Origin of the sequence: Pectobacterium polonicum, assembly GCF_005497185.1 — a bacterium.
Classification (GTDB): Bacteria; Pseudomonadota; Gammaproteobacteria; order Enterobacterales; family Enterobacteriaceae; genus Pectobacterium; species Pectobacterium polonicum.
The window spans coordinates 1-57,344 of the sequence record NZ_RJTN01000001.1 but is presented as its reverse complement, the minus strand read 5'-3'; the positions used below and the strand labels follow the sequence as shown (position 1 = coordinate 57,344).

The window sequence follows — 57,344 nt, the reverse complement described above, 5'->3', positions numbered from 1 at the left end:
ATGTTGTCGAACAGCAGGACGCTTGCTCCAATAACCGGCCAGTTGCAGTTCATACAATGCCACTCCGTTTTGTGCAGCCAGACGCCGTAGCTGGAACACCGTCAGCGCCACCTCCTGCGGATCAAACAGCTTTTCCCACCTGTCGCCCTGACAATTATGCGCACCACTTTGAATCTCCAGTGACCGACTACGCAGGCGATAGCCAAAAGATTCCGCATCCTGTTGTTCTCCGCCATCCCAAGTCCCATTCCGGTTCAGGTCGTAAGAGACATTCAGACAGCTGTTTTCCGCCTCCCCTGGATAATTCCCTATGCTTATCGCCTTTCCCTGACAGGTTCCCGCACAAAAACCTGCCCGACGGATGTCTTTCTCAATTCCCATCGCCACCTGACTGAACAACTGCTCCAGCCGAAAACGCTGTGCGCTATCCTGACTTTGGCTACGCAGCAGCGGGTACAACTGTGCTGCCGATAGCATAATCAGGCTGCCTAAGCTCAGCGCTAATAGGACTTCCGGCAGCGTGAAGCCGCGCTGTTCACGCCTTCTCTCTGCGGGCCTCAACACCGCTTCTCTTAACACGATCTGTTTCAACACGATCTGTTTCAACATAATGGGATCGCCAAGACAGCTTGCGACTCGCTGCACAGGCGCATGCGTCCCCTCACCGAAATAACAAGACGTAGTTGCCCCGCCGCGTTCGACAACGAAATGTGTCCAGCCTGTGCGGCGTTACGCAAGCCAAAGAACGTAAAAACATTGCTTGTGAACGTTGCCAGCACCACATCCTGTGAACGGCGAACAAACTGCCTAGGGTGGTTCTCGCGGCACACATCCTCGACCTGTTTTTCACCCTGACCAATCACTATGCACCACAGCATACCCTGCTGTTGAAGCTTCACTGTCTGGGTTTCGTTATGCCAATAGGCATTCGCCTGAACCCGACTCAAGAAGTCCAGCAACTGCTGCGCACTCTGCTCCAGACGAATTGCCTGCTGATACTGAATCCAGCCATGCAAACCGCCGCCCGCCATCAGCGCCACAATCGTCAGCACCACTAGTAATTCAAGCAAGGTAAACCCTCGCGGTTGTCGATTCCCTGTTTTCATGGCGTCAGGATAATGAGTCTTATCAGCAAAAACAGCGTGTTAACGACGTTATACGTGGCGACTCGCAATGTTTTACTGCAACGATGTAACAACAGAAAAAGCGTGCGGGGAGATGGGGAAATAAAGAGGAAATAACAAAAAGGGCCGCATTATGCGGCCCTGAAGAAATGGTGGGGGACGGTTAGATCGCAACCGGGGCTTTGATGGCGGGATGCGGATCGTACCCCTCAATTTCAAAGTCTTCGAAGCGGTAGTCGAACAGCGTATCCGGGCGGCGCTTAATCACCAGTTTAGGCAGCGCGCGCGGTTCACGGCTCAGCTGTAAATGCGTCTGTTCCATATGGTTGTTGTACAGATGCGTGTCACCACCGGTCCAGACGAAATCACCGACGTCCAGATCGCACTGCTGCGCCACCATATGTACCAGCAGCGCATAGCTAGCGATGTTGAACGGCAAACCGAGGAAGATATCGCATGAACGCTGATAAAGCTGGCAAGAGAGTTTGCCATCTGCCACGTAGAACTGAAAAAACGCGTGGCACGGTGCCAGCGCCATTTTGTCCAGTTCACCTACGTTCCAGGCAGACACGATAATACGGCGAGAATCTGGATCTTGTCTCAATTGGGTCAGGACATTCTTCAACTGGTCAATCTGGCGACCGTCTGCGGCGCCCCATGAACGCCACTGCTTACCGTAAACCGGCCCCAAATCACCGTTCTCATCCGCCCATTCGTCCCAAATACTGACTTTGTTTTCATGCAGATAAGCAACATTGGTATCGCCATTCAGGAACCAGAGCAGTTCATGGATAATCGAACGCAGGTGGCATTTTTTGGTGGTAACCAGCGGGAATCCGTCCTGCAAGTTGAAACGCATCTGATGGCCGAAAATAGAACGCGTGCCCGTGCCGGTGCGGTCGGCTTTCGGCGTGCCTTCTTCAAGCACTTTCTTCATCAGATCCAGATACTGTTTCATACTACCTCACCACAAAGATTAAAGAAGGACGGCGGATTATTGCTGTGCAGGCTGACGGCGATAAGCCCAGACCATCATCAGAACACCAGCGATCACCATCGGCAGCGACAGGATTTGCCCCATGCTGAAAAGGTCACCGAATAGCCCCAACTGCGCATCCGGCTGACGGAAGAATTCGGTAATAATTCTGAACGAACCGTAACCGATCAGGAAAAGCCCTGACACGCTGCCCATCGGCCGAGATTTACGGATAAAGAGATTCAGAATGATAAACAGTGCCACCCCTTCCAGCATCATTTGATACAGCTGAGAAGGATGACGCGGTAGCATACCGTACTGATTGAAAATCGTCTGCCATTGCGGGTTGCTAACGGCCAGCATCATATCTTCGCTGCGCGAGCCAGGAAACAACATAGCCCACGGGGTATCCGTTGTGACACGCCCCCATAGTTCGCCGTTGATAAAGTTCCCCAAACGGCCAGCACCGAGTCCAAAAGGAATCAGAGGTGCAATAAAATCAGCGACCTGGAAGAAATGGCGTTTGCTCCGGTGAGCGAACCACAGCATGACGCAGATCACGCCCATTAAGCCACCGTGGAACGACATGCCACCATCCCAGACTTTGAACAGATAGAGCGGATTTTCAAGAAATGACGGGAAGGCATAAAACAGGACGTAGCCCAGACGCCCGCCGACGAAAACCCCAAGGAACCCCATATACAGCAGGTTCTCGACTTCATCTTTGGTCCAACCGCTACCCGGTTTATTCGCCCGGCGCACCGCCAACCACATGGCAAAGACAAAACCCACCAGATACATCAGCCCATACCAGTGCAGCGCTAACGGGCCAATTGAGAAAATCACTGGATCAAACTGAGGAAACGCCAGATAGCTTGTCGTCATCATTCACCACATATTTTATTGTGTTATGCCCGCTTGCGGGATCGTCATTGATAGGCAAAAGGCAGGAGAATGAATTCGTTCCTGCGAACCGCGGTGGCGAATCATAGCATACGCACCCGCGCTCGTTGACTTCGCACGGGAAAAGTTCTGTAAAACATTTATGCGTCGTTAAACATTTATTCGCAATTAAATCACGATGTCTCCGTAGAGATCGTCTCGCGACGAATTAGCGCCCGCCGCGAATCAAACCGCCCAGCCCGCGTTCTTCCATGAAAATCGCCGCCCACTGCCGGACCTCCGTTGCACTCTGTGCGCTCAGTAACTGCTGCACTAACGCCTGCGATTCAGACAAGGTAATTTGGCGCAGCAGGTATTTAATTCGCGCCACGCCACGGCCATTCATACTGAGCGAGCGATAACCCAGCCCCGTCAACAGCAGTGCACCAAGTGCTTCCCCCGCCATTTCGCCGCACACGGAAAGCGGAATGTTATGCCGTTCGCACTCAACGGCGATCATCTTCAGCGCCTGCAACATGGAAGGATGCAGACTGTCATAGAGCGACGCGACGTGGGCATTGTTACGATCCACCGCCAGCAGGTACTGCGTCAGATCGTTGGTGCCAACCGAAACAAAATCGATGCGAGAAGCCAGATGGGGGAGCAGGAACAGCATCGATGGGACTTCAATCATGATCCCAATTCGCGGCTTGGGCTGCGGGAAGCCCAGTAATTCCTCCACTTCACCTGTAGCCTGATCGATCAGGCGGCGCGCTTCACTGATTTCATCCAGGCTGCTGATCATCGGCAGCAGGATATTGAGATTGCCAATATGCGCATTAGCACGCAGCATGGCACGCACCTGGATCAGAAAGATTTCAGGCTGATCGAGCGTAATACGAATGCCACGCCAGCCGAGACAGGGGTTTTCTTCGCTGATCGGCAAATAAGGCAGCGGCTTATCCGCACCAATATCCAGCGTGCGCAGCATCACAGGGCGTGTAGGATAAAGCGCCAGCATGCTTTGGTATTGCGCCATCTGCTCATCTTCGGACGGAAACCCGCTTTGTAGCATAAAAGGGATTTCTGTGCGGTACAATCCAACGCCATCAACCTGATTAATAAAACGTTTTTCATGTTCGGCACTTAATCCCGCATTCAACATGACCTGAATGCGTTCACCACTTTTCAGCACCGCAGGCTGCTCCATTTCACCTTCGGCCAGACGAGTCAGCTCATTTTCTTCCGTCAGCAAACGTTGGTATTCCTGAACCAGAACAGGTTCAGGATCGACCAACAGCTCACCGCGATAGCCGTCAATGATCAGCTGGCGTTGATGTAGCAAGTCTGGCTGAATGTCCGCGCCAACCAGCGTCGGAATGCCCATGGCTCGCACCAAGATCGCCGCATGCGAATTGGCAGCACCGTCATAAACAACGACGCCCGCTAACCGCTCCGGCGGCAACTCTGCCAGCAGCGTAGCCGTTAACTCGTCCGCTACGAGGATGAAACGCTCAGGCCATTGCCCCATGATTTGCGCATTATCGTCGAGGTGAAACAGCAGTCGTTGCCCTAACGCGCGCAGATCGCCCGCACGCTCGCGTAAGTAGGTATCCTGCAAATTGGTGAATTGCGCGGCAAAGCGTTCGATCACCAGTTTGACGGCCCACTCAGCGGCATTCCCTGCGTCCACTTCCTGAAACAGTTCACGTTTGAGCCGCGCATCATTCAGCAAGTGCGAGTACAAGTCGAAAATCGCCGCGCTCTCTTTCTGTGCACTGGCGCTGAAGCGTTTGCTAAAACGACGGAATTCCGCCGTCGCCTCTTCTAACGCCTGCGTTAAGCGGGAACGCTCGCGTTCGCTGTCCAAACTCGATGCGGGAAAAACCTGTTCCAGAGAAGGCTGGGTACAATCCTGCCAGCCGGGGGCAATCGCCACACCGGGTGCAGCCACCAGCGCTTTGACGCGCGTCTGGCGGTATTGACCAAAGAGCGTTTTTATCTGTGAAAGGGAAAGAATCGCGGCCATCTGCGTGGCCAGCGTTACCATGAATGATTCTTCGTTTTTATCAAATTGACGATGTTCGCGCTGTTGAACCACCAGCACGCCCAACAAATGACGACGATAAATAATGGGAACGCCAAGAAAAGAGCGGAAATGTTGCTCTTTCACTGCGGGGATGAATTTAAAGCTGGGATGCGCACGCGCGTCGGCCAGATTGATGGGTTCGGCGCGTTGCCCAACCAACCCAACAATACCTTGCCCAAATGCCAGCGTAACCGTGCGTCCGCGCGGTTTCTTCAACCCGCGCGTCGCCATCAGGTAATAGCATTGACGATCGTGATCGGCCAGATAAATGGAACAGACTTCCGTGTCCATAGCCTGACAGGTCTCATTGACCAGAATGTCCAGCGCATCACTAAGGCGGGCCGTTGCCGCAACATTTTCGACAATTTCTCGCAAGCGCGTGAGCATAATGTGCCTGAATTACCCTCTTTTTCGCCGAGGACCGGGTGGGGGTGCCATCCGAACCGCAGCACTCTCCTGAAGCAGGATCACCGGGTTGATAAATTCCTTCATCACGCGACGATACACATCTCGCTTAAAAGAGACGACCTGACGTACCGGATACCAGTAACTCACCCAGCGCCAACCATCAAACTCTGGTGTGCCGCTGCTCTGCATATTGATATCCGACTCATTACACATCAACTGTAGCAAAAACCATTTTTGCTTTTGGCCGATACAGACCGGTTTTGTATCCCAACGCACCAAACGCTTTGGTAATTTATAGCGTAACCAGTTACGGGTAGATGCCAACACGCGCACATCCTTTTTTCTTAACCCGACTTCTTCAAACAGTTCGCGGTACATCGCTTGCTCGGCACTTTCACCGGGGTTAATTCCCCCCTGCGGAAACTGCCAGGAGTGCTGACCATAGCGCCGGGCCCACATCACCTGCCCCTGCCGATTACAAATTACAATACCAACGTTTGGGCGGTAGCCATCATCATCGATCACCGGACTACCTCAATAAACATCAACGCAAAGATGACCTGATTGTTTCACACTCCCGTCAGGCGGTAAACCACTGCTTAGAAAGCATGTGACACTAATAAAATTAAGATAACCCACAGATAAGATCAAAGTTATAAACATGTGAAGACCATAACCTGCAATTTATTCACTTTTTCTGTGGACATCTTTGTGCAGAACCCATGAAGAAGTGAGTAAAACTCATTTTTCATGAAGAAAGAAAATCACTACGAATTTAAAAATAGTGCTTTTTATTCATTAAATTACAAACCATCCAAACCAAAATAACGCCCCCTTGTTGTTTGTTCAAATGGCGTCCAATGCAAGATTGGTGAAAGATCGCACTATGCCGACTTTATCCACAGGGAATGCCTCAAACTCAGGCAATAAATAGGCAAACACAGTAAAAAGGCCGGGAGTCAAGGCTGTAAATGGAACCAGTAATTCATGTTTATGTGGGTTATCCAAGATATCTGTGGATAACCTAGTGTAAAATCCTGTTTATTGTCGGTGGTTATACGTGCACAGTTTGCAAAACTGCATTCAGTGATCGCCATCACACTGAAAAAAAACGCTACGAATCATGCTATTATTGTTTCTCTCCACAATCTTATAGGCTGTGTGTTTGTCTTTTCTATTTGTTGTGTTTTTTTTGAGCGAAAAAATATCGAGCGATATCCTATGAATTCACCCTCAGTTCACACAACAGCGCCGCAAAATGAGCAAGCCTTGCAGGAACGTGCGCAGTCCCTCGCAGGTTATAACCTCGCGGAATTAGCGAACCTCGCTCGTCTGCCACTTCCTGCCAACCTAAAACGTGATAAAGGCTGGATTGGTGTGTTGCTGGAACGTTTTCTGGGTGCAAGCGCAGGCAGCAAGCCCGAGCAGGATTTCCCGGATATTGGCATTGAGCTAAAAACTATCCCTATTGATGAACAAGGCAAACCGCTGGAAACCACCTTCGTCTGCGTCGCACCGTTAACAGGCAACAGCGGCGTAACGTGGGAAAGCAGCCATGTGCGGCATAAGCTCGCCCGAGTGTTGTGGATTCCAGTGGAAGGCTCGCGTCACATTCCGCTGGGGGAGCGCCGTATTGGTACACCGTTGATATGGAGTCCCAGTGCAGAAGAGGAAGAGCAACTACGCTGTGATTGGGAAGAATTGATGGATCTCATCGTGCTCGGCAGGGTAGAAAGCATCACCGCCCGGCATGGTGAAGTGCTGCAACTACGTCCCAAGGCAGCAAATAGTCGGGCATTAACGGAGGCGATTGGCGAATTCGGTCAACCGATTCTAACCTTACCACGCGGGTTCTATCTGAAGAAAACCTTTACTGCGCCATTACTGGCTCGTCATTTTATGCAGGCCGAGTGATACATAATTAATGCCTTCCAAACGCATTTTTTCCATTATTCCTACGTTATCCCCCGCGACCATTTGCTAGACTCACCTTAAGCGTTAGATTTCTTTATGGGTTAATACGATGAAAATACAGATGAAAATGGCGATAACACTGGCATTACTATTTACCCTCGCAGGCTGTTCCAGTGACTATGTGATGGCAACAAAAGAGGGGCAAATGCTCCTGACACAAGGGAAACCTGTGTTAGATAAAGATACCGGGCTGCTTAGCTATACCGATGAGCAAGGCAATCAGAAACAAATCAACAGCGATCAAGTATCTCAAATCGTACAGCGCTAAGATCGCTGTCAGCCCGAAACGTCGCGCATCGGGCTTCATCAGCGATGAATAATCCGAAAAGGATAGCAGAAGAGACTTCCCCACTCGCCACGGCTTCGTTTATAGTCGAATTCAGGTGTGTCTTCCCAAACTCATTGGAATCGCAGCAAATCATGCGGAGATGACGGGAAATACTCCTGCTATTTTCAGACATAAGGAAGCTGGCAATGCAATATCACCGTATTCCCCATAGTTCTTTAGAAGTGAGCGTGCTGGGTCTTGGTACGATGACCTTTGGCGAACAAAACAGCGAAGCAGACGCTCATGCCCAGTTAGATCACGCCATTGCCGCAGGTGTTAACCTGATTGACACAGCAGAAATGTACGCCGTTCCCCCACGCCCGGAAACGCAGGGGTTAACCGAGAGCTATATCGGTTCCTGGCTGAAATCACGTGGCGGGCGTGAGAAATTGATTGTAGCGAGTAAAGTCTCAGGTCCTGTGCGCGGAAGCGATCACAGCATTCGCCCACAGCAGGCGTTGGATAGAAAAAACATCCGCGCAGCGCTGGATGCCAGCCTGCAACGTCTGAATACTGACTATATCGATCTCTATCAGTTACATTGGCCGCAACGCCAGACCAACTGCTTTGGCAAGCTTAACTATCAATATACTGACGACAAACCAGTAGTAACGCTGCTAGAAACGCTGGAAGCGTTAAATGAACAGGTACGTGCCGGTAAAATTCGCTATATCGGCGTTTCCAACGAAACTCCATGGGGCGTGATGCGCTACCTGAATTTGGCGGAAAAACACGATCTGCCGCGTATCGTATCGATCCAGAACCCCTACAGTCTGCTGAATCGCAGTTTTGAAGTCGGCCTGGCGGAAATCAGCCAGCATGAAGGCGTCGAACTCCTCGCCTATTCATCGCTGGCGTTCGGTACGCTGACGGGTAAGTACCTGAATGGCGCGAAACCCGCCGACGCGCGCAACACGCTATTCAGCCGCTTCACACGCTATACCGGCCCACAGGCTCAGGCAGCCGTTGCCGAGTACGTAGCTCTGGCACAAAAACACGGTTTGAACCCGGCACAAATGGCATTAGCGTTTGTGCGTCAACAGCCGTTCGTCGCCAGTACGCTGCTGGGCGCGACCACGCTAGAGCAGTTGCAAATCAACCTCGACAGCCAGAACCTGACGCTGGACGGCGAGATCCTTGACGAACTGGAAGCTATTCACCGCCGCTTTACGTTCCCGGCGCCGTAATACATTGCGCTGCGGTAATCCCACTCGGCCTTTCACTCGCCGAGTGGGATTACCCACTTCACGTCAAAATGTGAAGCCAAACTGCATTTTGGCGCTGTTTTCGCTCATTTTATCACTCACTAAGCCCTGATAGCCCAGCTGCAGCGTCGCATTCGACTTCATCGCCAACGTGACGCCTGCCCGCACTAGCAGCGCATCACGATCGTCAGTGGCAGAGCGGATCGTATAAGCATCGCCGCCTTGCACAAAACTCAGCCGCGTCTGAGTACGGTCCGACGTCAGACGTCGCTGATAGCCCGCATCGGCATAGAGCCGGACAGGCGAGAGTGAAGACCAACGCGCCTCACCGCGTAAGCCCAGCGTTGAATAGCCCGCCCCGCTCCCCTGACGTTCCCAGCGCAGTGCAGCAGCGCTGCCGTGTTCCTGCCCACCCGCGAGATCGAGCCAGGCATACGAGACATTGCCATAAGGTTCAACGCTCAGGTTGTCATTGAACGCGAACCGATGGCTTCCCTCCGTAAACCCTTGAACAAGATGCGCATGATAATCCGCCAGAGCGCGGCTAATAAGTCCAGGCACCTGAATATCTCGCTCGCTGTTCATATCCAGATAGCTGTAGACCAGACCGGATCGCCATGCGATGCCGCTATAGCTCGTTCCCCAATAGCTGCCAACGTGATAAGCCGTCACATCGTTACTGGCGGCACGCGCATCAGTTTTGATCTTGCTTTTCTCTGCACCGACGACGACACCCAGCGTGCTGCTTTCACCGACTGGGCTACCGTTACCGATTAAGAAGCCATAGCCGCTGTGGTTAACGCGTGAGGATTCAGCCGTCTCATCGAACTGACCGTTGTTCGCCCACGTACTTAGCCAAAGCGACTGTGCATTTTCATCGTGCAGCGCGCTGTTGATCTCGTCCCGCACGTACCGGCTACGCTGGAGCAATGCGGCACGCGAGGCGGCGTAGATCTCACCGTCAAGGTTATCAAGTGAGGCCCGCGCGGCCGCGTCGCTGCGGCTGTTCGCGATAGCAGAGAAAACCGGCCCACTATTCTGGCTTTCGATGGTCTGCGCAACGGCGCGTTGATTACGGCTGGTGGCTACGTCATTAAAGGCGCGATTATTGCGCACCACGTCCAGATAAGCCTGCTTGCTGCCATAGCTCAGCGTATCTTGCAGGAAAGGCAGGGTTGAGTTAGAAACCAATCCATCAAAGTTGCCACTCAGCGTGCCGCCGACATTCAACAGGGTAAAACGATCGCCCAACGACTGCGAAGACGCATCCAGCACCACGGTTCCCGCCAATGTCGCATCCTGCGTGACATTCAGGCCATCAGCGTTGCCCTGCTCATCAATCTCATAGTGATAAAGACTGCCGGGCTGGAAAACCACATTACCCACCGTTAATGTGCCAACGGAGGCGCCGGGTGAAAGCGTTGAGCCGTTCTCAAGCGTGACGGTGCCAGCGATCTTGCCATGCCCGCCCAGCGTTGCCGCAGATTGCACCCAGACATCCCCCGCCAGACTGCCGCTCCCCTGCGCGACTTTGCCCACTACGACGCTGCCGCCTTCAACAATGGTTGGCCCAAGATAGGTATTATTGCCCGTCAGATAAAGCGCCCCTGCGCCCTGCTTGCGTAAACCGACATCCAACTGATACAGGGAACTACTGCTGGTCGTATTTTTCACCTGAGCGATATCATTGCTCCAGGTGCTGGAATAGCCTTGCGTATCAACCCCGTAGATCGCGTAGTTACCGCTAAACGTTCCGCTACTGAGGTCGCTAGCGCTTAGCCTCTGGGCATTCAATGCGCCCGGCCCCTGCACCGCTTTATACGCGTTAACCATCCCCTGACCAAATAGTGACTGGTAATCATCCGTCGTAAGCACATTGATATTTTGCGCGCTGGCGCGGGCACGAATCGCGCTGCGCACCTGTTCATCCGTAAGATTATCGAAGAACGCATCCTCTCTGACCCGCGCCAGAAGTACGGTCATTTCCTCATCGCTGAACGTGATGGTGTTGCCCGTCGCGTAAACATTGAGTTCGCTATTGAGATAGTTTTGATGGTCATCGTAATTCTTGTGGATGAGCAACACCGCACGCGGGGTGTTACTACCCGTGAGCGGCGTCGCCGTAGACAAGAGAATGTCGGCTAGCTGCTTACCGTTAAGATACGGAAACGCCTCAGACGCCAGCGCCGCAACGCCCGAAACGTAAGGGGTCGCAAATGACGTGCCGCTGAATGTGTCAGTGGTGTTGGCATCTCTGGTAGAAACGATGTTCACGCCCGGCGCAAGCAGCGTATAAGCCGACGCCCCAAACCCCAGGTTACTGAACGATGCAATAAATGCCGCGCTGGAAGAACGCTGAGAAGGATCGTAAGCCACAACATTTAACCAGTTATTGGCAATATTGTTCTCAATGCCATAGGCATCCAATAGCGTTGGCAGCCCGGAAATAATCGACGGCGTCAGATGCCCTTCATTCCCGGCAGCAAACACCGTTAACTGGCCCTGCTTTGCCATCTCCTCACCAATCACCGTATTGTTATTGATGATGCCGTCCAGCAATTCACTCTGACGATCGGCGCTGAACGTCTGCACCGTGTCGTTAAATATTTGGTATCCCCAGCTATTATTGACGATCTTGATATCTGGACGATCGAGCACGTTAAGCTGGGCATTAACCAATGTATTCGATGAAAAAGTGGTTCCCAATGGCAACAGCGTCGCTTGATAGGCGATGCCATGAATGCCGCTATCGTTTTTCGCTGCACCAATGACGCCCGCCACCGCGTAGCCATGAAACGCGCCATCCCACGGAGACGAGATCCACCCCGCGCCCGCATCCACGCGTCCGGCAAATTCATCGCCGCTCAACTCGCCGTTAGCATCAATGACCGCAACGCCCACACCTTTGCCAGAAAAGCCGAGATTGTAGGCTTCTGCCGCGTTGATCGAATCCAGCGCGGCACCGTTACGCTCATATTCCGCCGTCCGAAAGTTATCCGCTCCCCATAGCGTGACAGGACAAAACAGCAGTAAGCCCATCGCAAGCACACGGTAACGAGTACCACCCCGTTCGCCTTTCATATCGGCATAGCGCGGCGTCACCGTAATGAACATTTCCTTTTTTTTCAACCTCTTGCTTTCCCACGCTGCTTGCATTCACAATATCCCTTTAGAAACAAATGTGATGGTCACTTTACGTTACCAAAACAAATAGTCATAACGCCTGAAAGTAACAATTAATGAATGTCATGAGATAGCCAGATACGAGTAATGAAACGCCAGGCAGAAAAGAAGAATGGGAGAAATTGCGGAGGGGACGATCAAAAAACGGGCATTTGCCCGTTTCATTCAGCTACTTCAATTTACTTCAGCGTCTGCAACAGACTCTTGCGCTGGTTTTCCAGCGATGTGACGCGGCTACATACGTCATTGCCGAAGCGCTGGAACTCCAGTTCCTGATTATTCCACTCGGCCTGAATCGCTTTCTGCAAGCCACCGAGGTTGCCCATCATCGCCTGTAGCGGGTTGCCGCCGCTGGACATCTGTTTTACGCCCATCTCGTTCAGGCTGTCCTGCAAGACGCCGCCCATGCTTTGCTGCACGAGCTGTTTGCCATCTTGCTCAACTTGCTTAATCGCCTGATGGTGGAACGTCAGGCCATCGGTGCGGTGTTCGATAATTCGGTTCATCTGCTGCTTGAGCTGTTTATCCAGCGTAGTCAGACGATTGCGCACATTGCTGTCGCTGCCAAGCTCCTGCACGATCACGTTATCCAGCGCAACCCGCGCTTTTTCAAGATGCTGCTGCGCACCCTGATCGATCCACGGCAGCTGCTGGCGTAAATCCGCCTGATAGGTTTTGGCTTTTTGGCGCTGTTCGGCATTCAGGGTCAGCGGCGTACCGTTACGGACGATATCGCCCTGCGGGGAGAGTTGTAAGTTGCCGCTGGCACCCACGACCTGTACGTGTTGCGGACTGATAACGATGTCGTCCTGCGGATTCACGTTGCACTGGTAGGCCGCCTGCGCTTGCCAGGACAGCAACATCAATAAACCCAAGGTCATTTTACGCGACATATTTTCTCCTGAAGAAAACAACGGCAGTGGCGAGAAAGCGGCAATACGCCCTTTGATGAGGCAGATAACGCCTGAGCCAAAATCAGCTCAGGCACGCCTTGATAAGACCAAGAATTACAGCAGGTGTTCTGGCAGATCCCACCAGATATCGAACAGGTTGCTGACTTTTACGTCCGTCAGTTTCTGTTCTTCCAACCAGCGACTAACCAGTTGACGATGCTCTTCGGTGCAGTGACCGATTTTTTGCAGACAGATCAGGCCTTCCCAGAGCAAATAACCGCTGCCTTCGAATGCCAGTCCTTGTGGTTCAATGACGTCGTCAACGAACTTATCCATCAGCTTATCGATATCTTCCACGCTAGTGCCTTCTGGAAAGCGGAAGCTGACAGAAAAACCTAATTCCTGAAACTCATCAATGTGAAGTTTTTTACGTAAACGACGGCTACGAGCTTGTGCCATTTTATTTTATCCTCTCAAACATCAGATCCCACACGCCATGCCCCAAACGCTGGCCGCGTGCTTCAAATTTCGTCAGCGGGCGGGAGTCCGGCCGCACAACGTACTCATTATTATTGGAAAGATTACGGTACTCGGTGACAGAGGTCATCACTTCGAGCATGTGTTGCGCATAAGGTTCCCAATCTGTTGCCATATGGAACACACCGCCAACTTTCAACTTACTCTGCACCAGTTCGGCGAACGGCACCTGCACGATACGGCGTTTATTATGGCGGGCTTTGTGCCACGGGTCAGGAAAGAAGAGTTGAACCATGGACAGCGAACCATCCGGGATCATTTTCATCAGCACTTCAAGCGCATCGTGGCACATTACACGCAAATTGCTGATTCCCGCCTCCTGTGCGGAAGCAAGGCACGCCCCCACGCCCGGCAGGTGAACTTCAATACCGAGGAAATTCTGCTCCGGGTGCTGTGCCGCCATCGTCACCAGCGATGCACCCATCCCAAAACCAATTTCCAGCACCACTGGCGCATCGCGCCCAAATAGCGCGTTAAAATCTACCTGTTCGGCCTGATATTCCACACCCATCACCGGCCAGTAGTTATCCAGCGCCAGCTGTTGCCCGTTGGTCAAGCGCCCCTGACGGCGGACAAAACTGCGAATACGACGCATTGGGCGCCCGTTTTCATCAAATTCCGGTGAAATGACGTTGTTAATCATAAAGAGTGCTTACTTGCTGTCCGATTACATTAAGGAAACGCGCATTATGCAAGGATACCGCGGTTTAGCAAGCCCACGGCCTCGGAAAGTTCCGGTTTACAGCACATTCACTCTGTGCTGGAATCGCAGTCAAACTTTTTACCTGTCGGATAGTGATCCCATTTTATGATGCAAGCGCAACAGTTCGCCCATCAGGTGCTGGACTGGTACCAACGCTATGGTCGCAAAACCCTGCCGTGGCAGCTTGAGAAAACTCCCTATAAAGTATGGCTATCCGAAGTGATGTTGCAACAAACGCAGGTCACCACGGTTATCCCCTATTTCCAACGCTTTATGGCACGCTTTCCCAACGTAACGGCACTGGCGGCAGCACCGCTGGATGAAGTGCTCCACTTGTGGACCGGGTTGGGTTACTACGCCCGTGCGCGCAATCTACACAAAGCCGCGCAGACCATCGTGTCGCACCACGGCGGCGAATTCCCCACCACCTTTGATGAAGTCGCGGCGCTGCCGGGCGTCGGGCGATCCACCGCGGGCGCCGTGCTGTCGCTCTCCCTCGGCCAGCATTACCCGATTCTCGACGGTAACGTGAAGCGTGTGCTGGCCCGCTGCTACGCCGTTGACGGCTGGCCGGGCAAGAAAGAGGTCGAAAAGAAACTGTGGGCGCGGAGTGAGGACGTGACGCCAGCCGAGGGCGTCAGCCAGTTTAATCAGGCAATGATGGATCTCGGCGCGATAGTCTGCACCCGCAGCCGTCCAAAGTGCGAGCTGTGCCCGCTGAGCACCGGCTGCCTTGCCTACGCCAACCACAGCTGGGCGCAATACCCCGGCAAGAAACCGAAGCAGACACTGCCGGAAAAAACCGGCTGGTTCCTGCTGATGCAACAGGGTTCTCAAGTCTGGCTGCAACAGCGCCCCGCCGTAGGCCTGTGGGGTGGGTTATTTTGCTTCCCGCAGTTCAGCGAACGTCAGGAATTGGAACTCTGGCTGCAACAACGTGGTCTGAATCCTGATGGATTGCAACAGCTTGTCGCGTTCCGCCACACATTCAGCCATTTTCATCTGGATATCGTTCCGCTCTGGCTGAACGTATCACAGACCGATCGCTCACAAAACAGGTCCTGCATGGATGATGGTGCGGGTCTCTGGTATAACTTAGCGCAGCCGCCGTCTGTCGGACTGGCCGCCCCGGTAGAACGCTTACTAAGGGAGCTGGCTCACCCGCAGTCAACACATTTGAATGCCTGCGCAATTGATGAGGAAGAAGCATGAGCAGAACGATTTTTTGTACTTTTTTACAACGCGACGCCGAAGGGCAGGATTTCCAGCTCTATCCCGGCGATCTGGGCAAGCGCATCTATAACGACATTTCTAAAGAAGCCTGGGCGCAGTGGCAAACCAAGCAAACCATGCTGATTAACGAGAAGAAACTCAGCATGATGAATGTTGACGACCGTAAGCTGCTGGAACAGGAAATGATCAAGTTCCTGTTTGAAGGGAAGGACGTTCACATCGAAGGCTATACGCCTCCGAGCCACTGAGATTGCGGGCTTTCGAGCCCGCTTACGTCCCTATTCCGACACGGCTTGTTATATGAAGAAAATATTAGCGCTGCTGGTGATTGCACCACTGCTGGTTTCCTGTTCGGGGAACAAAGGGAATACCAACGACGAAGAGTTTCTCAAGGATACCAACGCCTTCGATATTTTGATGGGGCAATTTGCCCACAACATCGAAAATATCTGGGGGATGAATGAAGTTCTGATCGCCGGTCCGAAAGACTACGTTAAATACACCGATCAATATCAGACGCGTAGCCACATCAATTTTGATGCCGGTACGATCACGATTGAAACCCTTTCAGCGACCAACTCCGTCGCCAGCCTGCGTCAGGCGATTATCACCACCTTGCTAATGGGTGATGATGCGAGTAATACCGACCTGTATTCCGATGCTAACGATATCCAAATCAGCCGCGAACCGCTGCTGTACGGACAGGTGCTGGATAACACTGGACAAGCGATCCGCTGGGAAGGCCGAGCTGCCAGCTTCGCCGATTATCTGCTCCAGAACCGCCTGCAAAAACGGACATCTGGCCTGCACGTTATCTGGTCGGTCACGATCCAGCTCGTCCCTAACCATCTGGATAAACGTGCGCATAAATACCTGCCGCTGGTGCGTAAAGCCTCCGAACGTTACGGTATTGAAGAATCGCTGATTTTGGCGATTATGCAAACAGAATCCAGCTTCAACCCTTACGCCGTCAGCCGTTCCGACGCATTGGGACTGATGCAGGTGGTACAACACAGCGCAGGACGCGACGTCTTCAAGATGAAAGGGAAATGGGGACAGCCGAGTCGCAGCTATCTGTTCGATCCAGAACAAAATATCGATGCAGGCACCGCCTATTTATCGATTCTGAAGAACAGCTATCTGGCCGGTATTGAAAACCCTACGTCGAAACGCTATGCCGTCATCACCGCGTATAACGGTGGCGCAGGCAGCGTGTTGCGCGTCTTCTCCAGCGACCGAGATCGCGCCGTGGGCATTATCAACAACATGTCACCGAGCGATGTCTACCAAACGCTGACAACGAAGCACCCGTCTGGTGAATCACGTCGCTACCTGTACAAAGTGAACACGGCGCAGAAAAATTATCGCCGCTAATTCATCTGCTCCACAGAACGCCGCGCTACCGGGTTTATTCCGGCGGCGCGGCCTCATCAGACCAACAATATGACCACGATTCCCTTACCGTTTATCACCGCACTTTTGCTGGTTATTTTGTTTTTTCGCATCCAGCTTCTGGCTATTCAAAATAAAGAAACTAAAAGGCGTAATACCAAAGCAGAAGCGGTATTCATCGGCGTGAGCTGCCTTGCACTGACGCTGGTGGCATTACGTTGGGGCAACCATATTACCTTCCCCATGTTTATCCAACCTGCTATTGCCGCATCGATTCCGCCACTGCTATGGCTTTGCCTTTTCTCCCCTGGGGAGAAGACCCCCGATGCCTTAATGCGCACCTTATTTCACCTGCTACCGCCTCTGTTCACCGTTGGTGCAGGCTTGATTCAGAGTAGAACGACCATTCCGCTCATCGACATAATGCTGGTAAGTGTTTACTTCGGCTATGGGGGCGCACTGGTTTACACCGATCGCCATCTTCAAACACCACCGCCGATGTGGAAAAACACGCCGTTTATCGCCGGACTGTATGTGCTTATCTCCGGCGCGATTGATACGGTGATTGCACTGGATATCGCTTTCTACAGCGGTAATAGCGCGGCGACCATCATCACCGCATTCCACCTTGTCATGCTGGCGATATTGACCCTGCTTATCGTCACGCATCGCACAGCACCGCAAGCAGGATTTGCCGCTCCACCTAACCAGAAACCTGAAACGCCACACGCTACCGACGATGAGCACCAACTGGCGAAAGTGTTAGATGATTTCATCCGCACTCATGCGTTGTATACCGATCCGAGCATGACGCTTCAGCGTCTAAGCAGACGTATGGGAATACCGCTCAGGCGCCTGTCCGAAACCATCAACCGCGTTCACGGGCGTAATTTCTCGCAGGTGATGAACGAATACCGTATCGAGGAGGCTAAGCGCCTCCTCAGCCAAACGGATGCACGTATCACAGATATCATGCTGGAGAGCGGGTTTCAGACTAAATCAAACTTCAACCGAGAGTTTTTGCGGTTAACTGGTGTGAATCCCAGCGTCTGGCGTAGTCAGTACCCACTTCAGGCTACGACTTCGGCCAAGCCGTCTGAAGAAAGCCACTGATATCTTTTGCCACTTCCTGATGAATCAGCTCGCGCGAGCGTTCACCGCCGTCGAGACAAATCATGCCGTCTCCTGGGTTTTCAGCGTTGATGATCTCAACGGCACCCGGTTTACAAAGCTGCATGAAGCTAAAATGCGTCGCATCGGCAATTTCCTTGTAGGCCGAATGCGCTGGTGGCAGCTTCTGTGCCAAATCGTGAGATTCCAGCTCGGCAGGCAGTTCCTCATTAGGATACCCAGCCGCAACGATCAAAACGGGAATATTTATGGCTGCCAGGCTCCCCGCGGTAAACCCTCTCGCCAGCCCCATATCCAATGAGACCACCGCGCTGATACGCCGATCGGCTAATGATGTATCAAGCTGCGCACGCGATGAGGCACTTTTTGCGACCCGCATCTTTTCATAGACGTTACAGGACGCCAGCCCAACGTGTGTCAGACAGTCCCGTTCAAATTGATCTGTGCTGAAACGTCCACCCGCAAGCTCAAGCACCGTCCATCCTCCCAGCGAGTGACCGACAGCAGCAATGCGCTTCGCATCAACCTGTCCCGTTTTTTCTGGGGCAGCGAGTAAAGCGGTAATAACGCGGCTAATATCGTTGGGCCGTAGCCATAATTCCTGAGCCTTCTCAACCCGCATATCTTTAGTCGTCGTTCCTGGGTGATTAGGCGCGGCAACAATATAGCCTTGCTTGACCAATGCCTGTGCCAGCCAGAGTTGATTAAACCAGCTCCCACCGTAACCGTGTGAAACCACAATTAAGGGATATTCACCGGATTCAGGCACCGCATTTTTGCTCACTGCAATACCGTGAAATACAGGATTCTCACCAATTATCGCGGTCTGTTGTGATGACGACGCAGGGTAAAATACGGCGACATCTAGAGGCCTATTATTAGTATCATCAGCCAGCGTTATTTGTTGAAACCCAATCCCCACATCCGCCATAACGGCAAAGCTGAGTAGCAAATTCGTTATCAATCCTATTGTGATGCGCCATGTCATAGCTATTTCTCCGAAGTTTCTGCACTGTGAAAAATAGCATGTATAACAATGACTTTCTTCCCTATGCGACCTAAAACGCTATTTAGTACCTCTTTTCCCACTTGCACATCAGCAGATCAGCTCGATAGAGGAATCAAAATCGATAATAAACGCTCGATTAACGCCAATAAACATCCCTATTCCTTGCTATTACACGAATAAAGCGAGTAAAAGCAGGCGTCAGGCACAATATTAAATTTTACTTAATTCAATAAATCATTCCGTATTAATTAAAAAAATAAGAATAATTAATTATGAAAATGAACTCATAGCAACGAGTAAAATTAACCGCATCGTCGACTAGCTCTACTACTGATGTGATTAACGTGGCAGTAATGACTAAAAATTAGCAAACTATTAATAACCAAATTAAATTGCCACAATGCGGTATAAAAAAATCATTAAAGGAAAACATTACAAAAAAACGCCAGAGTGGCGGTAAGGAAATCCAGCAAGTAAAATCGCTACCGAAATTATTTACAGCAATATTATTCACAATACTAAATAAGGGATCGGTTATGGAAAACACCGTAGGGAAGCAATACTCAAAGAAATGGCAAACCCGTTTCTCGTTTTATAATGAGTTTGGTGGACCTAAGTCGCCAGCCTTCAAGGATGGATTTAAAAATGCAACATTTGGCACCAAAATGCTGCTGAACTTCAACTTCATCGCGTTCTTTTTCAGCATCATTTATTTCTTTGTGCTGGGACTCTGGCGTAAAAACCTGACGTTATTTGGCATCTCCGTTGCCGTTGGTGCGGTTTTTGCGTGTCTTGAGGTATTTGCCAATATCCCACTTCCCGAATATACAGACAACGCTGTCAGATTCGGTCTCAGTTTAATGTGGGCATCAACGGCTAACTACGCCTACTACCTGAAAGAAACCCAGGACAGCAAAAGCTGGAACCCGTTTGAAGGCATGTTCTAGCCGTCTTTCTCATCAAATGTCGGCCAGCTTACGCTGGCCGTATCCCTGATATTGGCACAAAATTTACCCACCTTTAACCTTGCTTTAGGACATCAGCGGATATATGCCAAAAAAGTGTGTTAACGCTTAATTTTTTTGAATTGCTGTGTCGTAGCCGTTAACGCTATTTCTGTTGGTAACCGCTCCATCGAGCTGGCACCGTAAAAACCATCACACTGTGGACAGTGATCCATAATGAACTGTGCATCCTGCGGCGTTGAAATCGGCCCGCCGTGGCACAGCACAATCACATCCTTACGCACGGCCTTTGCCGCATCCGCCCAGTGATTAATCAATGGAACGCAATCCGCCAGATTAAGCGAGGTTTCCGCCCCAATGTTGCCACCCGTCGTTAACCCCATGTGCGGCACAATAATGTCCGCACCCGCTTTCGTCATCGCGACCGCATCTTCTGCACTGAACACATAAGGCGTAGTCAGCATGTCTTTTTCGTGCGCCAAGCGAATCATGTCCACTTCCAGCGCATATCCCATACCGGTTTCTTCCAGATTGGCGCGGAAATTACCGTCAATCAGCCCCACAGTTGGGAAGTTCTGCACGCCAGAGAAACCCAGTGCTTTCAGGTCATCCAGAAATTTATCAAACTGACAGAAAGGATCGGTACCGTTCACCCCCGCTAATACTGGCGTATGCTTCACAACCGGCAGCACTTCTTTCGCCATATCCACGACGATTTCATTCGCGTTGCCGTATGCCAACAGGCCAGCCAGCGACCCTCTCCCCGCCATGCGATAGCGCCCGGAGTTGTAGATCACGATCAGATCGATGCCGCCCGCTTCTTCACATTTTGCGGAAAGCCCCGTTCCCGCACCACCGCCGATAATCGGCTCACGGCGGGCAATCATTGCCCGGAATTTTGCCAGCAGTTCCTGGCGATTTATGCCTGACATTATGCTTCTCCCTTCTTATTTCACTAACGCCCGAAACGCATCGACAGCCGCGTGGGCAAATAAAGGATCGTTAATATGGAAAGGCAGACGAATAATCTGTCGTCTTGCCGTTTGCTGGACGATGCTCTCCAGCGTGTTGATAAACGCGTCACGCGCTTCTGGGTGCCAGAATGCTTGATCTGGCGCATCCAGCGCGGAGAAACCGCCTTCTGGGATCAGGAAACGCACCTCGCCCTCACAGCGATTGAGCTTCTCTCCAATCCAGCGCGCCATCGCAATATTTTCGTCTATCGTGGTACGCATCAGAGTGACCTGCGCGTTGTGGTTGTAGAACAAACGATGCCCGAACTTCTCCGGCACGCTGGCGGGGGCGCCAAAATTCACCATGTCCAGCGCACCACAGGACGCCACGTAAGGCACCTGCGTTTTCGCTATCGCATCAAACCGTTCCGGCCCGCAGGCCAGCACGCCATCAAACAGTAAATCGCACACTTCCGTCGTCGTGAGATCGAGTACGCCAGTGAGCAAACGGCTGTCCACCAGCTTTTCCATCGCTTTGCCGCCGCTGCCCGTCGCGTGAAAGACCAGACAGTCAAACTCCGCCTCCAGCAACTTACTGGCTTCCTGAATACAGGGCGTCGTGACACCAAACATGGTCAGGCCAATCGCAGGCTTATCTTCACAATGTTCCTGAATATGAAACTTCACCGCACCAGCGATCTGGTGCGCGGCGTTACCGAGAACCTGACGAGAAATGCGGTTCAGCCCCGCCACATCGGTAACGGAATACATCATGCTGATATCGCTGGCGCCGATGTAGCCGGAAATATCGCCGGAAGCCATGGTCGAGACCATCAGTTTCGGCATCCCAATCGGTAAGGCCTGCATAGCGGGAGTGATTAACGCGGTTCCACCGGAACCGCCAAGACCAAGCACACCGCCAATATCCTCGCGGGACAGCATGAAGCGTTCAAATGCAACGGCCATGGCGCTAATCGCCTGTCCTCTGTCATGGCAAAACACCGCCGATGCGCCCTGCGGATGGTAAGATGCCACCGTTTCTGCACTGATATCTGTAGCATTCGACATGCGCGAATGCGTTGAGAGATCGACCGTGACGGTTTTTAAGCCCGTCTCAGCAATCAGATCGCGGACATAAATCTGTTCTTTCCCTTTAGTATCCGCTGTACTTGCAATATAAACGCTGCCAACTTCACTTCCCACTTGGTATCCCTCCCACCGTTAGCGAAACAATTAACAGATTGATATAAATGACAATTACAAGAAAACAAAAACAGAAAAGATTAATTTGTCGCCATATTGAGACTTGAGTATCAAAAACACAAATCATTAAATACCCAAATGAGATGAAAGTCTCAAAATGTTATGTATGACATTACACTAACAGTAAGAAAGCTTGACGTGGCACAAGAATCACTCAATTTGCTATAGTTCAGACGATAACGCCGTGCTGCCCGATAGCGTCCGGCCCGAAAATTCAATGAGGTCTATGTGATTGAACGGGATGAAAAACTGACATCAACACGGGCGAAAACCCGTCGTTTACTGATCGATACCGCTATGAATATGTTCGACCAAGGCATATTCCCTTCCATTACCGATGTTGCCACTGCGGCTCAGCTTTCACGCGCGACGGCCTACCGCTATTTTCCGACGCAAAGTGCGTTAGTTTCTGCCGTTGTCGGCGAAAGTCTTGGCCCGATTCTGGCGTGGCACCCGACACAGCCGGACGCCAGTGAACGCGTTGCCGAACTGCTACGTTTTGCTTATCCAAGGATGCTGGAGCATGAAGGTGCGCTGCGTGCAGCCTTGCATCTTTCACTTCAACAATGGGCCGATCGCCGCTCCAATCGCCTCCATACGGATACGCTGACGCGCGGCAATCGCAAACGCCTGCTCAAGATTGCCACCGAACCGCTGGAAGGAAAAATCACGCCGGAAGCACAACAGCGGGTGATTTATGCCTTATCGCTCATTTACGGTTCGGAAGTTTTCCTGGTGCTGAAAGATATCTGGCATCTGGAGGAAGACAACATTCAGGATGTCACGCAGTGGGTCGCCAAAGCGATTTTACGGCAGGCGGAAGAAGACGCCGCACAGGCAGCTTCACAGAAAACCTAACGAACACATTTATGCTGCGTCCCGCCCTGTTACCGGATACGCAGCAACGGAAGAACACACGTTGCCAAGGGAACATATGATGCTGAAAGGTAAGCGCGCGATTGTCACTGGCGGTGGCCGCGACTTCGGACAAGCGGTATCCGTCTGGCTGGCTCGCGAAGGCGTGAAGGTCGATCTTTGCGCCCGCAAACTGGCTGATGCACAGACCAGCGTCGACATCATTCATCAGGAGGGGGGTACGGCTCGCGCCTATCAGTGCGATATTGCCAGTCCTGATTCGGTTAAAGCCTTTTCCGCACAGCTGCTGGAAGACAGCGCACCCGTCGATATTCTGGTACTCAGCGCGGCACAATGGTTGGAAGGCGGATTGGGAGAAGAAGACACCGATGCGGATATCGTCAGCACCATCAACTCTGGCCTGACTGGCTCGATCCTGCTCACCAAAGCACTGTTGCCGAGCTTACGTCGTTCACAAGGTGCCGATATTCTGGCTATGGTTTCCGTCTGCGGCCTCCCGCAGTTCCACGACTCTATCGCCCACCCCGCGTTCTTCGCCGCCAAGCACGGCATGAGCGGTTTTAGCCAGAATCTTGCACATCACGTCGCGCAGGAAAATATTCGCGTGACGGGATTTTACCCGCCAGATTTTGAGGTTACAGGTTTTGATGACTACCTCACTAGCGGAGAAAAAATGGGCGAGCATCTGCTGAACGCCCGCTCGATATGGGAAACCATGCGTTTCGTGCTCGTCCAGCCGCGCAGTTGCCATATCAACGCCATCCATTTTCAGGGGCCGACGCGTGCGGATATCGGCGTGTAGCTCGTCACCTTTTGCGCTTCATCCCATCCCGGTCTTTATCACATAACCGGGGCGATGAAGGGTGTTCCCCGCCTAACGCACCGCAATCCCCACACCATCACGCTCTGACACACTTTCCTGCTATCCATTTTTTGCCACAGCACACAGGAAAAGGTAGCATCGCTGCCGCTGTTTTCTGCCATGCGGCTTACCGCGCTCAGCGCACTATAAAAAAACGCCGGGAGCGTTTTTCAACGTTGCGTAGCAACGGCCCGAAGGGTGGCGTACAGGGATGTACGACATAAAAAATGTCACAGGCGAAAACATAACCATTTGAATTAGAAATAATAATAGCGAGCGCGTCGCCAAGAGATGCGTGACAGACAGGAAAACACCGAGTAAATGACACAACATTCCTCAACCAATAGCGAGCATCACGCCGCCAAACAGCGTCTCCACGAAAAGGGTTACCACCAAAGTCTCGGCAACCGCCACGTACAGATGATCGCAATTGGCGGTTCCATCGGCACCGGACTGTTTCTTGGCGCGGGGGCTCGTCTGCAAATGGCTGGGCCAGCCCTGGCGCTGGTCTATCTGGTTTGCGGCATCTTCTCTTTTTTCATCCTGCGCGCGCTGGGCGAATTGATTGTCCACCGCCCCACCAGCGGTAGCTTTGTGTCGTACTCGCGTGAGTTTCTGGGTGAAAAAGCCTCCTACGTCGCAGGCTGGATGTACTTTCTCAACTGGGCGATGACCGGGATTGTTGATATCACCGCCGTCGCGCTCTACATGCACTACTGGGGCACCTTTGCCGATGTACCACAGTGGCTGTTTGCACTGGGTGCGCTGTCCATCGTCACGCTGATGAACTTGATCGGCGTGAAGTGGTTTGCCGAAATGGAGTTCTGGTTTGCGCTGATTAAGGTCGCGGCTATCGCCATTTTTCTGGTGGTCGGCACGGTCTATCTCGGCACGGGCAGCCCGCTGGACGGCAACACGCCCGGCCTGCATCTGATTACCGATAACGGCGGCCTGTTCCCGCACGGCATTCTGCCTGCGCTGGTGCTGGTTCAGGGGGTGATATTTGCCTTTGCCGGCATTGAGATCATCGGCACCACGGCAGGCGAATGTAAAAACCCAGAGCAGGTGCTGCCGAAAGCGGTCAATAGCGTCATCTGGCGTATCGGCCTGTTCTACGTCGGCTCGGTCGCGCTGTTGGTCTGCCTGCTGCCGTGGAACGCCTATCAGGCCGGACAAAGCCCGTTCGTGACCTTCTTCAGCAAGCTGGGCGTTCCCTATATCGGCACGATCATGAATATCGTGGTGCTGTCCGCCGCGCTGTCCAGCCTGAACTCCGGTCTGTACTCGACGGGACGCATCCTTCGTTCGCTGTCGCTGGGTGGTTCAGCGCCCGCTTTCCTGTCGAAAATGAGCGGCCAGTCCGTGCCCTATACCGGCATTTTGGTCACGGTCGGCATCCACATTATCGGCGTGGTACTGAACTACGTGGTGCCATCGCAGGTGTTCGAAATCGTCCTGAATATCGCCTCGCTCGGCATTATCTGCTCCTGGGCGTTCATCATTCTGTGTCAGATGCAGCTGCGTAAAGCGATTCGCCAGGGGAAAGCCAAGCCGGTAGCGTTCAGAATGCCCGGTGCGCCCGTGACATCATGGCTGACGCTGGCTTTTCTGGTGAGCGTGCTGGGATTGATGGCGTTTGATTACCCGAACGGCACCTGGACGATTGCGACGGTTCCAGTGCTGGCGATCATGTTGATTATCGGCTGGCGCGGGCTGAAAAAGCAGCGTGAAGCGGTGAAACTCGCCAATCAGCAGGAATCTGATTTGCGTTAAGGTTAAGATAGAAAAAACGCAGGCTCGTTTCCGAGCCTGCGTTTGAGATTGCTGACAAAGTCCGTAGAGCGAGAGTAACGGATAGATCGTAAAGACGCTGCAAGTACCTCCCTGTAAGCTCGGATTGCGCCATCCCTGGCGCAAACGCTTTACTCTTCTATTCCGTTACTCCCGTTTTCATTCGGTAAATAGGTTTATCAACGGTCTGAAGATAAGTGTAATTACTGTTCTACCACGTAACCGTACAGGCGCTTGCTGCCATCTTCTTCCGCGACGCTATAGACACCCTGCAATTCCGGGGAGAAGCCGGGCAGCAGGTTAATTCCCGCTTCCAGCGCTAGAAAATAGCGCTGTACCGCACCGCCCCAGGTTTCACCCGGCACCACACACAGCACGCCCGGTGGATACGGCAATGCGCCTTCTGCCGCGATACGCCCTTCCGCTTCGTCGATAGGAATCAGTTCGATATTCCCGCGCACAAATTCTCTATTAGCATCTTGTGGCAGCATCACCACTGACGGGAACTCGGTTTTACGGAACATCGCTTTTTGCAGATCTTTCACGTTGTGCTGAGCGTAAAAATCATGCATTTCCTGACACAGCCGACGCAGTCGGTAACCACGATAACGCTCTTTGTATTTCTGATACAGGCTGGGCAGCACTTCGCTCAGCGGCGCATCGCGGGCGATCAGCGTTTCGAAATGCACCAGCGCATTCACCAGCTCCTGCATTTTGGCAGCGTCTTCCGCTGGCGTTAACAGGAACAGAATCGAGTTCATGTCGCATTTTTCAGGGATGATGCCGTGCTCGCGCAGATAGTTGGCGAGGATCGTCGCCGGAATACCAAATTCGGTATAATCACCGCTAATCGCATCAATACCCGGCGTCGTCAGCAGTAACTTGCAAGGATCGATAAAATACTGATCCTCCGCATAGCCTTCAAAGGCGTGCCATTTCTCGCCCGGCTCGAAGTTGAAGAAACGCACGTCCTGCGCGATCGTCTCCGTATCATGATCCTGCCAGAGCGCCCCGCCCACCGTCACAGGCACGAACGGTTTTATGAGCGAACAGCGCGTCAACAGTTGCTTACGGGCTTCAATGCCCAGCTTCACGCAGTCCATCCACATACGACGCCCACTTGCCCCTTCGTGCATTTTGGCATTGACGTCTAGCGCGGCGAACAGCGGGTAGAACGGACTGGTCGAAGCGTGCAACATAAAGGCGTTATTCAGCTGCTTATGGTTGCAGAAACGACGCTGACCTTTGATGTGGGTATCTTTTTTGTGGATCTGCGAGGTCTGGGAGAAGCCAGCCTGCTGTTTATGCACCGACTGAGTCACGAAAATGCCCGGATCGTTTTCATTCAGATCCAGCAACAGCGGCGAGCACTGCTCCATCATCGGGATAAACTGCTCGTATCCGACCCAGGCGGAGTCAAACAGAATGTAGTCACACAGGTGCCCGATGCTATCGACCACCTGACGCGCGTTATAAATCGTGCCGTCATAGGTGCCGAGCTGGATGACGGCCAGACGGAACGGACGCGCCTCGTTGGCGCGTTCCGGCGCGACTTCCGCAATCAGCTTGCGCAGGTAGGCTTCATCAAAACAGTGCGCATCTACGCCACCGATAAAACCGAACGGATTGCGTACGGTTTCCAGATAGACCGGCGTCGCACCCGCCTGAATCAGCGCACCGTGATGGTTGGATTTATGGTTGTTACGGTCAAACAGCACCAGATCGCCACGCGCCAGCAGCGCGTTTGTCACCACTTTGTTCGCCGAGGAGGTGCCATTCAACACGAAATAGGTTTTATCGGCGTTAAACACGCGCGCAGCGTGCTTCTGCGCCTTCTTCGCCGCGCCTTCATGGATCAGCAAATCACCCAGTTTGACGTCCGCGTTACAGATGTCCGAACGAAAAACGTTCTCACCGTAAAACTCAAAAAACTGACGCCCCGCCGGATGCTTGCGGAAGAACTGGCCGCCCTGATGCCCCGGACAGGCAAACGTCGTGTTTTTCATGTTGACGTACTTCGTCAGCGTATCGAAAAACGGCGGCAGTAGCGCATCCTGATAGGCTTTCGCTGCACGCTCCAGCACGTTCGCGTGCTCGCCTTCGTCATCGAGAATCAGCCATTCGCTGCCCGCAGGCAGAACATCTAACTCTTTATCTTCATCAGGCTCTTCGACAAATGCCGGAATGCTAAAACCGGTGTGCTGCAATATAGACAGAATGCCGCTACGGGCTTCCTCAATAGAAACCACGACCGCCGCCACATCAGTGAAGTCGGTCTGACTCAACGCGACAATCTCGCGCGTTGTGATTAAACGGGTGGCAACCGCTGCATTCGCCGCAATTTTTAACTGTTTCATGTAACCAAACCCAAACGGTTAAGGGTAAGTGTACGTGCCTAAAAGACACCGTTCAGGGATAACAATCCCGACCAATCACAATGCCAATCAATAACGACAAGCGTATGATCCCTACAGGTAAACTGTAGGCTAAGAATGGAAAAACTGGAGCCAGCACCATCCGATAGACATCAGTAAAAGCAGAGTTGCACTCTATTTTTACTCATGCCTAACAGTGAGCGAACAAACGCCTCACCGCATGGTGAAAGGGGATAATCGACGGGGAGAAAAGTAAACCGCGCAGGGGTGATAAGAAGATACACGCAGTGACGTCATCAACGAGCAGGCGCGAACATTTTGCACCATGAGCAATGAATCTGACATATCGGCGATCCTCTTTAGCTATACGCTAACTACGCTTAAAGGGGCGTTCAGGTGAACGAGACGTTAAAAAACCGCGCAATAGTGGCATTATTCTTCATCAAATTCAACAATCCAGCCCGCACTCAACGCGGTAAAAAGTGCAACGAAACATGCCACACGCATCAAGAAGAAACATTACCGCGCTAAGCATGCTGAAAGGATCGCCAGAAACTGGCTAGCAAATAATACAATTGCCTGAAAATAGCGCAGGCGCTCCGCTTTGTGACAGAAACCCATTGACGCCATGCGGCCAATACGGTTTAATGCGCCCCGTTGCCCGGATAGCTCAGTCGGTAGAGCAGAGGATTGAAAATCCTCGTGTCCTTGGTTCGATTCCGAGTCCGGGCACCACTTGCATCAAAGCACGCTGGTTAAGAATGAGAAGCTTAACGGGCGGTTAATACAGGGTTCGGTCATAAAATCGTTCCGGTGCAGAGACAGTCGAAAAGGCTGCACTGTGAATAAGAACTGAAATCCTCAAGATAGGGAATCTGTGCCAGCAGATTCCCTTCTCTCGTTCGCGTGTATGGTTGCAGTGAATTACATTACTGTCAAGTCATGTAAAACAGGTTGTGCATAAATATCCGTATGTAACGCCAGCTCTTTTTCCAGCGTCCGCCCTACAATTTCCATGTTCAATTCGACATATTCCATTGTTGTGCTCACATTTCGATGCCCCAGCAGATCCTTGACCAGCAGCAGATTACGCTCCGGTGTTTTCATCAACTCCGTCGCTAACGTATGTCGGAAACGATGTGCTGACACCAAAAATCCACAATCCCGGGACAATCTGTTGAAAAAAGATCGGATGGTTTGCTGCGCTCTCTTTTCATCGTACTGATATTCATCTTTATGCTGGCGAGATTTCATAAAACGGGTGACATCAAACAAAATGTCAGAGGGTTCAGCCCCAGCCAGTTTTGCTCGCGCCAGTAGCGATGCCAGCCTCGCACGCAGTTGACGAACGGCAGGAACACGCCATTCGCGATGCGTTTTGCTCCCCTCCAGACGCAGCTCAATGTATCCCTCATCCAGATTGATATCCTGCAGCCGAATATGCAGCAATTGATTCTGCCTCATCCCTGTGTAGCGGAGCGTATCGAGCACGGTGAGCCAGTACCAGGCTGGGTAAAGCGCGCATCGCTGTCCCCAGGTAGCATGAGGCTCTTCCGCTTCAATCCGCTGCATGAGTAGATAAATAGCGGTGAGTTGTTCGCGTGTTAACGTCTTCTTCTTCTTTTTCTCTTTTTGAACAACCGTATCGTTAAAGGGATTCTTGTCCTGCTCTATTAATTTTCGCTCTATCGAAAAATTAAATATTGCTCGCATATGTGCTACTTTGTTATTCCATGTATGCGTCGATAAGTTGCGCTCTTTTAATAGATTCCTGCGCCATTTCAACACATCCCGGTGTGTTATTTGGGTAGGAAAAACTGACTCACCAATAAATCGACTAAAAGCATTCACTACCTTCCGATAACTAATCTCTGTTGCCTCACGTAAATTATGTGAGAAAAAATACTCATCAACGATTTCGTCCCAGGTCATTGACTTATCTGACATATAAATTCCTTTCTAATAAAGAGCACAAAATGCACCTTTGCTGTGTGCAGACTAAACATTAGCCCGCTAATTAGATTGCCCATACGTCAAGGCAGAATCAATAATGTGCTCTCGTCAGGAATACGATTCCCCCGGTAAAGTGATGACGCTTTAACCAGATAACCGTTAATGTTTTGATATGACCCAGTCCCAGACGGGGTACTGTATATCCTTGCCTGTAGGAAGCGCTTGCCATCAGCAACACGATGGACACCAAGACGCTCAAACGATGACTGCAATGCGTTGCGTTTCCCCTTATTTCCGGTTTCCTTCTGGAATTGATAAAATATTTCAGGAACACACAAGAAGACGAACCCGGCAACAATGTGAGCACGTGCGCCTTCTTCATTTATTCTTATTTTCCCCTCAATTAGACCTGCTGATAACCATTCCAGAAATATCGCGCCTTTATTATTGTCTTCTCGGATCTTTTCGTCATTTCCTGACGAAGAAATAGCGGATATTTCCGGCCCAGTCAGCGGAGCATTTTCATTCTCCTTTTCGCTGTTTATTTCATCTAGACCAAGGGTATCTATAGTAGGTGCCTCTTCAACTCCCGGCACTGGCGACTCTCCTATGCCGGAAAAAAGACTCAGCAGCGCCTGAGTATCATTCTGAGTAGGTTCAGGATTCTGACCTGTCATGGATTGTTTTTCAGCAACTAAGGCTGAACCCTCTGGTACTGCTGAATCCAGTACCGAAACCAGCTCAGGCTGAAGTAATGGCTCATCTTTTTGCAGTGTGGCTTCAGAGGCTGGAAGCGAAGGTGACACATGACCGTTCACAGCAACTGCTGAACTGCTACCAGGCAGCGCTGATGTAAGTGCTGAAACAACTAAAGGTTCCGGTGCCAAACTCGCGACCTCAGCGCTCACCAGCGATGCCGATGGCAGCATACCTGTTAGCGCCGGCGCACCACATTTTTCTGCGGCCGACTGTAACAGTTCATCAATCAGTGCGATCGTTGCGGGCCTCCCCTGCATACGCTGTGCCAGGCAATCGAACGCATCAGGAATGCTCGATAACCAGGGAAGTACAGATAATGGCAGTAACTGACCGGCCAGCAGCGATACCCTTCCCTGCGCATAGGATGTGGGTAATTTGTCTATACAATGTCGAAAGCGAAATGGACTCCCCGGAATCGTAAATCCCGGCATCCAGCACTCCCCACCATCCAGCTCCCCTTCCCATTCACAAAGCAAGGGCAAGTGATAAAATAAAGCCGACCAGAAGACCACCGCATTCCAGAGTAACCCCTGCGCGGCTTGTTCCTCTGGCGGGATACCCGGTGGCAAGGTTCGCCCCTTGGCCAACCTGACAGCATACGCAGCGAACTGCACGGTCAAATCACCAAACGCGCCAGCATACGCCCAGCCCCCCTCTTTCGACGCCGGCAGGTTCTGAACACGACTGAGTAATGAAAATAAGGGGGTCAGATAACATTGGCGATAGAATGCCGCCGGCAACGCATGGTTGTCGTTGAGCTGTTGGAGAAAATTTTGCCGCTTTGCAGACGCAATCAATGCATCAACAGGAAGAGGGATATGATATCCAGGTGGGCAGGCTGATTCAGGCGAAATGGCTTCACTTCGGGGAACATAATCCGTCCCAACAATAAAACGTTTTATTCGGTTGAACATGGTTGCCTCCGGCCAGTAAGCGGCACAGTCTTGTGCGGCTTACAGACCAGAGGCAAGAAGAAACTCTTTTTGCATTTTAAAAATTATTTGGATTAACCGTTGCTCGATATAACTGCATCTTGTAGTAGATAGTCAGCTAAGAGCGAACATATTACTGAATTTATAATCTGATATCAGAAGACTAAACCCTGATAGTGAAAATGTTGAAGTCTCAATAAATATGAACATCCAAATAAGTGCGTTTATCAATTAAGAAACTCCATTTATAGGTAACACGAGCTCCACGATAAAATAATATCGGCAACGTATTCGGCATCCTGAGCATGCGTCAGAAGGTGATCCGCCTTACCCAAGGAAATGAAACTCTTAGGATGCTTTGCTGCTTTAAATATCTTTTCGGCTTGCTCAATTAACACGGTGTCATCTTCAGGCGCATGGAAAATCAGTAGAGGTTTATTCATGGCGAACACCTTATGAGCGATTTTGTGTTCCTGAATATCGTCGAGCATCTGTTTCTTTAACGTAAACACACGCCCAGCCAACTCTACTGGATAGGCTCCATGATGGCTAATATCTTCAATACTGTCCTTGAACAAGCGCTGTACGTGTGTTAGTTCGCCAGGAGAGCCAATAGTGACAACGGCCTTTGCCTCTGGGACTTCGGCGGCGATGGACAGGATAGCTGAGCCTCCCAGGCTATGGCCGATGAGCAAAGACGGCGCCTCGTACTGCCGGCGGAGATAATCTACCGCGCAAAGAAGGTCAGAAATATTAGATGAAAAGTTGGTGTTAGAAAAATCGCCTTCACTGTTTCCCAGACCGGTAAAATCAAATCGGAGAACGGCGATCGCGTTATCTGTCAGTTTTCGCGCAATTCGCGCCGCACCCTTAAGGTCTTTACCGCAAGTAAAACAATGGGCTAACAGCGCAAACGCTTTAGGGTTTTCAGGAAGTTCAAGTAATCCAGCCAGTTCCTCACCTGCCGCATTTTTGAACGTGAATTTAAGTTTTTTCATTTGGTATTCCGGGGCCTTAGTTGATGTCATGTATTTTCAACTCAGTTGAAAAACAATCTCCCGCATCACATTTTGCATAACACATTTTCATCCATCTCTGGGGATTTGAAACCGAGATTTATGACGAATGCCTGTCCTCACATTCCGGCGTCAATGCTGAATATTGTTCTTTCTATTCGATGAACACTTACGCTATGCTACCAACTAGATGGTAGTTTGCAAGAATTTTATGAGGACTAACTGAATGGCCAAATGCGCGCTTATTCTTAAAATATTCCTGGCGATGCTGGCCTTTGCGGCAAACTCAATTCTCTGTCGTCTGGCTCTTAAAGGAGGCCATATCGATCCCTTTTCATTCAGCAGCCTTAGGTTGGCCAGTGGTGCATGCGTCCTATTGCCTTTCCTGTTTTATCATGCGAAGGCTCCTTTATCGCTGTGGCGCCCGCTGAGTGGATTTTACCTGATGGTGTACGCGGTGCTGTTCTCTGTCGCCTACATCCATCTCGATACCGGAGTCGGTGCGCTGTTACTTTTTGGCGCCGTGCAGTTTGCGATGGTGATCCATGGATTATTTAAAGGAGAATCACTTTCCGCTATACGAGCATGTGGTCTTGTTCTCGCCCTGGCGGGAATTGCAGCCCTGCTGTTACCCGGAGCTAAGGCACCGCCGCTTTACAGTACATTTCTGATGATTGCCGCAGGATTAGCCTGGGCCGCCTATTCCATCAGGGGGAAGGCGGCCCAGGCTGCTGGGGCATCAACGGCGGCAAATTTTGTTCTCGCCACGCCAATGGCTCTCGCTCTTTCAGTGCTGTTTATGAAGCATGGCCACTACGATGCTGCAGGCATCGGTTTGTCATTGCTGTCCGGCGCTGTCGCCTCAGCCGGTGCCTATGTGCTGTGGTACACCCTTTTGCCCTCTCTCGGATCTATTACCGCCAGTACTCTTCAGCTCAGCGTTCCCTGTCTGGCCATGTTAGGTGGCGTCGTATTTCTGGGTGAATCACTGACGGCCAGAACGATATTTTCTGCCCTAGCCGTGCTGGCTGGGATCGTGATGGTGACGCGGGAAAAGGCATGCATCAGTCGCCCGATGGCAAAGGTGAGAAGACACAAATAAGACAATTAATCGTTCAGTTGGAATGGATCGCTTATGTTAATCAAGCGTACCTATTTTCCCGACCCGGTATCAGGCTGACAGTAATATTGAGACAACGCTTCATACTCCACCTAAGGCAGGTTCATGAAATGAAATATGATTTTGATGAATACGTAAGCAGAGAGAAAACAGACAGTCTGACCGTGGACGGCTGGCGGGAATACCTGTTTGCCGGACAGTCCGAATTTGCGATGCGGTATCCGGCAGAAGGGTTAATCAACCTGTGGGTTGCTGACATGGCCTTTGCCACGCCAGAACCCGTTCTTCAGGCCATCAGAGACCGCCTGGATAAAAAAATACTCGGTTACACTAAAATCTACGATGATGATTACTATAAAATCTTTGGGGACTGGTGTGAGCGCCAATATGGGCATCGTTTCAAAACGGAAGATATTGTGCTATCTCCGGGCATTATTCCTGCGCTCAACCGTCTCGTCCCACTGCTGACCGACAAGGATGACAGTATTCTTATCATGACGCCTTCGTATGGACCGTTTAAAAAAGCGGGTGAATACAGTCAGCGGCGCGTGGTGTACTCGGCGTTAAAAAAGTCAGCCAGTGGCTGGGAACCTGATTGGGAAGACTTCGAACACAAAACCGGTCAGGCCGATTTAGGTGTGAAAATTCTTTTCCTGTGTAATCCGCATAACCCGACTGGGCGGGTCTGGCGGCCGAATGAACTTAAGCGGATTATTGAAATTTGCCTGGCCAACGACATTTGGGTGATATCGGACGAAATTCACTGCGATCTATCGCGAAACGGTATCAGTCATACACCGGCCGCCTCTCTTTTCCCTGATTCCACACGCATCATTACCTGCATGTCCTCAAGTAAAACATTCAATCTGGCGGGGAATTTATTGGCAAATATTATTATTCCGGATGCCGATGTCAGAAGCGCCTGGCGTCTCAGGCACGACGAGTTCATCTCCCCGCTGAGCCTGGTGGCAAACAAAGCGGCGTGGAGTGAATGTGATGACTGGCTTATCCATCTGAGGGAATACATTGACGGGAATTTCCAATACCTGCACGACTATCTCAAAAGCCATTTCCCCGAAACCAACTTTTCGATCCCCGAAGGAACGTATTTGGCTTGGATAGACATTAGCCATTACCTGCCCGACACCGCCGGTGAGGATTTATCGCTGTATTTTGCCCGGGAGTCAGGGGTGCTTCTTGAGGGGGGCTTGCTGTTTGTCGACAACGGGGATGGATATATCCGATTAAATCTGGCCTGCCCGCGGACCCTGCTGACAGCAGGGCTGCAACGAATCTCACAGGTGCTGCGGACGTCGGCTCCCCATAGAGTGTGATGCCTTTCTCATTGGCCGTTTTGGACTGCCAGAGTGTAGCCTGAACCCGGCATAACACCCTGTGCCGGGAACATAGAAATTAGCGAAGCTCATGCGGAAAGAACGAATGACTCCGGAGCTGTAGGCAACTTCAACCGCCTGAATGTCACCGCTCATTTCCACGTCGCTTAAGCAAAAAACCTTAAAACGCGAATCCAAGGCCGAATTATAGATGCGTGGTGAGCGATGAATATCACTGGAAGAGACCATTGCTGAATTTAAATCCACGGTTTCCACCTGCGTAGGATCCTGAAAATGAGATGAGGATGAATACAAGAACTGCTAAGCACGGGTAAACATCGTTAGCGAAGCCTGCTGAAGACATCTACGGCAGCAAAAAATGCCGCCCGGATAGGGGCGGCTCATGTCAATGTACTTTGCTTTGATTAGCGTCTGACGGCCATGATGCCGGCATCGACGTCCCAGATAGCACCGGTGACCCATGATGTTTTATCAGACAGTAGGAACAGGATGGTATTAGCGACGTCTTCAGCCGTCCCGACGCGCCCCAGCGGATGGAAGTCGTTCAGAGACTTCATCGCACCAGCAATCTCGGCTTTATCCATGAACCCTTCATATATCGGCGTATGTACAATACCAGGGGATACGGCGTTGACACGAATGCCGGCGCTGGCTAATTCAATAGCCAGATTACGCGTCAGGGCATGCAGACCCGCTTTTGCCATTGAATAGGCAGAGGACGGCGAGTCACCCAGTGCTGCCTGTGCCCCAATCGAACCGACGTTGACGATAGAACCTTCCAGCTTCACGGCGAGCATGTTCTTCACGACATCCTGCGTAATAAAAAACGTGGCGCGGTTCAGTGAAAGATACATGTCGTAATCGGCAACGCTGTGCTCAGTAAACCCTTTCGGCATGAAGATCCCGGCAGCATTCACCATCAGGCTGATATCGCGATGGTTGGCATTGATTTCCTGACGGATAGTTTCCATACCTTCTTCGGTCATCAGGTTCGCTGCGATAACGGCAACCGAACCCAGCGTGCTCAGCTCTTTCTGAACTGCATCCGCTTTGTCTTTTTTATTCCCGGTCAGAACAACGCTGCCGCCTGCTTCGAGTACCATACGCGCGACTGCCAGCCCCATACCACTGGTTCCGCCGACGACGAGCAGCTTTTTACCTTTGAAAAATTCACTCATTTCAGACTCCGTAATTTTGCAGGTGAGAAGTTACCGGCACGGTCAGTGCTGGCGGTAGAACGTTTAGATGCTGCACCCTTCAGTTCCGCAGGTCTGGCCCGCTGTCACTGAAAGCTCGGTTTGCTGTTCATCCCAGACCTGACGCAACGCATTCAAAAAGTTGTCTGCGCTCTGAGCACCGCTGAGGGCGTATTTTTCATTCATCACGAAGACGGGAACACCGCTGACACCAATGGCGCGCGCGTGGGCTTCATCTTCAGCAACAGAGGCCCGCAAGGCGTCATTTTCGAGCGAGGCTTCCGCGTCGCTTTTTGCCATGCCCGCTTCAACGGCCAGTGCAACCAGCTCCTGACGGTCGAAGAGGGAGCGTCCCTCTGTGATACTGCCACGGTAAAAACGTTCTTCGACCGCATCCGCAATGCCGGCTTTGCGCGCCGCGGTCAGGAGGGTGTGCGCATCTTCGGTGTCACCAAACATCATGCTGTCGAAGTTGTAGATGAGGCCTTCAGATTTACCTGCGGTGCCCACTTGATTCATCATCAGCTCTGCAGAGTGCTGGCTGCCCAGCTTCTTCACGATGGCATCCTTAAAAGGCATTGTTGGGCTACCGCCAGCTAGGCGGTAGCTGTGATGACGGATCACCACCTGATCGCGAAACTCAAAGCTGTTCAGACCCTGTTCAAATCTTTTTTTAGCGATCCAGCACCACGGGCAGACTAAATCTGACCAGATATCAATGGTGAGGGTAGGTTTAAGCGTTTGCATAATAAATTCCTCATAGACCACAGGGGCACGCACTCTCACGGAGCGTAGAGCTGTGCCCGTGTCGTATTTATTGAGCCTGCCAGACCGGATAATCGGTGTAGCCTTTTTCCGGAGAGCCGCTGACGCCGTAGTACGTGGTACGGTCACTTTCAGCCAGCGGCCAGCCGTTTTGCATTCTTTCGACCAGATCCGGATTGGCAATGTAAGGCACGCCAAAGGCCACTAAATCCAGCTCGTCGGCCTCAAGCGCCAGTTCGGCAATATCGCGGGTGAAACCACCGGCAGCGATGATGGTGCCTTTAAAGGTGTTGCGGAAACGGCGGCGGAATCCTTCCGGAAGCGGCGCTTTGGTGTACACCGGCTGATAGTAAAGGTGTACGTAGGCCAGTTCGCGCTGACCGAGCGCGTCAGTGATGGCTGACCAGGTTTGCTCTTCGCCTTCATACGGCGCGAGGTCATAAATGCGGCCGAACGGCGACAGGCGCACGGCAACGTGGCTGTTACCCACGGCTTCCGCCACGGCGTCAATGGTCTCCAGCAGGAAACGCTGACGATTTTCCACCGAACCGCCGTATTCGTCGGTGCGGGTGTTCAGTTCGCTACTGAGGAACTGGTCAAAGATGAATCCGTTTGCCGCCATGATTTCCACGCCGTCAAAACCAGCTTCCATCGCTAGGCGTGCGGAGTGCACAAAGTCTGCCGTGATGCGTTTCACTTCATGAGTTTCCAGCGCGCGCGGCTGGCTTGGCACAACCGGGCCCGGTTCTCCGGATTCGGTCAGCGCAAAAACGGTGGTATTGACCGCCTGAACGGTGCCCGCGGACACAGGTGCAATATGCCCCGCTTGCAGGGAAACGTGAGACATCCGGCCAACGTGCCACAGTTGGGCGAAAATACGTCCACCTTTAGCGTGAACGGCTTCCGTGACCTTACGCCAGCCCTGGACATGTGCATCGTTATAAATCCCCGGCGTGTAGAGATAGCCGCGTCCTTCTTCTGAAACAGGCATACCTTCCGTGATGAGAAGACCAGCAGAAGCGCGCTGTGCGTAATACAACGCCACGACCTCGTCCGGCACGTCATTCATCGTGCGGGTACGAGTCATCGGTGCCATAACCACGCGATTTTTTAACGTCATGCCAGACAAATTATAGGGGGTGAACAACTTACTCATCGTGTACCTCACAAAGATAAAAAGGGTTTACCCCCGCAGGGGAAATACAACATCCGCCAGATTTACCGACCTAGCGTTGTCGCATGGGAGTTGCGTAAACATCGGATGGGTGGCACTATACCAACCATCTAGTAGGTAGGTCAATGGGGCAGGAAAATATTTGTGTGTGCTACCTAACGCAGCAAGCGCTTGTTTAAACGCCACTCCACTTAATGAGGACATCAATATGCGTAAGTTAACGTCTTATAACGAAGATAATTTCCGGCAGATAGAACAGTACGAGGGGATATCCGTAGTGCGTTTTTCTGCCCCCTGGTGTCCGCCCTGTCGGGCGAGCGAAGATATGTTCAGTCAGTTTGCAAAACGACTGGATGGTGATATCCAGATAGGGAAGGTTAATGTGGATCAGGCTCCGGTTCTGACGACGAAATACGAAATATGGGGGCTGCCGTCGGTACTGATATTTAATGAGGGGCAATTGGTAAAACGCATCCCCGGCGTGAAACCTTCTGCGGTATACGCTCAGGCGATTGCGGACATAAAAAAAGGGCAGTAATGCCCTTTATTACACCACTTTTAGACGCTTAACTGCGAGCCTGGCTCACTGCATCGAGAGTACGTGCCGAATAAATCACAGCCGCCCCCGCATTGAGGTTGATCGCAACGCCCAATGCTTCAGCAATTTCTGCGTCCGTTGCACCGGCTTTTACTGCGGCGTCGGCGTGGAAGGCAATGCAGCCGTCGCAGCGTGTGGTAACAGCACAAGCCAGTGCGATAAGTTCGCGAACTTTGGCACCCAGAAGGTCGGTCTTATTGCCTGCATTTCCCAGACTAACAACGCCTTTCATGGTGTCTGGGGTCAGCTTGCCTAGTTCACCAAGGCGCTGCATTAAATCTGTGCGGTAGTTATTCCAGTCTAACATGATCTTATTCTCCGAAAGGAAGGGGATTGAGGAGCAAATTTATATACTTAAGGTTGTTGCTGAATACTTCGGGTCTGGCCGTTGCACGAGCAACAACGCTGGCACCTTCACATAGATTGATGATGATCAGTGCCATGTCTGAAGGAGTTGTGTGGGGGAAAAATTCCCCCGCATCAACCCCGCCCTGAACGATTTTCGTGAGCCAGGCGATTTGCATATCGAAATAGCGCGACGTCTGTTCAGTGATATTTTGTGGCAAATTGGCCGTATCTGCAGAAAGCGCGCAGCACAGCGGCAATAGAGAAGCCCTGTGGCTTTGTAAAAAAAGATCGACGTAAGCCGCTATCCTCTTTTCTGCTGATTTCGCAGTGGCTTCAATTTGTTCAAACTGCCTCTGCGTATCAGAAAATGCCTGTATTACGACCTGTTCACCTAAAATATCTTTTGTCGGAAAATGATGGTGAATACTGGCCTTTGTAATACCGACAATTTTCGACAGGTCGGCATAGCTGAAAGCCGAGTAGCCTTTTGCCCGCATCAAATATTCAGCCTCGCTGAGAAGGCGTTCCCGCGTCATCGTTGTCATAAAAACCCCATATAATCTACTAGTAGATAGATTTTATTCCTGCCCTTTTCGAGAGGCAAGCTCTATTCCTAGCCTGAGCGTAAAAGAGAATTATGGTTCCGGAAAGAGTGGGAGCGTCTCCGTGTTCAGCGGCATGGCTTTAATACCCGTCACGCATTACGCTTTATGAAAAAACAGGCTGCCAGTGAAATAAGGTAGCGTTATCTTTTCAGTAGATCACTCGGCGTCAGGCCAGACGGGTGATCACATCGACCGGGTTTGCGAGCGTGTCGTGGATCGGTGAGTTCTTTTTCATTTCGCTAACCAGCGCTTCCAATTCTTCGCGGCTGGCAGACTTACTTTCCAGATGTACGTCCACGCGAATGGACTTGGCACCCTTACGCACGCTGCTATCAAGACCGAGGAAGCCATTAAGATTGATATCAAAATTCATATCAAGTTCGATACCGTCAAGCTCAATCCCTTTTTCAGCCGCCATCATAGTTAGCGTCGCGGTATAACACCCCGCCAGTGCCTGCATGATGTATTCCGTCGGGCTCATGCCGGTGTCGGTACCCAGTAAGCCTGCGGGCTCATCACCGATATTGGAGAATTTCCCTACGCGGCTGTTATCGACAACACCGTCCTGAATCGTTGCACCGGTCTCAGTACGCACGGTTAAACCGCCGTTGGAACGGGCTTTCATTTGGAAAGTCAGATTACCCAAGCCTGGCTGGGCACGTACTGCTTCACGGGTGTTGTGGATCGCATCAGCTGCGGCAGAAGGTTTAACGCTAGTAGACATAATGGCTCCTGATATTTCTTAAAGAAAGAATGTAGTTATCACAACGACAACCAATCAACTAGTAGGTAGGTTAATGTAGGAAGCTATTCTTGTCCACTCTTTTATGAAAAAGAGGGCAGAAAGCCCCAGCAAACAATTTTATCTCACGTTAATTCTTTGATTACTTTACTGAGCCGCGTTAACCACGAATAGCTCAAAGCTGCTATGCATAAATACAAAAACTCAGAAAATAACATGCGCGTCAGATTAAGTTCGAGTCAGTAAAATTTATTCGGCATGGCCTTGTTCTTCAGGAAAAACAGCGTGGTCGATAAATGGCATCTCATCAGCAATCCCTTATTCTCCTTTGCAAGTTAGCAACTCCTCGGCAATATCGTCAGGCTCTTCCTGTTCACAGAGCAGCTTCAATAGTTCATTTCGAACCAAAAGTTTCCGGGCCCGGGTTGTGGCCACATATAGCAAATTAGTTTCATCCGTTCTGGCGGCTTCAGATAACAACGGGTCGGTAATATCCGAGAAGTCGTCGTTCAGGATCACCGTATCCCATTCAAGTCCCTTGCTGCGATGCGCAGTCGATACCACAACATCGGCATCTTTTTCATTCGTCGTCACCTGACGGCGTAAGACCTGTAATTTTTGCGGGAGCGGGAAATATTTATCAAGTAAGCCGATCGCCTGATTCATTTCGACGTCGTTGGTTGCCTTGGCGATAGATTTGTACTCTTCAAAATCCCGGTATTCACGGCTAAGATGTGGTGTACGCATCCGTTCAGGCATATCGACTGAAAACCAGTACAGGTCTTCCAGTTCTTCCGTTTTATAGCCTTCAATCCCTCCAACCCAGAACACGCGCTTCTCTTCCATACTCTCGTAGAGCGCAGCACCAATGACACCAGCAACCGTACGGCTGAGCACCGTGTAACGCGAAACGTCCGCAGGTAGCCTATCCACCACCTCGTCACTACCACCATTACCAATTACCGGGTGTGTTTCCTCTTGGCGTGCCAGCAATACATTCGCCATTTCGGCAACCGCTGGGCCAAATCGAAAACTCTGCGTCAGCCACAAACGGTCGGCACCTTCAAGTGCTGGCGAATTCAGCGCATTATCGGCTCCACGAAAACGGTAAATCTGCTGATGGCGATCGCCAACCAGGACGACATTACAGCTCTGAGTGAGTACCAGCGAACTTATGACAGGATTAGCATCCTGGGCCTCATCAAACAAGATCGTGTCCCAACGTTTTGACAAGTCAGGTGCTGACAACTGGAACAACTTCAGATAGGTATCATGCGTGACAGGAAACGTCGAATCGATGCGACTCATCTCATTCCACAGAAACTGAGCCGCCCCCAATATCTTGTCAGCATCCAGTCCATCGCGATCGTTCTCATCCGGAAGATGCTCATAACTGAGTGCCAGGGAAGCGCTGCACAGGAAATGGTTCAGCGCAGTCAACGCCATTCTGACCAATGGCCAGTGGCGGGTATTTAGCTTCCGGCCAATGTCGGTAATGCGCAAATTGGGCGTCAATCTCGGCTTTAGATGCTTACCAAATTTCATCCAGGCCAGCTGATGAGAGGTCTTACACTCAACATTGAATGGAAACTTGCGTTCAGCTTCATCACGAACAGCCCGGTTGTAAGCAAGGTAAAGCATTCTACGGTCAGGATTAGCCTGCGCGTAGCGAACCAGTGTTGTCGTTTTGCCTGTGCCAGCAAAAGCATTAACGACCAGATGTCGCCCTTTCCAGTTGATGACAGCGGATTGTTCCGGCGTATCCGAGTAGGCCATGCCTGTACCCCATGGTGAAAAATCATGCTGGTACAGTGCGTAAAAGAAGGTCTTGTCGCCATTAAAAACCAATTCTTCACGTTGGAAATTTTTAGATTCGGGAAAAGGGTTTTCCCATGATTTTTACCACTATGCACGATACAAAAATGGCTCTATTTATGAAAAATAAGGTAAAAAAGATGACAGAAAAAATAGCCAATATATTGGCTAATGCAAAAATCCCTTCATCAACCACATTCATTCCATATCGCTATAGCGATGATGACAAAACGACGTTAGAAATCATCACTGATGCAGAGAAAACCACCGTTACATCTTCTCAGTCAATCAAATTATTTCAGTTAATAAGTACTATTCCTAATGCACTACACCTTGATGGTTATAGTAACGATGCAATGTTGAATGAAACGGCATTACTTAGCATTAGTATGAGCGAATCATCCAAAATAATCGAATTCATATCAGCAGAAGAGAACAGCTTAACCGTGAAAGAAATTAGCGCTTTGAAAAAAATAATAGATATTGCGGTACAGAATCAGGCAGATTACATCACTGCATTCATTCCATTAAAATAGAGAAAGGCCGTGAAATCACGGCCAATAATAAAATTCATTTTATTTTCAACATCAAGTCAATAAAGGATTTTGAGACTTTTCCCGGATCATCTGTCCACATCAATGTATAGTTGCTTTCCTTTAGTTTATGAATAAACGTCTGTATATCCTTTGCACTCCCATTTGTATGAAAATATAATTTTCGCAACGTTTTTTCTCGCGGATGATGATCCTCTGGCAGTTTTTTCACACCAATCAGAATCGTTTTTTTAGCATCATCAACAATATCACTGATCTTGTTGTGTACTTGGGGCCAAACGGTCCTTAGTGTTTCAATCTTTTTTTGCTCGGCCAGTTTCTGAGGAATATTTTTATTTAATTCATCTAAAAGATGCTGAAAACTGAAGTCTCCCTTTCCGGGAGTTAATTGAAGCTCATCCGTCATAGCCCGTTCTTGTTCAGCATTAAAATACACAGTGAAGTCCCCCTGTCGCCGACTACCGTATAGTTTTAACGTTAACAACGTATTCATGTTTCTCAAAAAGACGAAAAGATGCTCTCCAGATGATTTTTTATCTTCAGGAGAGAAGAACACCATAAAAACAAAATGCCCACGACCGATGGCAAGCTCAAAAGCGATTGTAGGTTCGTGTCTTACCCATGCCGATGAATAGATAGCATGTAGTTGGTTAAAATTAAACTTTACACTCATACATCATATCCCTTAGCGCTTCACTGACATCATCCTACACGATTAGAAAGGCATCCTTAAAAAGGAGGTAGAGTGTGTCCTGATTTATTTTTTACCGTTATCTTCCGCCATCTTTTGATATACAGGAGCAGTACCTCGTGGTAACTGTTTACTGACTTCTCTGTAATGAGAGACACGCTGACGGAAATATTCGCGTAAATGTTCGGGTTGTTCTCGCTCAACCTGCTCCGCGATAACAGGCAGGTTTAGACGTTCTTTGTATGCAACGCTTGATGCTGCCAAATCGACATTCACTTTTTCCCGTTCCTCTCGTGGCAAATCGCCTAAATTGTGCGTCACAGTTTCTCCTGCTTGGTTCTATTTCGTTTATCTTAATATACTTCATTTTCCCTGGTGATTCGTGTCCATAGCAAAAAGCACCCCCGAAGGAGTGCTTTCTGTTTTTTAAGCCGCCAACTGGTGAACCACAGTCACTGGTTGACTGACGGTATTTAACCGCGATACCACATGATCTGACTCCTCCCTAATCCACTCAATTGCATCGACCATAACCTCATAATAATCCGATGCATTCGGCCGTTCAGGATCATTGACCTCCGTATCACTCGTAAAACTCGTCATTACAGCACCATTGCGATAATGAACATCCGCGCGGAAGGTCACTGGTACATAAATTCCCGCGGCTATCGCATCGACATGCTGGGTCAGAAAGTCATCTTCAAACTCCATGATATCGATGTCATCAATAGACTGCTGAGACATGTACAAACGTATTTCACCGGTACTACCACGCCAGCACCGTATCTGTTTTTCCTCGAAATTGCAGTTGCTGACAAACTGCGTCAATGTTTCTGCACACTGATGCGATACATCCCGTAATGACCGTTCTAGGTGATCCATAAATCGAAACCAGTAGCGTTCACTCTGCCGAAACTGAGCCAACGTGATGTATTCCTCGGATGCATTGTCACGTTGCCCAGAAGCTTCACGAAACATCGCCTCATCCAGTTCGTAGAGTGGCATGATGTCAGCACGCAGCAGTTGGTCGGTACGGCCACTGATTTGCGGGTGAATCCGGGGAAGATGCATATAACCGTCATCAACCTCGTTGGCCAGCCAGTTCACCGCGTTTATCCACAACATCAGGATCTTTCGGCTGCGTTCACGTTTAACATCGTCTGTATCAAGCCGTTCCAGCATGGTCTCCATCACGGCCGTCAATTGTTCATTTTCAAATAACGTTTGCGTGTTAACGTACGGATAATCACTCTCCAGACGCCAGCATATTTCGTCATAATCCGGCGCATAGCCTAATGTCCGCTGATACGCCTGCTGAATATATTCATGAATAATGCACATCGTGTACTCCTGTCAAAATAGTGATGGCAGGAGGCCCGGCAGGGCGTTCCCCCTGCCGGGTAAAGTTAAGTAATCAGTCAGGCAACCAGACGTAACGCTGGCGCCGGTGAGTAGTCATCACGTTGCAGACGTCGACGTTCGTCACGCAACCAGGCTATCGCCTGCTGCACAACATCACCGTAGTCTGCTACTGTCAGCCGGTCCACATTCACAACTTCTTTCTGAACGGAAAAACGACCAATGATGGCACCATTGTGATAGTGAATCCGGCTCTCCAACGCAACGAGGTGTATCTCGCGGCGGCAAACCCGTTTGACGAACTCAACAGGATCTGTCGCACTCACGCTCTCTGCATTAACCGTCCCCAGATTCACCGTGATAAACCCGAAGTCCGTATCAAAACGTCGGACAACCCGTTCATCAATATCACAACGCCGTTGCAATGCAGCCAACTGCGCCACGCAATGCTCTCCCGTCTGCGCCAACGTGCGACTCAGCCAGGATTCAAATCGTGACCAGTGCTGCATCGTTTGCGCCAGCTGCGAACGGAGGATGACATCATCAGTATATCGATCGCCTTGAGCCGTCAGTCGGATAAAATCGTCGTCAGACAAATCCAGCAAGGCAGACGGCTCACCAGGTAACAGGCAATCAACCCGACCACTGCTCTCCGGAGACGTCCTCGGTAATAGCCGTGTATTACCACTGGCTGTGGCCAACGCATCCAGCCCCAAAATCCACAGGGTCAGAATGCGCTCACTCAGTTGGCAACGTGCACGTAACTGACGATTGCCTGGAATGTTATCGAGCATAAACTGCATGATCGGTAACAGCCGATTGCTGTGAAACACAATATCGGTATTCAGGCAGTCGCGCAGATCGTTAGTGATATCAATCTGCCACTCATCCTGATGCAGGAAGAGGTTCATGTTTTTCTGGTATGTCTGTTGAATAAACTGCTCTGTTAGCATGATGCTCCTTACAAATAAAGTAAGGGCGCTTCCCCTTCCGGGAGAAACGCCCAGTTAGGGTTAAATTGTTATGTCAGGCTACTTGCTGTTGAGCTTTTCGCTCTTGTTCACGCATCCATTTACGTTCCCAGCCAAACATCATCCAGAAAGGCGTACGCCAGGTTTGACGGAACTCCATACTCAGACTGTTCCCGACAATCACCATCGCAGGTATGCCACATAGAGCCAGTTGTACATACGCCATCATCGCCGCTACAGAATCGATATCGACGCAGACAGCAACCATCTGTTTCTGTGGATTGAAACCCGCTTCAAGCATGGCTTGTGCCATCGCAACAACCAGGCCACCGGCTCCGCACGCAGGGTCTGAGACAGTAATGAAATCCCTTTCCCCACTTGTCAGCGCAGGTAGACCGTCAGACAACTGCATTTTCGCCATCATGTAAGCGACGGAATACGGCGTGAAATACTGTCCCCGGCGCTGATCGCCCAGCTCAAGTTCCATAAAAACCGAGCCGAGAAAATCTGACGCACTGAATTCCATGCCTTCGACCAGCGTGTTGAAAAGTGCAGGGAAACGACGCTGATCAACTGACTTGTAACGTTTTATTCGCCGCATGTAGTCATCTTCGATTTCCTGCACAAAATGGCACCTGTTATGTAACGCCGCTGCCGACATGTGAATAAAATCGCTGAAGACCGTCCAACGGTTCTCATACGGTGCAATTTCGTGAAACTGGCGGATAAACGTTGCCCGATGCGGATTGGGACGTCCCTGGTTTCTGACCCAGGGGAGCGCGGAGAGATTTCCCGGATCATCCGGGTCACCTCCTTCTTCCTCATCGTTAGCTGCAACCTCATCGACCGATTCGGCAGACGGTGGCGGTAGCAACAACGTGCCAAGCTCCGGAGCCTCCAGAACTACGTCGCTATCATCGATGTCGCTGGCGACACGATGAACAGCCAGGCTTCCGGGATTCAGTGAGAAACGCGCCAATGCATCAGCAACGCTATTCAACTCTGGTGTGAACAATGCCGTCGGCATATCACACCGAGGCCAGTCATAAATCCGTGCCAGCGCATTTACCGCATTACTCGGTGAAATGTTGTAGCGCAAGTGCTGATTCACCACGCTGTCACACACTAACGTCGTATCATCCAGTTGCTGGCCATAATGCGTCGTTAACAGATGAGCAGCCTCTCTCTGCCAGTATTGAACCTCATCAAGAGGCAAGGTGACCAACCGCTGACGCTGAGTTTCCAACCAGTCGACAGCCTTCCCCGCCTCAGATGCCGATTTAAACAGTATCCACGGATCTGAGCCCCGTTCCCCTGTCCACATCGGGTCGCCGGCAAGAAATATACCTGCCCGAGCCGCAAGCAACGCCCGTCCGATATCAGCGATGAGTGCTTCTTGCAGATGTGAGTTTATGTCAGGTAAACCATTCGGTAACGTAAAGCGGCCAAGCCGGCTTGGATGGCCTGTTGCACGAACCAGCAGTGCGGCCAGACTCTCTCCGTCTGACTCAGGTAATTCAATGCGATCACTGTCGGGCAGATAAACCGCCGGACGTTGTGCATTGAACAGAACAGGAACCCCGCACGCAAACTGCAACTGCCCTACCCGATCCATTCCAGGTACGGGAGACGGTGGCCACGGCCAGCCGGGTTGCAGCATGTCGGATAATCCCTCGCACTGTTCAACGTTGATAACCCGAAACAGCGAAAGTGACGGTTTGTAGCGGACGACTGTGGTCGGTCGCTGCCCCGGAGTGATTCTTCCGCCCAGAGAGCGTAAGTCATCCCCCGTCAGCCAACGATTTGATACCAGGCCGTTTTGCAACGCCGATTGCCAGAGCAACAAAGCGTTAATGCCGGTGAACCGTTGTCCGCTTAATGCGTGTTCCGGTATCCCCTGGCGAATAACACTCTGCCGCCACGGCGTTTTACCCGCGTTGACACTTTGCATCAGACGTTCTGTTAACAGCCGGCAAATATCTCCGGCATCCTGTAATGTGAAAGTTTTCATCATGGCCTCCATCAAAAATCGGGACCATCCCCTGAGGGATGGCTCCCTCAGGAAAAATCAAAAATCAGAGTACAGTGGTGAACAGTTGCAGAATTGCGTGACCCGCAATAACGGCTTGCTGGCACAGCTGCACAAACTGCTCATGATGCAGATAGGCCCAGACAACAGAGGACGTAATTATCCCTGTCGCCGACATCGCCATCAGAAACTGGTTACGCCGGCGGCGAAACAGTGCTTCTTTCTCTGCGACCTGCGTATGTAAAAACAGCCCTAGCGTTTGCAGTTCCGCGAAACGGCTAAACTCCTCACGTCTTAGCGCATCACAGGCCGCATCAAAACGTTCCAGCTCTGTCGGGTGCTGATCCTCAAGAAATCGGCGATAACCACCATCGCGTATCGTTTTGTAATGACGGTCAAACTCAGCCTGCAACCAGCTATAAAAATGACTGCGCGTGCGCTCAATAGCTCCTGACTCTCGCGTTAGCGACTTCATTGCGCCTTGCGTTGCCAGGGCCGATTCTTGGTGTTCATTAGTGGTCAGTAAACTCATGGTATGGACTCCGAAAAAAAAGACGGGTCCCCCCCTGCGGGTGTCCCCGTCAGGGTTAGTAAGATGCTGTGTTAGCCGGTTAGCCGGTTAGCCGGTTAGCCGGTCAGGCTGATATGAATAACATCATTCTCATAGCGCAGATAAAACTGCTGCCACAACGATGTCGATTCATTGCCGTCACCGGTTAAACAAAAATAGCCGGTCGTTATTTCTGAACGCGTACTTGAAGCCAGCGCTTTTAATGCATGACGAATCAGACGATGTAGCCGTTCAGTCTCGCATGCCGGCTCGGGCGTAAACGCGACGAGTCTTTCCCAGGCGCTGTCATCAATCGCAACGGCCGGAGAGGAATGCGACCTGTCCATCATGCTGCTTCATCATTCTGAGCAACTGACGAAATCGTCACGACAGCGGGGACAGCGGGCATCCTTTCAGGTTTACGTTGGCGCACATTACGTAATAACTTCTGGTGCATGGCCAATGCGGTATCAACCGCTTCATCCTCGCTATCCATATAACGTTCACCGTAAAACGGTTCAGCTGCCTCCTCGCCGAAATACAGCAGTTCGACACCAGGCTTATAGCTGTGCCGGTGTTGCAGTACGATTGCTCGGCCACAGCACTGGTGATCGTCAGCAAGCAGCCACTTCCCTGTATAAATTATTCGATGAGCTGACGATTCCATCGGCTCTGAACGCTGTCGCCAGGTCTGATAAAGCCAGACAAGCGCTCGCGCAGACAATTTGCTCGTCCAGCGCACGATGAACCACAGCCCTGTAAACAGAACAATCAGTATGTGTAAAGGCATTGGCATAACCCCTCCTTTCAATGCGTTAATCCGCGAAGTGCGAGGACAACAGCTAAAAGCACCAGAGAACCGGCGACTTTCAGCAACGTGAGATAACCAAGCAGCTTCAATAGTGCATTGCGATCGCGCCGGAAACATTCCCGGCGGATAAGCTGACACACTGCGTCTTCCTGCTCTGGTGTAAACGAAGTACCCTGAGTGGGAGCTTCTTGAGTGATATCAATGTGAGACATGAACTCTCCTTTTTGGTGATAAAAAAAGGGAGAGTCATCCCGTAGCGGGAGAAGGCTCTCCCCGTGGGGTAACGTCTGATTAGACGAAAGTATTTATGTGGTTATAACCAGCCGCGTTCGGCAAACGACACCATTTCACCGTGACCAATTACGATATGATCCAGTACACGCATTCCAACCAGAGAGAGTGCGTTAACCAGTTTTTCAGTGATTTCCCGATCGGCATTGCTGGGTTCAGCGTTTCCTGACGGATGGTTATGAGCAAAAATGACCGCTGCCGCATTCAGAAGAACGGCACGGCGGACAACCTCGCGTGGGTGAATATCAACGCAGTCAATTGTTCCAGCAAAGAGAAGCTCACTGGAAATTAATTGATGCTGATTGTTCAGAAACATAGCGGCAAAAACCTCTCGATCTAAACACTCCAGCTTCAGACGTAAGTAAGCTTTAACTTCCTCTGGCGACGACACTGCTTTTCGTTTCTTGATATTCCGCTCAAGTAGCGCCAGGGCCATATTGATGACTCGTGATTCACGATCGGTATAAACCGTCGTGTGAGAGGCGGTGAATTCGCGCATAAAAGACCTTTTACGGGCGAATGCTTTCCCCCTGGCGGCGGAAAACATTGCCACTGGGGGAAAGGTAAAATTATCGTAAGTCGATAATTGATGTAGAACGAGCTATCAGTGCATCAATGCAATGCATCGGCTAGATCAGCATTGGCTAGATCATCAAGCAGATCATATCCCTGACTTTCAGCCATACTGCAAATGTCATGAACTGATCGCTTCACCGCAGTAAAAATCCTCTGGCAACACCGCGGATAACGATCTGGGGCATCAATATCGTAAAAATCAATATTGATACAGTTCGCATGCGCATAGCGCAGACCAAAATCGTTCCTGGTGAGCCTAAGCGTCATATCATAATGAGTAACGAGCTTAGTAAAAGTATTTGCCTCTCTGTTCGTCAGGTATCCCTGGTGAAGCAGCGCAGTGAAGAGTTCCGCCATTTCTACGGCATGGAGAGATCCGTAAAACGCTACACCATCACCCTGGCTATGGCTCAAACTATAGGTAATTTCCATTTCAGGCCAACCAGCCTCAGCCAGTAAATCCTGAACATTGTCGCGCATTAAAATGTTAAATCCGTCTGCGTGCATAAGTAAATCCTCATGATTCAGGCGGAACTCTCCTGGCGGAAGAGTCTCCCGCCAGGAAGGTAAAATTATCGGATGTCGATAATTGATGTAAAACAGGCTATCAGTGCGCCAATGACGACTCAAAAGAAGAAAAACGACACAGACTGTCACGTATGGTTTCTCTTGCTTCATCCATCACATCTGACAACCAGTCGCGACAAAACCACTCGCGAACAGGAACATTTGCGGGGATGAGAACCTCATTGATCAGATCATCAGCCAGAACACTGTCATCTTTCGTCAGGACTTCCAGCTTCACGGCCAGTAACCGTTCCCCCCGAAAAATACTGTCAAGGTAACCGTCTATAACCTCGCGCTGTTCGTCGCCATCGAAAAGCCACAGGCTCTCATTCTGGCTGGCACGAACAATGAAGTGACGGGTACTGCGTTCAAATAACACCGCAGACTCACCATGTGGAGTACTTAACGCGTCAATCAGCTGATACCCCTGCTCTTTTGCAACATCGCAACGAGCACGAACAGACTGCTTAAACACATTGAGCATCCTCTGCCGACAGGCCGGATATCTATCCGGCATTCCGTCGAAGCTAATCCCATATTCACGCAGTGCCAACGTTATCTCTTTACGTTGAACCAGAAGGGAGTACACCGTAACTTCACGCTGAGTCAATTCACCAGAACGCCCCAACCCAACAAGTAATTCCACAAGTTCTTCAGTATCAAGTTGACCCCGAAACTCAACGTAATCACTTTGAGAGAAGCTCAGTGACCAGGATGTATCCATCTTTTCTGGCCACCCCGAGTCAACCAATAAGCGCTGAAAATTGCGGTGCATTAACGTATTAAATCCGTCTGTGTACATAAGTTGATCCTCATGATTCAGGCGGACCTCTCCTGGCGGAGGGTTCCGCCAGGAAAGTAACATTATCGTGGGTCGATAATTGATGTAAAACAGGCTGTCAGTGCATCAAACAACCTTCAAGTGAAGGCTCGCATACAACGTTGGGAACAATCCGTACACACTGGTCACTCAAAATGAGTCTTATAACTTTTGACTCGCTAAGGTACTTAATGTGCGCAACCTCATCAGAAAAAGCCGAACGAGTATACTTAACGTCGGTGACACCATAGTGAAAATAGGTGTCCCAGAATCCGCTGCCAGCTTTCTTTCCCTGCAAAATCACATCATCAAAATAATGCCTGTAATTCTCGGGAATAAAGCCCAACTCAAAGATTTTGCCCAGACACTCTGCGATTTCGAAAATCAGATAATCATGGCCTATAGTGCCGCTATGATCAGGAACACAGTTGATATCAGACTGCTTGAATGTACCCATCTCCATCAATTTGCCTTCTATTGCAGAAATCACACAAAGCAGCTCAACGACAGAATGACGATTACGATAAAGATGATTAAGTAAAGTATTCATAGATAAATCCTCTCTTCAATTTGAAAAGGGACTTATCCCCAGAGGGGAAAAATCCCCATATGGGTTAAGTAACAAAAAATGCATCGAAAACTGTATTCAGTGGGCCCGACTGAGGTACGTGATATAACCATCAAAATCGCTGTTGCCATCCAGGCAGGAAGAAAATTCCCAGCGAGTATGCTTACCTTCCTGGACGCCATTCTGAAAGGCTTTGTCCCAAAACTCATGGGCAACTTTGTTTCCCAGTGAAATCACATCATTCAAGTAATGACTGTAATTATCAGGGATAAAATTCAGCCCAACGGTTTCACCAAGACATTCTGCGATTCCGAAAATCTGATGGTCATTGTCTGTAAAACCATCCTCATCAGGAGAACAGTTGATCCGAAGTGCCTCGAATGCACCAATCTCCATCAATTTTCCTTCTATGTCAGAAATCACACACAGCAGGTCAACAACAGAATGACGATTACGAGCAAGACGATTAAGTAAAGTGTTCATAATGGATAAATTCCTTTCCAATTCAAAAGAGATTTATCCCCCACAGGAGATGAATCCCCGTATGGGTTAAGTTGAATAGCATTCAGCGAACATCAGCCATCATTGCTGTGTCTTATTCAGGTTCCGAGATGCACATTCGATAATGTCACCCAATACCATAAGCAATTGCGGCATGGTCAAAGGTGTACCTTCCGCAATAATCCCGAGCTTCACAGCGCCTTCGCCAATTGCATTGGCGAAAAGAGCACGCTGATGAAGAAGATCATCGACAGATTCGGTAGCCAAATCACGATAACTGCTGTTGTCTGAACCGAACTCCGGCGTTATTGCATTCGCTTCCGCATGAGCTTGAGCGTAACGCAACAAATCGTCGAACGCGTCCTGGATTTGCTTGCCTTCTGTGTCCGATATCATTGGCAATCGGTTATCTTTGAAATCAAGTAGCACCCCATGAAGGGCGCATAACGTAACCATTAATCCGAATGCATCCGTTGTTACTTGGACCCGGAACCGGGATGCGTAAACATTATAAAGTTTATCACCGTCAGGAACGGCATATACCGGAGTTTCCAGATCGTCGGCCACCTGAGGGTGCCAGTCATTCCAGCTACCGCTGCTAACATGGAGCTTAGACTGCCAGACCTCAATAATGTACTGAACGAATACGTCATAAGTCTCTTTCGACATGAAAGAGTAGAAAGTTTCAAAGGCTGACGCTTTGTTAGTCTGAGTCATGATAAATCCTCTCTAAATTCAATGTGAAAGGGATCTATCCCCAGCGGGATAAATCCCGCATGGGTTAAGTCACGATATGGCAGTCGGTCAGTAGAACGTCCGGCCGTCATACCAGTTGCGCTCGACATCTACACTGAGCGCGTAAAGGTAGTAGTCAATGAGCCAAATGCTCGCATCAGGGCTCTCATGAACACGGGCAGCATCCTTCAGGCCTTTATTAAAATAGTGCTGCCACAGGGCAGCATTAACAGAAAGGCCGAGCTCAAGAATATCTGCGAAGTATTTGTCAAAAAAAGTGCGCGGTAGCAGTTCCAGATTGATAATTTCACCGGCCTGCCGCGCAACCCACGCTATCTTTTTCTGGTTAAGCGTTATCATCGCGAAGTCATCCCAGTCCATCACATCGATGCCGAGACGCATCAGCGCAGTCGCTTCCATCAATACAGATTCAATATCAGAGACAACCCTGATGAGGTCTGTTGTGGAACGTTGTAAAAATTCATCATCGCGTCGCAGAATCGCCAGGCGCGAGACGAAAGGTTTCGTGTTGAAATCGTAATTGTGCATCGATAAATCCTTTTTTCGGTTCAAAAACGAAAAGGGATTTATCTCCACTGGGGATAAATCCCCATGTGGGTAGGTTCTAAGTCACTGGAAGCGGTAACGCAGCGTTGCTAACTGTTTTGCCAGTAATTGCGCAGCCTTGATTGCCTCGTGACGCTGTGGAAATGTGTTATCGGAACAAGTATGGGAGTCGAATTGGTAAGACTTTGAGCCCAACCAGCCGGTACGGCTTTCCACCTGATAACTCCATCCGGAATCACTTTGAGAAACCCGTGCCCGGAAGTGCATATGCCTGGAGCGATTCGGTATCCACTCACCAATAAATGCATCGTTGCGCTGTGTGTTTTTCTTCAGCAACGCAGACAGACGCTCAGTAAAATTACTCGTACGAAGTAAAACCATTTGCATGATGTTCTCCTGATAAAAACGGGAGAACATCAACCCAGACGGGAAGATCTTTTTCCCGTTAGGTTGCTGGCTTAAAATCAGTGTTAGAAAGAGTCTTCCGGATATGCCTGTTCTGTCGAAACCGTAACCAGTTCAACAGCGGTATCCATCGGTTCATCTTGCTGAGGCTTATGCTGAAAACCACCGAGTCTGCTCAAATAAAAAAAGCAGAAGACGATGACAGCACTTCCCCAGATAAGTAGCAGTTGAAGGAAACTGTAGGTCTTATAAACATGCTGCCGCGTTTTCACTTTTTTCTTCAGTGAAAGCAACAACTGACCTGCCCAGTATCCATCACGATATGCAGTAGAAGAGTTCATTGTGGTTGCTCCAAAATAAAATATTTGGAAAACCACACCCCTGCAATCGGGAAGTAGCTTCCCGGAGGGATTGATTGATGGTTAGTAAAATCGGACCTTCATCACCACGCTCGCAACGTCGTTTAAACTACCTGGTGATATCTGCTTCCAAAGGCTGGCAGATTTACCACACGCAACTGAGCGTGTTCTTCCTTGCAGGCTACAGAAGTGTTCTTTTGTGACTACCCGAAAGCGATCCTCACAAGTCACTGGATCATTGGTGGTCGTCAGAGACGACGGGTTAGCCCGTTCAACATACTCAAAGATGGAATTAAATTCAATATATTCTCAACGATTCCTGAGCCATTAAATTATTCGTATCAGATACGAATAAAGCATTGAACTGTTTGCAGGAAGAATATTTAATCGTATCTGATACGAATAAGAGGGGGTAGTATGCGTATTTCAAGAAATCAACGAGATGTCTTGTTTCTACTATATGCCATTGAGCTGAAAAAAGGCCATCAACATTTTGTAACAGCTACGGCCTTATTCTCTATGATAAGTAGAAATCGTAGCGCGACACTATATCCAAATCACTTAAGAACGTCCTGTCATACTCTACATAAAAATGGTTTTGTTGAACAGTATAGAGACGAACAATTAAAACTGTCCTATGCGTTAACAGAACAAGGAAGATTGGCAGCATTGACAATTTACAATGAAACTGCCAAAAACCCTTCTTGAACTTATCTCACTGAGTGGGATCAACTTTATTATAAACACGTGCAACATAACGACCCCGGCCATCACCATGCCCCAAATCCATGGAAACTAATGCATCAGCCTCCTCTTTACTAAATCCATTTTTAAGATGTAGCTTTGTTGCATCCTGGGTATAGACATATCTAAGACTATGAGGTGCATATTTTCCGACAAGCCCTGCTTCTCTCACGATATTACGATACTGTTCAATTGCCAAATGCAAAGCAGGACGGTTAATCAGTCGACCGTTATTTTCGCTCGTAATATGTATTGCATTATTCACTGCATTGATTAACTTCTCGCGTTCAATAATTGTCGTATCTCTTGGTCTCCCGCCTTTCGTGCCATAAACAATTCGAACTTTCTCATTACCATTTTGCAACGCCTTCTGCCATGTTTTAAGAGACTTAACTGATTGAATGGTTTCCTCAGTCCGTAAACCAAGAAGACGGGATAATTCCATTGCAGCTGCTGCACCTTTATCGGCAGCACTCACCTTTTCTAAAATGCTCTGATAAACATTATCTGGAATAGCAACTTTTGAACCGTCACGACTCGCGCCAGAAATACCCAATGCCTGATTACTCAGCTTTTCGTTTTCCGGGTTAGCCATAATGGTCTTACCGGCTGCACGCAAAATGGATCGTATTGCTGACATTTCATTTTGCAGCGTCCTGATTGAAATTTTCTCTTCCTGGCGGCTTCTGATATACATTTCAATATGACGAGGCTTAATATTCTTTGCATCCCTAATCTGCACATTCAAGCGTTTTAACCTTTCCGCAAAACGATTGGCTATTTTCATGCGGTCATTAAGTGTTTTAAAACTGCCGCCACCATCCCGCGCCAACGTCACAAGATTCTTGTTTAACTTAGCCATATAGTCCTCCAGTTCTAATGCAGTGAGTTATGTATTCCGTCCGTGTGAACGGAATACATAACTCACCGACTCCCTTCTGAAAGAGAGCAAAAATAGGTACTTCATCCCCGACGACACGGTTTGATTTTGCGCATCCTGCGTCTCAGCAGACATCTGTGCATCGGGGGCGAAATGTTGAATTGTTGCAAGGCACCCTGGGTGTTACCCATTCGCGGCTTACGCCGGGCTGACTTTCGTCAGTCTACCTCCACACGCCAGTTGTTGCTGGCGTCGCCATCGATGTCGTGCTGATTACCTCCTCTATCTAATAGAAATGTCTTCATGATGATGTTTTTCATACATTCGGACTGTTTGTTAAATGAAAGACCATCAAACGGTTAGTAAAACGTCTTTATACGTACTAAAAACCGTTACTACGTGTTGGTCAGATGGTAGAAGAATCGTCTATCGGGCAGTGCGTAAGCTCTGCCTGTATACGCGCTGCGCGCGTCACTTGGTATTCGCGTTGCTCATGCACAAGTGACGCCGCGCAGCTTTGACCTTCCATTGCGACTCCCGTAAGCGGCCAAATGTACCAAATGGCCTTATACGTGCGTGCAAAGGTCGGACGGCGCTCTAGACGTATTCGTATCTTGAATCGTGCGTAAAACAGAAAACTTCGAACAACATCAAATTGTTGCTGAAGCTATCGGGCTGAGCTCGCTAAGACGAGTCAGTATTTGAGTGGATAAACGGACCTTCATCACCACGCTCGCAACGTCGTTTAAACTACCTGGTGATATCTGCTTCCAAAGGCTGGCAGATTTACCACACGCAACTGAGCGTGTTCTTCCTTGCAGGCTACAGAAGTGTTC

The 57,344-nt window shown here is 50.3% G+C and carries 59 protein-coding genes and 1 tRNA gene (1 of these 60 running past the window's edge); 17 read left to right on the top strand and 43 right to left on the bottom strand.

Annotation, left to right across the window (positions count from 1 at the left end):
• The 6 genes from EDI29_RS00305 to rppH form a co-directional block, all read right to left on the bottom strand.
• On the bottom strand, positions 1-579 hold the 5' portion of the coding sequence (locus EDI29_RS00305) for a prepilin peptidase-dependent protein (RefSeq protein ID WP_137739540.1). The gene continues 33 nt to the left of window position 1, outside the view; the window shows 579 of its 612 coding nt (coding positions 1-579); it begins with the start codon at positions 577-579; its stop codon lies off the left edge, out of view.
• A gap of 23 nt (positions 580-602) precedes the next feature.
• Positions 603-1,106, bottom strand: a complete 504-nt coding sequence (locus EDI29_RS00300; RefSeq protein WP_137739260.1) for a prepilin peptidase-dependent protein — start codon at positions 1,104-1,106, stop codon at positions 603-605.
• Positions 1,107-1,287: 181 nt separating this feature from the next.
• Positions 1,288-2,082, bottom strand: a complete 795-nt coding sequence (gene thyA, locus EDI29_RS00295; RefSeq protein ID WP_137739259.1) for a thymidylate synthase — start codon at positions 2,080-2,082, stop codon at positions 1,288-1,290.
• A 36-nt stretch (positions 2,083-2,118) separates the two neighbouring features.
• Positions 2,119-2,985 (bottom strand): prolipoprotein diacylglyceryl transferase, encoded by an 867-nt coding sequence (lgt, locus tag EDI29_RS00290; protein WP_137739539.1) that lies wholly within the window; start codon positions 2,983-2,985, stop codon positions 2,119-2,121.
• Between the two features lie 226 nt (positions 2,986-3,211).
• A complete protein-coding gene (gene ptsP / locus EDI29_RS00285; protein WP_137739258.1) occupies positions 3,212-5,458 on the bottom strand; it encodes a phosphoenolpyruvate--protein phosphotransferase in 2,247 nt (748 codons plus the stop codon).
• Between the two features lie 12 nt (positions 5,459-5,470).
• The gene (rppH, locus tag EDI29_RS00280; RefSeq protein WP_107168129.1) at positions 5,471-6,004 is read right to left on the bottom strand and encodes an RNA pyrophosphohydrolase; all 534 of its coding nucleotides are present in this window, start codon (positions 6,002-6,004) and stop codon (positions 5,471-5,473) included.
• 696 nt (positions 6,005-6,700) lie between these two features.
• Here rppH and mutH point away from each other — a divergent pair.
• From mutH to EDI29_RS00260, 3 genes are all read left to right on the top strand, one after another.
• A complete protein-coding gene (gene mutH, locus EDI29_RS00275; RefSeq protein ID WP_137739257.1) occupies positions 6,701-7,393 on the top strand; it encodes a DNA mismatch repair endonuclease MutH in 693 nt (230 codons plus the stop codon).
• Positions 7,394-7,502: 109 nt separating this feature from the next.
• Positions 7,503-7,721, top strand: a complete 219-nt coding sequence (locus tag EDI29_RS00270) for a YgdI/YgdR family lipoprotein (protein ID WP_193555625.1) — start codon at positions 7,503-7,505, stop codon at positions 7,719-7,721.
• 206 nt (positions 7,722-7,927) lie between these two features.
• Positions 7,928-8,968, top strand: coding sequence for an NADP(H)-dependent aldo-keto reductase (locus EDI29_RS00260; RefSeq protein ID WP_137739256.1), 1,041 nt, complete (start codon positions 7,928-7,930; stop codon positions 8,966-8,968).
• Between the two features lie 63 nt (positions 8,969-9,031).
• On the opposite strand, the gene EDI29_RS00255 is transcribed toward EDI29_RS00260, so the two are convergent.
• From EDI29_RS00255 to trmB, 4 genes are all read right to left on the bottom strand, one after another.
• A complete protein-coding gene (locus EDI29_RS00255; protein WP_241664870.1) occupies positions 9,032-12,115 on the bottom strand; it encodes an autotransporter domain-containing protein in 3,084 nt (1,027 codons plus the stop codon).
• A 233-nt stretch (positions 12,116-12,348) separates the two neighbouring features.
• On the bottom strand, positions 12,349-13,062 hold the full coding sequence (locus tag EDI29_RS00250; RefSeq protein WP_137739254.1) for a YggN family protein: 714 nt from the start codon (positions 13,060-13,062) through the stop codon (positions 12,349-12,351).
• Between the two features lie 114 nt (positions 13,063-13,176).
• On the bottom strand, positions 13,177-13,521 hold the full coding sequence (locus tag EDI29_RS00245) for a YggL family protein (RefSeq protein WP_010299679.1): 345 nt from the start codon (positions 13,519-13,521) through the stop codon (positions 13,177-13,179).
• Position 13,522: 1 nt separating this feature from the next.
• Positions 13,523-14,242, bottom strand: coding sequence for a tRNA (guanosine(46)-N7)-methyltransferase TrmB (gene trmB / locus EDI29_RS00240; RefSeq protein ID WP_137739253.1), 720 nt, complete (start codon positions 14,240-14,242; stop codon positions 13,523-13,525).
• Between the two features lie 165 nt (positions 14,243-14,407).
• Here trmB and mutY point away from each other — a divergent pair, with 165 nt between their 5' ends.
• The 4 genes from mutY to EDI29_RS00220 all read left to right on the top strand — a co-directional run bounded on the left by mutY (position 14,408) and on the right by EDI29_RS00220 (position 18,040).
• A complete protein-coding gene (mutY, locus tag EDI29_RS00235; RefSeq protein ID WP_137739252.1) occupies positions 14,408-15,514 on the top strand; it encodes an A/G-specific adenine glycosylase in 1,107 nt (368 codons plus the stop codon).
• Positions 15,511-15,783: an oxidative damage protection protein gene (locus EDI29_RS00230; RefSeq protein WP_014700955.1), complete on the top strand. Its 273-nt coding sequence runs from the start codon at positions 15,511-15,513 to the stop codon at positions 15,781-15,783. The genes mutY and EDI29_RS00230 overlap by 4 nt, the downstream gene beginning before the upstream one ends.
• 52 nt (positions 15,784-15,835) lie before the next feature.
• Complete coding sequence (mltC, locus tag EDI29_RS00225; RefSeq protein ID WP_137739251.1) at positions 15,836-16,909, top strand: membrane-bound lytic murein transglycosylase MltC; 1,074 nt, start codon at positions 15,836-15,838, stop codon at positions 16,907-16,909.
• Between the two features lie 69 nt (positions 16,910-16,978).
• Positions 16,979-18,040 carry a helix-turn-helix domain-containing protein gene (locus EDI29_RS00220; RefSeq protein WP_137739250.1) on the top strand — a complete coding sequence of 354 codons (1,062 nt, stop codon included), beginning with the start codon at positions 16,979-16,981 and terminating at the stop codon, positions 18,038-18,040.
• Here the strand turns inward: EDI29_RS00220 and EDI29_RS00215 are convergent.
• Entirely contained in the window at positions 18,003-19,046 is a 1,044-nt protein-coding gene (locus EDI29_RS00215) for an alpha/beta hydrolase family protein (RefSeq protein ID WP_137739249.1), read from the bottom strand. The two genes, EDI29_RS00220 and EDI29_RS00215, sit on opposite strands and share 38 nt — an antisense overlap.
• A 557-nt stretch (positions 19,047-19,603) precedes the next feature.
• Between EDI29_RS00215 and EDI29_RS00210 the strand changes: the two genes are divergently transcribed.
• Positions 19,604-20,014, top strand: a complete 411-nt coding sequence (locus tag EDI29_RS00210) for a DUF2628 domain-containing protein (protein WP_137739248.1) — start codon at positions 19,604-19,606, stop codon at positions 20,012-20,014.
• 119 nt (positions 20,015-20,133) lie between these two features.
• Here the strand turns inward: EDI29_RS00210 and EDI29_RS00205 are convergent, their stop codons facing one another.
• Together EDI29_RS00205 and EDI29_RS00200 are read right to left on the bottom strand one after the other, a co-directional pair.
• Positions 20,134-20,964, bottom strand: a complete 831-nt coding sequence (locus tag EDI29_RS00205) for a phosphoenolpyruvate hydrolase family protein (protein WP_137739247.1) — start codon at positions 20,962-20,964, stop codon at positions 20,134-20,136.
• A 15-nt stretch (positions 20,965-20,979) separates the two neighbouring features.
• Positions 20,980-22,188: a Tm-1-like ATP-binding domain-containing protein gene (locus EDI29_RS00200; RefSeq protein ID WP_137739246.1), complete on the bottom strand. Its 1,209-nt coding sequence runs from the start codon at positions 22,186-22,188 to the stop codon at positions 20,980-20,982.
• 288 nt (positions 22,189-22,476) lie between these two features.
• Here EDI29_RS00200 and EDI29_RS00195 point away from each other — a divergent pair, with 288 nt between their 5' ends.
• The 3 genes from EDI29_RS00195 (at position 22,477) to ansP (ending at position 25,759) form a co-directional block, all read left to right on the top strand.
• Entirely contained in the window at positions 22,477-23,106 is a 630-nt protein-coding gene (locus tag EDI29_RS00195; protein WP_137739245.1) for a TetR/AcrR family transcriptional regulator, read from the top strand.
• Positions 23,107-23,185: 79 nt separating this feature from the next.
• Complete coding sequence (locus EDI29_RS00190) at positions 23,186-23,926, top strand: SDR family oxidoreductase (RefSeq protein ID WP_137739538.1); 741 nt, start codon at positions 23,186-23,188, stop codon at positions 23,924-23,926.
• A 381-nt stretch (positions 23,927-24,307) separates the two neighbouring features.
• A complete protein-coding gene (ansP, locus tag EDI29_RS00185) occupies positions 24,308-25,759 on the top strand; it encodes an L-asparagine permease (RefSeq protein WP_137739244.1) in 1,452 nt (483 codons plus the stop codon).
• A gap of 221 nt (positions 25,760-25,980) precedes the next feature.
• On the opposite strand, the gene EDI29_RS00180 is transcribed toward ansP, so the two are convergent.
• A complete protein-coding gene (locus tag EDI29_RS00180; protein ID WP_010299646.1) occupies positions 25,981-28,134 on the bottom strand; it encodes an ornithine decarboxylase in 2,154 nt (717 codons plus the stop codon).
• A 677-nt stretch (positions 28,135-28,811) separates the two neighbouring features.
• Between EDI29_RS00180 and EDI29_RS00175 the strand changes: the two genes are divergently transcribed.
• A tRNA-Phe gene (locus EDI29_RS00175) sits at positions 28,812-28,887 on the top strand.
• 189 nt (positions 28,888-29,076) lie between these two features.
• On the opposite strand, the gene EDI29_RS00170 is transcribed toward EDI29_RS00175, so the two are convergent.
• From EDI29_RS00170 to EDI29_RS00160, 3 genes are all read right to left on the bottom strand, one after another.
• Positions 29,077-30,099 (bottom strand): tyrosine-type recombinase/integrase, encoded by a 1,023-nt coding sequence (locus tag EDI29_RS00170; RefSeq protein ID WP_039534122.1) that lies wholly within the window; start codon positions 30,097-30,099, stop codon positions 29,077-29,079.
• 86 nt (positions 30,100-30,185) lie between these two features.
• A complete protein-coding gene (locus tag EDI29_RS00165) occupies positions 30,186-31,778 on the bottom strand; it encodes a conjugal transfer nickase/helicase domain-containing protein (protein WP_103198893.1) in 1,593 nt (530 codons plus the stop codon).
• Positions 31,779-32,041: 263 nt separating this feature from the next.
• Positions 32,042-32,794, bottom strand: coding sequence for an alpha/beta hydrolase family protein (locus tag EDI29_RS00160; protein ID WP_039534118.1), 753 nt, complete (start codon positions 32,792-32,794; stop codon positions 32,042-32,044).
• Between the two features lie 244 nt (positions 32,795-33,038).
• Between EDI29_RS00160 and EDI29_RS00155 the strand changes: the two genes are divergently transcribed.
• Together EDI29_RS00155 and EDI29_RS00150 are read left to right on the top strand one after the other, a co-directional pair.
• Positions 33,039-33,914, top strand: coding sequence for a DMT family transporter (locus EDI29_RS00155; protein ID WP_039534116.1), 876 nt, complete (start codon positions 33,039-33,041; stop codon positions 33,912-33,914).
• Positions 33,872-35,266 carry a MalY/PatB family protein gene (locus EDI29_RS00150; protein WP_226374958.1) on the top strand — a complete coding sequence of 465 codons (1,395 nt, stop codon included), beginning with the start codon at positions 33,872-33,874 and terminating at the stop codon, positions 35,264-35,266. Before EDI29_RS00155 ends, EDI29_RS00150 begins: the two co-directional genes overlap by 43 nt.
• Before the next feature lie 425 nt (positions 35,267-35,691).
• On the opposite strand, the gene EDI29_RS00145 is transcribed toward EDI29_RS00150, so the two are convergent.
• The 3 genes from EDI29_RS00145 to EDI29_RS00135 all read right to left on the bottom strand — a co-directional run bounded on the left by EDI29_RS00145 (position 35,692) and on the right by EDI29_RS00135 (position 38,404).
• Positions 35,692-36,465, bottom strand: coding sequence for an SDR family NAD(P)-dependent oxidoreductase (locus tag EDI29_RS00145; RefSeq protein ID WP_039534111.1), 774 nt, complete (start codon positions 36,463-36,465; stop codon positions 35,692-35,694).
• Positions 36,466-36,528: 63 nt separating this feature from the next.
• Complete coding sequence (locus tag EDI29_RS00140; protein WP_039534109.1) at positions 36,529-37,230, bottom strand: DsbA family oxidoreductase; 702 nt, start codon at positions 37,228-37,230, stop codon at positions 36,529-36,531.
• Between the two features lie 67 nt (positions 37,231-37,297).
• Positions 37,298-38,404 carry an alkene reductase gene (locus EDI29_RS00135; RefSeq protein WP_039534107.1) on the bottom strand — a complete coding sequence of 369 codons (1,107 nt, stop codon included), beginning with the start codon at positions 38,402-38,404 and terminating at the stop codon, positions 37,298-37,300.
• 226 nt (positions 38,405-38,630) lie between these two features.
• Between EDI29_RS00135 and EDI29_RS00130 the strand changes: the two genes are divergently transcribed.
• Complete coding sequence (locus tag EDI29_RS00130) at positions 38,631-38,960, top strand: thioredoxin family protein (protein ID WP_039534106.1); 330 nt, start codon at positions 38,631-38,633, stop codon at positions 38,958-38,960.
• Positions 38,961-38,988: 28 nt separating this feature from the next.
• Here the strand turns inward: EDI29_RS00130 and EDI29_RS00125 are convergent, their stop codons facing one another.
• The 4 genes from EDI29_RS00125 to EDI29_RS00110 all read right to left on the bottom strand — a co-directional run bounded on the left by EDI29_RS00125 (position 38,989) and on the right by EDI29_RS00110 (position 42,491).
• On the bottom strand, positions 38,989-39,327 hold the full coding sequence (locus tag EDI29_RS00125) for a carboxymuconolactone decarboxylase family protein (RefSeq protein WP_039534103.1): 339 nt from the start codon (positions 39,325-39,327) through the stop codon (positions 38,989-38,991).
• Positions 39,328-39,331: 4 nt separating this feature from the next.
• The gene (locus EDI29_RS00120; RefSeq protein WP_039495259.1) at positions 39,332-39,913 is read right to left on the bottom strand and encodes a TetR/AcrR family transcriptional regulator; all 582 of its coding nucleotides are present in this window, start codon (positions 39,911-39,913) and stop codon (positions 39,332-39,334) included.
• 226 nt (positions 39,914-40,139) lie between these two features.
• Positions 40,140-40,697, bottom strand: a complete 558-nt coding sequence (locus tag EDI29_RS00115; protein ID WP_039534101.1) for an OsmC family protein — start codon at positions 40,695-40,697, stop codon at positions 40,140-40,142.
• Between the two features lie 336 nt (positions 40,698-41,033).
• A complete protein-coding gene (locus EDI29_RS00110; protein ID WP_103199250.1) occupies positions 41,034-42,491 on the bottom strand; it encodes a UvrD-helicase domain-containing protein in 1,458 nt (485 codons plus the stop codon).
• Between the two features lie 116 nt (positions 42,492-42,607).
• Here EDI29_RS00110 and EDI29_RS00105 point away from each other — a divergent pair, with 116 nt between their 5' ends.
• Complete coding sequence (locus tag EDI29_RS00105) at positions 42,608-43,066, top strand: hypothetical protein (protein WP_103199251.1); 459 nt, start codon at positions 42,608-42,610, stop codon at positions 43,064-43,066.
• 34 nt (positions 43,067-43,100) lie between these two features.
• On the opposite strand, the gene EDI29_RS00100 is transcribed toward EDI29_RS00105, so the two are convergent.
• From EDI29_RS00100 to EDI29_RS00015, 18 genes are all read right to left on the bottom strand, one after another.
• Positions 43,101-43,757: a hypothetical protein gene (locus EDI29_RS00100; protein WP_103199252.1), complete on the bottom strand. Its 657-nt coding sequence runs from the start codon at positions 43,755-43,757 to the stop codon at positions 43,101-43,103.
• Between the two features lie 84 nt (positions 43,758-43,841).
• Positions 43,842-44,096, bottom strand: a complete 255-nt coding sequence (locus EDI29_RS00095) for a DNA polymerase III subunit theta (RefSeq protein ID WP_103199253.1) — start codon at positions 44,094-44,096, stop codon at positions 43,842-43,844.
• A 105-nt stretch (positions 44,097-44,201) separates the two neighbouring features.
• Complete coding sequence (locus EDI29_RS00090; protein ID WP_103199254.1) at positions 44,202-45,116, bottom strand: hypothetical protein; 915 nt, start codon at positions 45,114-45,116, stop codon at positions 44,202-44,204.
• Positions 45,117-45,193: 77 nt separating this feature from the next.
• Positions 45,194-46,087, bottom strand: a complete 894-nt coding sequence (locus EDI29_RS00085) for a hypothetical protein (protein ID WP_103199255.1) — start codon at positions 46,085-46,087, stop codon at positions 45,194-45,196.
• 73 nt (positions 46,088-46,160) lie between these two features.
• Positions 46,161-48,119 (bottom strand): ArdC-like ssDNA-binding domain-containing protein, encoded by a 1,959-nt coding sequence (locus tag EDI29_RS00080; protein WP_241664869.1) that lies wholly within the window; start codon positions 48,117-48,119, stop codon positions 46,161-46,163.
• A 61-nt stretch (positions 48,120-48,180) separates the two neighbouring features.
• A complete protein-coding gene (locus tag EDI29_RS00075; protein WP_103199257.1) occupies positions 48,181-48,666 on the bottom strand; it encodes a hypothetical protein in 486 nt (161 codons plus the stop codon).
• 95 nt (positions 48,667-48,761) lie between these two features.
• Positions 48,762-49,034 carry a hypothetical protein gene (locus EDI29_RS00070; RefSeq protein WP_103199258.1) on the bottom strand — a complete coding sequence of 91 codons (273 nt, stop codon included), beginning with the start codon at positions 49,032-49,034 and terminating at the stop codon, positions 48,762-48,764.
• Positions 49,031-49,480: a hypothetical protein gene (locus EDI29_RS00065; RefSeq protein WP_103199259.1), complete on the bottom strand. Its 450-nt coding sequence runs from the start codon at positions 49,478-49,480 to the stop codon at positions 49,031-49,033. Before EDI29_RS00065 ends, EDI29_RS00070 begins: the two co-directional genes overlap by 4 nt.
• Positions 49,481-49,491: 11 nt before the next feature.
• On the bottom strand, positions 49,492-49,707 hold the full coding sequence (locus tag EDI29_RS00060; RefSeq protein ID WP_103199260.1) for a hypothetical protein: 216 nt from the start codon (positions 49,705-49,707) through the stop codon (positions 49,492-49,494).
• 101 nt (positions 49,708-49,808) lie between these two features.
• Positions 49,809-50,285 (bottom strand): JAB domain-containing protein, encoded by a 477-nt coding sequence (locus EDI29_RS00055; RefSeq protein ID WP_241664868.1) that lies wholly within the window; start codon positions 50,283-50,285, stop codon positions 49,809-49,811.
• Between the two features lie 113 nt (positions 50,286-50,398).
• Positions 50,399-50,869, bottom strand: coding sequence for a hypothetical protein (locus tag EDI29_RS00050; protein ID WP_103199261.1), 471 nt, complete (start codon positions 50,867-50,869; stop codon positions 50,399-50,401).
• 100 nt (positions 50,870-50,969) lie between these two features.
• Positions 50,970-51,731, bottom strand: coding sequence for a hypothetical protein (locus tag EDI29_RS00045; protein ID WP_103199262.1), 762 nt, complete (start codon positions 51,729-51,731; stop codon positions 50,970-50,972).
• Between the two features lie 97 nt (positions 51,732-51,828).
• Positions 51,829-52,299, bottom strand: a complete 471-nt coding sequence (locus EDI29_RS00040; protein WP_103199263.1) for a hypothetical protein — start codon at positions 52,297-52,299, stop codon at positions 51,829-51,831.
• 96 nt (positions 52,300-52,395) lie between these two features.
• A complete protein-coding gene (locus tag EDI29_RS00035; RefSeq protein ID WP_103199264.1) occupies positions 52,396-52,800 on the bottom strand; it encodes a hypothetical protein in 405 nt (134 codons plus the stop codon).
• Between the two features lie 99 nt (positions 52,801-52,899).
• Positions 52,900-53,535: an antirestriction protein gene (locus tag EDI29_RS00030; protein WP_103199265.1), complete on the bottom strand. Its 636-nt coding sequence runs from the start codon at positions 53,533-53,535 to the stop codon at positions 52,900-52,902.
• Positions 53,536-53,622: 87 nt separating this feature from the next.
• On the bottom strand, positions 53,623-54,102 hold the full coding sequence (locus EDI29_RS00025) for a hypothetical protein (RefSeq protein ID WP_103199266.1): 480 nt from the start codon (positions 54,100-54,102) through the stop codon (positions 53,623-53,625).
• 81 nt (positions 54,103-54,183) lie between these two features.
• Positions 54,184-54,507 (bottom strand): hypothetical protein, encoded by a 324-nt coding sequence (locus EDI29_RS00020; protein WP_119874189.1) that lies wholly within the window; start codon positions 54,505-54,507, stop codon positions 54,184-54,186.
• A gap of 83 nt (positions 54,508-54,590) precedes the next feature.
• The gene (locus EDI29_RS00015) at positions 54,591-54,866 is read right to left on the bottom strand and encodes a hypothetical protein (protein WP_103199268.1); all 276 of its coding nucleotides are present in this window, start codon (positions 54,864-54,866) and stop codon (positions 54,591-54,593) included.
• 435 nt (positions 54,867-55,301) lie between these two features.
• Between EDI29_RS00015 and EDI29_RS00010 the strand changes: the two genes are divergently transcribed.
• Complete coding sequence (locus tag EDI29_RS00010; protein ID WP_137739243.1) at positions 55,302-55,592, top strand: chromosome segregation protein ParM; 291 nt, start codon at positions 55,302-55,304, stop codon at positions 55,590-55,592.
• Between the two features lie 7 nt (positions 55,593-55,599).
• On the opposite strand, the gene EDI29_RS00005 is transcribed toward EDI29_RS00010, so the two are convergent.
• A complete protein-coding gene (locus EDI29_RS00005; protein WP_137739242.1) occupies positions 55,600-56,490 on the bottom strand; it encodes an integrase domain-containing protein in 891 nt (296 codons plus the stop codon).
• Between the last annotated feature and the right edge of the window lie 854 nt (positions 56,491-57,344).

Bases quoted from the DNA above. Each gene is read 5' to 3' on its own strand.
- EDI29_RS00085 (WP_103199255.1), bottom strand. From the start codon at position 46,087: ATGCTAACAGAGCAGTTTATTCAACAGACATACCAGAAAAACATGAAC.
- EDI29_RS00125 (WP_039534103.1), bottom strand. From the start codon at position 39,327: ATGTTAGACTGGAATAACTACCGCACAGATTTAATGCAGCGCCTTGGT.
- EDI29_RS00140 (WP_039534109.1), bottom strand. From the start codon at position 37,230: ATGCAAACGCTTAAACCTACCCTCACCATTGATATCTGGTCAGATTTA.
- EDI29_RS00205 (WP_137739247.1), bottom strand. From the start codon at position 20,964: ATGTCAGGCATAAATCGCCAGGAACTGCTGGCAAAATTCCGGGCAATG.
- EDI29_RS00180 (WP_010299646.1), bottom strand. From the start codon at position 28,134: ATGAAACAGTTAAAAATTGCGGCGAATGCAGCGGTTGCCACCCGTTTA.
- EDI29_RS00010 (WP_137739243.1), top strand. From the start codon at position 55,302: ATGCGTATTTCAAGAAATCAACGAGATGTCTTGTTTCTACTATATGCC.
- EDI29_RS00155 (WP_039534116.1), top strand. From the start codon at position 33,039: ATGGCCAAATGCGCGCTTATTCTTAAAATATTCCTGGCGATGCTGGCC.
- EDI29_RS00015 (WP_103199268.1), bottom strand. From the start codon at position 54,866: ATGAACTCTTCTACTGCATATCGTGATGGATACTGGGCAGGTCAGTTG.
- EDI29_RS00065 (WP_103199259.1), bottom strand. From the start codon at position 49,480: ATGCCAATGCCTTTACACATACTGATTGTTCTGTTTACAGGGCTGTGG.
- mltC (WP_137739251.1), top strand. From the start codon at position 15,836: ATGAAGAAAATATTAGCGCTGCTGGTGATTGCACCACTGCTGGTTTCC.
- EDI29_RS00165 (WP_103198893.1), bottom strand. From the start codon at position 31,778: ATGTTCAACCGAATAAAACGTTTTATTGTTGGGACGGATTATGTTCCC.
- EDI29_RS00115 (WP_039534101.1), bottom strand. From the start codon at position 40,697: ATGTCTACTAGCGTTAAACCTTCTGCCGCAGCTGATGCGATCCACAAC.
- EDI29_RS00260 (WP_137739256.1), top strand. From the start codon at position 7,928: ATGCAATATCACCGTATTCCCCATAGTTCTTTAGAAGTGAGCGTGCTG.
- mutH (WP_137739257.1), top strand. From the start codon at position 6,701: ATGAATTCACCCTCAGTTCACACAACAGCGCCGCAAAATGAGCAAGCC.
- EDI29_RS00050 (WP_103199261.1), bottom strand. From the start codon at position 50,869: ATGCACGCAGACGGATTTAACATTTTAATGCGCGACAATGTTCAGGAT.
- EDI29_RS00220 (WP_137739250.1), top strand. From the start codon at position 16,979: ATGACCACGATTCCCTTACCGTTTATCACCGCACTTTTGCTGGTTATT.
- EDI29_RS00190 (WP_137739538.1), top strand. From the start codon at position 23,186: ATGCTGAAAGGTAAGCGCGCGATTGTCACTGGCGGTGGCCGCGACTTC.
- EDI29_RS00215 (WP_137739249.1), bottom strand. From the start codon at position 19,046: ATGACATGGCGCATCACAATAGGATTGATAACGAATTTGCTACTCAGC.
- EDI29_RS00030 (WP_103199265.1), bottom strand. From the start codon at position 53,535: ATGACTCAGACTAACAAAGCGTCAGCCTTTGAAACTTTCTACTCTTTC.
- EDI29_RS00150 (WP_226374958.1), top strand. From the start codon at position 33,872: ATGCATCAGTCGCCCGATGGCAAAGGTGAGAAGACACAAATAAGACAA.
- EDI29_RS00250 (WP_137739254.1), bottom strand. From the start codon at position 13,062: ATGTCGCGTAAAATGACCTTGGGTTTATTGATGTTGCTGTCCTGGCAA.
- EDI29_RS00120 (WP_039495259.1), bottom strand. From the start codon at position 39,913: ATGACAACGATGACGCGGGAACGCCTTCTCAGCGAGGCTGAATATTTG.
- lgt (WP_137739539.1), bottom strand. From the start codon at position 2,985: ATGACGACAAGCTATCTGGCGTTTCCTCAGTTTGATCCAGTGATTTTC.
- EDI29_RS00105 (WP_103199251.1), top strand. From the start codon at position 42,608: ATGATTTTTACCACTATGCACGATACAAAAATGGCTCTATTTATGAAA.
- EDI29_RS00080 (WP_241664869.1), bottom strand. From the start codon at position 48,119: ATGATGAAAACTTTCACATTACAGGATGCCGGAGATATTTGCCGGCTG.
- EDI29_RS00020 (WP_119874189.1), bottom strand. From the start codon at position 54,507: ATGCAAATGGTTTTACTTCGTACGAGTAATTTTACTGAGCGTCTGTCT.
- EDI29_RS00005 (WP_137739242.1), bottom strand. From the start codon at position 56,490: ATGGCTAAGTTAAACAAGAATCTTGTGACGTTGGCGCGGGATGGTGGC.
- EDI29_RS00170 (WP_039534122.1), bottom strand. From the start codon at position 30,099: ATGTCAGATAAGTCAATGACCTGGGACGAAATCGTTGATGAGTATTTT.
- EDI29_RS00135 (WP_039534107.1), bottom strand. From the start codon at position 38,404: ATGAGTAAGTTGTTCACCCCCTATAATTTGTCTGGCATGACGTTAAAA.
- EDI29_RS00100 (WP_103199252.1), bottom strand. From the start codon at position 43,757: ATGAGTGTAAAGTTTAATTTTAACCAACTACATGCTATCTATTCATCG.
- EDI29_RS00070 (WP_103199258.1), bottom strand. From the start codon at position 49,034: ATGATGGACAGGTCGCATTCCTCTCCGGCCGTTGCGATTGATGACAGC.
- EDI29_RS00060 (WP_103199260.1), bottom strand. From the start codon at position 49,707: ATGTCTCACATTGATATCACTCAAGAAGCTCCCACTCAGGGTACTTCG.
- EDI29_RS00035 (WP_103199264.1), bottom strand. From the start codon at position 52,800: ATGAACACTTTACTTAATCGTCTTGCTCGTAATCGTCATTCTGTTGTT.
- mutY (WP_137739252.1), top strand. From the start codon at position 14,408: ATGATGCAAGCGCAACAGTTCGCCCATCAGGTGCTGGACTGGTACCAA.
- EDI29_RS00075 (WP_103199257.1), bottom strand. From the start codon at position 48,666: ATGAGTTTACTGACCACTAATGAACACCAAGAATCGGCCCTGGCAACG.
- EDI29_RS00300 (WP_137739260.1), bottom strand. From the start codon at position 1,106: ATGAAAACAGGGAATCGACAACCGCGAGGGTTTACCTTGCTTGAATTA.
- EDI29_RS00145 (WP_039534111.1), bottom strand. From the start codon at position 36,465: ATGAGTGAATTTTTCAAAGGTAAAAAGCTGCTCGTCGTCGGCGGAACC.
- thyA (WP_137739259.1), bottom strand. From the start codon at position 2,082: ATGAAACAGTATCTGGATCTGATGAAGAAAGTGCTTGAAGAAGGCACG.
- EDI29_RS00090 (WP_103199254.1), bottom strand. From the start codon at position 45,116: ATGTGCATTATTCATGAATATATTCAGCAGGCGTATCAGCGGACATTA.
- EDI29_RS00160 (WP_039534118.1), bottom strand. From the start codon at position 32,794: ATGAAAAAACTTAAATTCACGTTCAAAAATGCGGCAGGTGAGGAACTG.
- EDI29_RS00055 (WP_241664868.1), bottom strand. From the start codon at position 50,285: ATGCGCGAATTCACCGCCTCTCACACGACGGTTTATACCGATCGTGAA.
- EDI29_RS00045 (WP_103199262.1), bottom strand. From the start codon at position 51,731: ATGTACACAGACGGATTTAATACGTTAATGCACCGCAATTTTCAGCGC.
- EDI29_RS00130 (WP_039534106.1), top strand. From the start codon at position 38,631: ATGCGTAAGTTAACGTCTTATAACGAAGATAATTTCCGGCAGATAGAA.
- EDI29_RS00210 (WP_137739248.1), top strand. From the start codon at position 19,604: ATGGAAAACACCGTAGGGAAGCAATACTCAAAGAAATGGCAAACCCGT.
- EDI29_RS00040 (WP_103199263.1), bottom strand. From the start codon at position 52,299: ATGAATACTTTACTTAATCATCTTTATCGTAATCGTCATTCTGTCGTT.
- EDI29_RS00025 (WP_103199266.1), bottom strand. From the start codon at position 54,102: ATGCACAATTACGATTTCAACACGAAACCTTTCGTCTCGCGCCTGGCG.
- ptsP (WP_137739258.1), bottom strand. From the start codon at position 5,458: ATGCTCACGCGCTTGCGAGAAATTGTCGAAAATGTTGCGGCAACGGCC.
- EDI29_RS00245 (WP_010299679.1), bottom strand. From the start codon at position 13,521: ATGGCACAAGCTCGTAGCCGTCGTTTACGTAAAAAACTTCACATTGAT.
- trmB (WP_137739253.1), bottom strand. From the start codon at position 14,242: ATGATTAACAACGTCATTTCACCGGAATTTGATGAAAACGGGCGCCCA.
- EDI29_RS00270 (WP_193555625.1), top strand. From the start codon at position 7,503: ATGAAAATACAGATGAAAATGGCGATAACACTGGCATTACTATTTACC.
- EDI29_RS00110 (WP_103199250.1), bottom strand. From the start codon at position 42,491: ATGGCCTACTCGGATACGCCGGAACAATCCGCTGTCATCAACTGGAAA.
- EDI29_RS00230 (WP_014700955.1), top strand. From the start codon at position 15,511: ATGAGCAGAACGATTTTTTGTACTTTTTTACAACGCGACGCCGAAGGG.
- ansP (WP_137739244.1), top strand. From the start codon at position 24,308: ATGACACAACATTCCTCAACCAATAGCGAGCATCACGCCGCCAAACAG.